This is a genomic window from Caulobacter sp. GW821-FHT10A10, from assembly GCF_059415745.1.
In genome coordinates this window covers 96381-149871 of the sequence record NZ_JBWKNV010000001.1, presented here as the reverse complement: position 1 = coordinate 149871, position 53491 = coordinate 96381, and the positions used below count along the sequence as shown (strand labels likewise).

Annotated in this window: 60 protein-coding genes and 1 tRNA gene (1 of these 61 running past the window's edge); 22 read left to right on the top strand and 39 right to left on the bottom strand. The window is 68.9% G+C overall.

The annotated features are described in order from the left end of the window. From AC07NS_RS00795 to AC07NS_RS00760, 8 genes are all read right to left on the bottom strand, one after another. On the bottom strand, positions 1-77 hold the beginning of the coding sequence (locus AC07NS_RS00795) for a TIGR00645 family protein (RefSeq protein WP_494600721.1). 451 nt of this gene lie to the left of the window's left edge; 77 of the gene's 528 nt are visible here — the first part of the coding sequence; the start codon lies at positions 75-77; its stop codon lies off the left edge, out of view. Between the two features lie 116 nt (positions 78-193). Next, the gene (locus AC07NS_RS00790; RefSeq protein WP_494600719.1) at positions 194-1210 is read right to left on the bottom strand and encodes a hypothetical protein; all 1017 of its coding nucleotides are present in this window, start codon (positions 1208-1210) and stop codon (positions 194-196) included. A gap of 269 nt (positions 1211-1479) precedes the next feature. Continuing rightward, entirely contained in the window at positions 1480-3054 is a 1575-nt protein-coding gene (locus AC07NS_RS00785; protein WP_494600717.1) for a DUF4139 domain-containing protein, read from the bottom strand. A 161-nt stretch (positions 3055-3215) separates the two neighbouring features. Continuing rightward, complete coding sequence (locus tag AC07NS_RS00780; RefSeq protein WP_494600716.1) at positions 3216-4613, bottom strand: DUF4139 domain-containing protein; 1398 nt, start codon at positions 4611-4613, stop codon at positions 3216-3218. A gap of 256 nt (positions 4614-4869) precedes the next feature. Next, a complete protein-coding gene (gene msrA / locus AC07NS_RS00775; protein ID WP_494601834.1) occupies positions 4870-5448 on the bottom strand; it encodes a peptide-methionine (S)-S-oxide reductase MsrA in 579 nt (192 codons plus the stop codon). Positions 5449-5515: 67 nt separating this feature from the next. After that, a complete protein-coding gene (locus tag AC07NS_RS00770; protein ID WP_494600715.1) occupies positions 5516-5788 on the bottom strand; it encodes a hypothetical protein in 273 nt (90 codons plus the stop codon). Further along, complete coding sequence (locus AC07NS_RS00765; protein WP_110117883.1) at positions 5773-6069, bottom strand: hypothetical protein; 297 nt, start codon at positions 6067-6069, stop codon at positions 5773-5775. Before AC07NS_RS00765 ends, AC07NS_RS00770 begins: the two co-directional genes overlap by 16 nt. A gap of 377 nt (positions 6070-6446) precedes the next feature. Then, positions 6447-7637: an acetyl-CoA C-acyltransferase gene (locus AC07NS_RS00760; protein ID WP_494600713.1), complete on the bottom strand. Its 1191-nt coding sequence runs from the start codon at positions 7635-7637 to the stop codon at positions 6447-6449. 244 nt (positions 7638-7881) lie between these two features. On the opposite strand from AC07NS_RS00760, the gene AC07NS_RS00755 reads away from it, so the two are divergent. Further along, a complete protein-coding gene (locus AC07NS_RS00755) occupies positions 7882-8388 on the top strand; it encodes a winged helix-turn-helix transcriptional regulator (protein WP_494600712.1) in 507 nt (168 codons plus the stop codon). 22 nt (positions 8389-8410) lie between these two features. Here AC07NS_RS00755 and AC07NS_RS00750 read toward each other — a convergent pair whose 3' ends face one another. Continuing rightward, complete coding sequence (locus tag AC07NS_RS00750) at positions 8411-8611, bottom strand: MbtH family protein (RefSeq protein ID WP_494600710.1); 201 nt, start codon at positions 8609-8611, stop codon at positions 8411-8413. A 471-nt stretch (positions 8612-9082) separates the two neighbouring features. Beyond that, complete coding sequence (locus tag AC07NS_RS00745; protein ID WP_494600708.1) at positions 9083-9535, bottom strand: DUF3617 domain-containing protein; 453 nt, start codon at positions 9533-9535, stop codon at positions 9083-9085. Positions 9536-9749: 214 nt separating this feature from the next. Between AC07NS_RS00745 and rpmB the strand changes: the two genes are divergently transcribed. Further along, positions 9750-10052, top strand: coding sequence for a 50S ribosomal protein L28 (gene rpmB / locus AC07NS_RS00740; protein WP_109100091.1), 303 nt, complete (start codon positions 9750-9752; stop codon positions 10050-10052). Positions 10053-10171: 119 nt separating this feature from the next. On the opposite strand, the gene AC07NS_RS00735 is transcribed toward rpmB, so the two are convergent. From AC07NS_RS00735 to AC07NS_RS00720, 4 genes are all read right to left on the bottom strand, one after another. Continuing rightward, positions 10172-11056 (bottom strand): AraC family transcriptional regulator, encoded by an 885-nt coding sequence (locus AC07NS_RS00735; protein WP_494600707.1) that lies wholly within the window; start codon positions 11054-11056, stop codon positions 10172-10174. A 99-nt stretch (positions 11057-11155) separates the two neighbouring features. Beyond that, positions 11156-11353: a hypothetical protein gene (locus AC07NS_RS00730; protein ID WP_494600706.1), complete on the bottom strand. Its 198-nt coding sequence runs from the start codon at positions 11351-11353 to the stop codon at positions 11156-11158. A gap of 150 nt (positions 11354-11503) precedes the next feature. Beyond that, positions 11504-11806 carry a hypothetical protein gene (locus AC07NS_RS00725; protein ID WP_110117889.1) on the bottom strand — a complete coding sequence of 101 codons (303 nt, stop codon included), beginning with the start codon at positions 11804-11806 and terminating at the stop codon, positions 11504-11506. A 284-nt stretch (positions 11807-12090) separates the two neighbouring features. Next, positions 12091-12402 (bottom strand): hypothetical protein, encoded by a 312-nt coding sequence (locus AC07NS_RS00720; protein WP_110117890.1) that lies wholly within the window; start codon positions 12400-12402, stop codon positions 12091-12093. Between the two features lie 481 nt (positions 12403-12883). Between AC07NS_RS00720 and AC07NS_RS00715 the strand changes: the two genes are divergently transcribed. After that, on the top strand, positions 12884-15829 hold the full coding sequence (locus tag AC07NS_RS00715; RefSeq protein ID WP_494600704.1) for a TonB-dependent receptor domain-containing protein: 2946 nt from the start codon (positions 12884-12886) through the stop codon (positions 15827-15829). 288 nt (positions 15830-16117) lie between these two features. On the opposite strand, the gene AC07NS_RS00710 is transcribed toward AC07NS_RS00715, so the two are convergent. Both AC07NS_RS00710 and cobT read right to left on the bottom strand, forming a co-directional pair. Beyond that, the gene (locus AC07NS_RS00710; RefSeq protein ID WP_494600703.1) at positions 16118-17188 is read right to left on the bottom strand and encodes an esterase-like activity of phytase family protein; all 1071 of its coding nucleotides are present in this window, start codon (positions 17186-17188) and stop codon (positions 16118-16120) included. Continuing rightward, positions 17185-19113: a cobaltochelatase subunit CobT gene (gene cobT, locus AC07NS_RS00705; RefSeq protein ID WP_494600701.1), complete on the bottom strand. Its 1929-nt coding sequence runs from the start codon at positions 19111-19113 to the stop codon at positions 17185-17187. Before cobT ends, AC07NS_RS00710 begins: the two co-directional genes overlap by 4 nt. 110 nt (positions 19114-19223) lie before the next feature. Between cobT and AC07NS_RS00700 the strand changes: the two genes are divergently transcribed. Further along, on the top strand, positions 19224-19403 hold the full coding sequence (locus tag AC07NS_RS00700) for a DUF1328 family protein (protein ID WP_110121042.1): 180 nt from the start codon (positions 19224-19226) through the stop codon (positions 19401-19403). A gap of 177 nt (positions 19404-19580) precedes the next feature. On the opposite strand, the gene AC07NS_RS00695 is transcribed toward AC07NS_RS00700, so the two are convergent. The 8 genes from AC07NS_RS00695 to AC07NS_RS00660 all read right to left on the bottom strand — a co-directional run bounded on the left by AC07NS_RS00695 (position 19581) and on the right by AC07NS_RS00660 (position 27849). Continuing rightward, the gene (locus AC07NS_RS00695; protein WP_494600700.1) at positions 19581-20720 is read right to left on the bottom strand and encodes a DUF3089 domain-containing protein; all 1140 of its coding nucleotides are present in this window, start codon (positions 20718-20720) and stop codon (positions 19581-19583) included. Positions 20721-20925: 205 nt separating this feature from the next. After that, positions 20926-21867, bottom strand: a complete 942-nt coding sequence (locus tag AC07NS_RS00690) for an intradiol ring-cleavage dioxygenase (protein ID WP_494600698.1) — start codon at positions 21865-21867, stop codon at positions 20926-20928. 250 nt (positions 21868-22117) lie between these two features. After that, on the bottom strand, positions 22118-23023 hold the full coding sequence (locus AC07NS_RS00685) for a flagellin (RefSeq protein WP_494600697.1): 906 nt from the start codon (positions 23021-23023) through the stop codon (positions 22118-22120). A gap of 2 nt (positions 23024-23025) precedes the next feature. Then, positions 23026-24753 (bottom strand): flagellar hook-associated protein FlgK, encoded by a 1728-nt coding sequence (gene flgK, locus AC07NS_RS00680; RefSeq protein ID WP_494600695.1) that lies wholly within the window; start codon positions 24751-24753, stop codon positions 23026-23028. Positions 24754-24757: 4 nt separating this feature from the next. Then, positions 24758-25084, bottom strand: a complete 327-nt coding sequence (locus AC07NS_RS00675; protein WP_494600694.1) for a hypothetical protein — start codon at positions 25082-25084, stop codon at positions 24758-24760. 5 nt (positions 25085-25089) lie between these two features. Further along, a complete protein-coding gene (flgE, locus tag AC07NS_RS00670; protein WP_494600693.1) occupies positions 25090-26367 on the bottom strand; it encodes a flagellar hook protein FlgE in 1278 nt (425 codons plus the stop codon). Positions 26368-26379: 12 nt separating this feature from the next. Further along, a complete protein-coding gene (locus AC07NS_RS00665) occupies positions 26380-26706 on the bottom strand; it encodes a flagellar hook capping FlgD N-terminal domain-containing protein (protein ID WP_494600691.1) in 327 nt (108 codons plus the stop codon). Between the two features lie 129 nt (positions 26707-26835). Next, entirely contained in the window at positions 26836-27849 is a 1014-nt protein-coding gene (locus AC07NS_RS00660; protein ID WP_494600689.1) for a hypothetical protein, read from the bottom strand. Between the two features lie 229 nt (positions 27850-28078). Here AC07NS_RS00660 and AC07NS_RS00655 point away from each other — a divergent pair, with 229 nt between their 5' ends. From AC07NS_RS00655 to fixK, 7 genes are all read left to right on the top strand, one after another. Further along, on the top strand, positions 28079-28906 hold the full coding sequence (locus AC07NS_RS00655) for a flagellin (RefSeq protein ID WP_494600687.1): 828 nt from the start codon (positions 28079-28081) through the stop codon (positions 28904-28906). A 207-nt stretch (positions 28907-29113) separates the two neighbouring features. Next, entirely contained in the window at positions 29114-30802 is a 1689-nt protein-coding gene (fliD, locus tag AC07NS_RS00650) for a flagellar filament capping protein FliD (RefSeq protein ID WP_494600686.1), read from the top strand. Next, positions 30789-31160 carry a flagellar protein FliS gene (locus AC07NS_RS00645; protein ID WP_494600684.1) on the top strand — a complete coding sequence of 124 codons (372 nt, stop codon included), beginning with the start codon at positions 30789-30791 and terminating at the stop codon, positions 31158-31160. The genes fliD and AC07NS_RS00645 overlap by 14 nt, the downstream gene beginning before the upstream one ends. Positions 31161-31225: 65 nt before the next feature. Beyond that, positions 31226-31945, top strand: coding sequence for an RNA polymerase sigma factor (locus tag AC07NS_RS00640; protein ID WP_494600682.1), 720 nt, complete (start codon positions 31226-31228; stop codon positions 31943-31945). Continuing rightward, complete coding sequence (locus AC07NS_RS00635; RefSeq protein ID WP_494600681.1) at positions 31893-32108, top strand: hypothetical protein; 216 nt, start codon at positions 31893-31895, stop codon at positions 32106-32108. Before AC07NS_RS00640 ends, AC07NS_RS00635 begins: the two co-directional genes overlap by 53 nt. Positions 32109-32192: 84 nt before the next feature. Then, positions 32193-32618 (top strand): lysozyme inhibitor LprI family protein, encoded by a 426-nt coding sequence (locus AC07NS_RS00630; RefSeq protein ID WP_494600680.1) that lies wholly within the window; start codon positions 32193-32195, stop codon positions 32616-32618. Between the two features lie 279 nt (positions 32619-32897). Beyond that, entirely contained in the window at positions 32898-33536 is a 639-nt protein-coding gene (gene fixK, locus AC07NS_RS00625; RefSeq protein WP_494600679.1) for a transcriptional regulator FixK, read from the top strand. A gap of 78 nt (positions 33537-33614) precedes the next feature. Here fixK and bfr read toward each other — a convergent pair whose 3' ends face one another. Both bfr and AC07NS_RS00615 read right to left on the bottom strand, forming a co-directional pair. Then, the gene (bfr, locus tag AC07NS_RS00620) at positions 33615-34097 is read right to left on the bottom strand and encodes a bacterioferritin (protein ID WP_058349593.1); all 483 of its coding nucleotides are present in this window, start codon (positions 34095-34097) and stop codon (positions 33615-33617) included. Between the two features lie 152 nt (positions 34098-34249). Beyond that, positions 34250-34435, bottom strand: coding sequence for a (2Fe-2S)-binding protein (locus AC07NS_RS00615; RefSeq protein ID WP_110121027.1), 186 nt, complete (start codon positions 34433-34435; stop codon positions 34250-34252). A gap of 342 nt (positions 34436-34777) precedes the next feature. Here AC07NS_RS00615 and thiE point away from each other — a divergent pair, with 342 nt between their 5' ends. Further along, the gene (gene thiE, locus AC07NS_RS00610; RefSeq protein ID WP_494600678.1) at positions 34778-35425 is read left to right on the top strand and encodes a thiamine phosphate synthase; all 648 of its coding nucleotides are present in this window, start codon (positions 34778-34780) and stop codon (positions 35423-35425) included. A 123-nt stretch (positions 35426-35548) separates the two neighbouring features. Next, positions 35549-35938: a hypothetical protein gene (locus AC07NS_RS00605; RefSeq protein WP_494600676.1), complete on the top strand. Its 390-nt coding sequence runs from the start codon at positions 35549-35551 to the stop codon at positions 35936-35938. A 176-nt stretch (positions 35939-36114) separates the two neighbouring features. On the opposite strand, the gene AC07NS_RS00600 is transcribed toward AC07NS_RS00605, so the two are convergent. Then, the gene (locus tag AC07NS_RS00600; RefSeq protein WP_494600674.1) at positions 36115-36972 is read right to left on the bottom strand and encodes a sigma-70 family RNA polymerase sigma factor; all 858 of its coding nucleotides are present in this window, start codon (positions 36970-36972) and stop codon (positions 36115-36117) included. A gap of 127 nt (positions 36973-37099) precedes the next feature. Then, on the bottom strand, positions 37100-37423 hold the full coding sequence (locus tag AC07NS_RS00595) for a hypothetical protein (protein WP_494600672.1): 324 nt from the start codon (positions 37421-37423) through the stop codon (positions 37100-37102). Positions 37424-37683: 260 nt separating this feature from the next. Here AC07NS_RS00595 and AC07NS_RS00590 point away from each other — a divergent pair, with 260 nt between their 5' ends. From AC07NS_RS00590 to AC07NS_RS00580, 3 genes are all read left to right on the top strand, one after another. Continuing rightward, complete coding sequence (locus tag AC07NS_RS00590) at positions 37684-38481, top strand: inositol monophosphatase family protein (protein ID WP_199228554.1); 798 nt, start codon at positions 37684-37686, stop codon at positions 38479-38481. A gap of 263 nt (positions 38482-38744) precedes the next feature. Beyond that, on the top strand, positions 38745-39827 hold the full coding sequence (locus AC07NS_RS00585) for a glycerophosphodiester phosphodiesterase (protein ID WP_494600671.1): 1083 nt from the start codon (positions 38745-38747) through the stop codon (positions 39825-39827). A gap of 104 nt (positions 39828-39931) precedes the next feature. Then, positions 39932-40258 (top strand): hypothetical protein, encoded by a 327-nt coding sequence (locus tag AC07NS_RS00580; protein WP_494600670.1) that lies wholly within the window; start codon positions 39932-39934, stop codon positions 40256-40258. Here the strand turns inward: AC07NS_RS00580 and AC07NS_RS00575 are convergent. The 3 genes from AC07NS_RS00575 to AC07NS_RS00565 form a co-directional block, all read right to left on the bottom strand. Then, the gene (locus AC07NS_RS00575) at positions 40255-40530 is read right to left on the bottom strand and encodes a type II toxin-antitoxin system RelE/ParE family toxin (RefSeq protein WP_494600669.1); all 276 of its coding nucleotides are present in this window, start codon (positions 40528-40530) and stop codon (positions 40255-40257) included. The two genes, AC07NS_RS00580 and AC07NS_RS00575, sit on opposite strands and share 4 nt — an antisense overlap. Further along, positions 40530-40781, bottom strand: coding sequence for a CopG family ribbon-helix-helix protein (locus tag AC07NS_RS00570; protein WP_494600667.1), 252 nt, complete (start codon positions 40779-40781; stop codon positions 40530-40532). The genes AC07NS_RS00575 and AC07NS_RS00570 overlap by 1 nt, the downstream gene beginning before the upstream one ends. A 68-nt stretch (positions 40782-40849) precedes the next feature. Continuing rightward, positions 40850-42703: an ABC transporter transmembrane domain-containing protein gene (locus AC07NS_RS00565; protein ID WP_494600666.1), complete on the bottom strand. Its 1854-nt coding sequence runs from the start codon at positions 42701-42703 to the stop codon at positions 40850-40852. A 115-nt stretch (positions 42704-42818) separates the two neighbouring features. Here AC07NS_RS00565 and rpmE point away from each other — a divergent pair, with 115 nt between their 5' ends. Beyond that, the gene (rpmE, locus tag AC07NS_RS00560) at positions 42819-43046 is read left to right on the top strand and encodes a 50S ribosomal protein L31 (RefSeq protein ID WP_295109690.1); all 228 of its coding nucleotides are present in this window, start codon (positions 42819-42821) and stop codon (positions 43044-43046) included. A gap of 232 nt (positions 43047-43278) precedes the next feature. Here rpmE and AC07NS_RS00555 read toward each other — a convergent pair whose 3' ends face one another. Both AC07NS_RS00555 and divJ read right to left on the bottom strand, forming a co-directional pair. Then, positions 43279-43857: a rhomboid family intramembrane serine protease gene (locus AC07NS_RS00555; protein ID WP_494600663.1), complete on the bottom strand. Its 579-nt coding sequence runs from the start codon at positions 43855-43857 to the stop codon at positions 43279-43281. Between the two features lie 36 nt (positions 43858-43893). After that, entirely contained in the window at positions 43894-45669 is a 1776-nt protein-coding gene (gene divJ, locus AC07NS_RS00550; protein ID WP_494600661.1) for a cell cycle sensor histidine kinase DivJ, read from the bottom strand. 189 nt (positions 45670-45858) lie between these two features. On the opposite strand from divJ, the gene AC07NS_RS00545 reads away from it, so the two are divergent. Continuing rightward, positions 45859-46707 carry a sensor histidine kinase gene (locus AC07NS_RS00545; RefSeq protein ID WP_494600660.1) on the top strand — a complete coding sequence of 283 codons (849 nt, stop codon included), beginning with the start codon at positions 45859-45861 and terminating at the stop codon, positions 46705-46707. 40 nt (positions 46708-46747) lie between these two features. Continuing rightward, positions 46748-47176 (top strand): SufE family protein, encoded by a 429-nt coding sequence (locus AC07NS_RS00540; protein WP_494600659.1) that lies wholly within the window; start codon positions 46748-46750, stop codon positions 47174-47176. An 85-nt stretch (positions 47177-47261) separates the two neighbouring features. On the opposite strand, the gene AC07NS_RS00535 is transcribed toward AC07NS_RS00540, so the two are convergent. Beyond that, the gene (locus tag AC07NS_RS00535) at positions 47262-47423 is read right to left on the bottom strand and encodes a hypothetical protein (RefSeq protein WP_162839355.1); all 162 of its coding nucleotides are present in this window, start codon (positions 47421-47423) and stop codon (positions 47262-47264) included. Between the two features lie 78 nt (positions 47424-47501). Here AC07NS_RS00535 and trhO point away from each other — a divergent pair, with 78 nt between their 5' ends. The 3 genes from trhO (at position 47502) to AC07NS_RS00520 (ending at position 49407) form a co-directional block, all read left to right on the top strand. Beyond that, a complete protein-coding gene (gene trhO / locus AC07NS_RS00530) occupies positions 47502-48455 on the top strand; it encodes an oxygen-dependent tRNA uridine(34) hydroxylase TrhO (RefSeq protein WP_494600657.1) in 954 nt (317 codons plus the stop codon). Positions 48456-48521: 66 nt separating this feature from the next. Then, positions 48522-48878, top strand: coding sequence for a hypothetical protein (locus AC07NS_RS00525; protein WP_494600656.1), 357 nt, complete (start codon positions 48522-48524; stop codon positions 48876-48878). Between the two features lie 76 nt (positions 48879-48954). Then, entirely contained in the window at positions 48955-49407 is a 453-nt protein-coding gene (locus tag AC07NS_RS00520; protein ID WP_110119553.1) for a PA2169 family four-helix-bundle protein, read from the top strand. A 45-nt stretch (positions 49408-49452) separates the two neighbouring features. Here the strand turns inward: AC07NS_RS00520 and AC07NS_RS00515 are convergent, their stop codons facing one another. The 5 genes from AC07NS_RS00515 to AC07NS_RS00495 all read right to left on the bottom strand — a co-directional run bounded on the left by AC07NS_RS00515 (position 49453) and on the right by AC07NS_RS00495 (position 53490). Further along, entirely contained in the window at positions 49453-50148 is a 696-nt protein-coding gene (locus tag AC07NS_RS00515; RefSeq protein ID WP_494600654.1) for a DUF6456 domain-containing protein, read from the bottom strand. Beyond that, positions 50145-50549, bottom strand: a complete 405-nt coding sequence (gafY, locus tag AC07NS_RS00510) for a gene transfer agent production transcriptional regulator GafY/HdaB (RefSeq protein WP_487288540.1) — start codon at positions 50547-50549, stop codon at positions 50145-50147. Before gafY ends, AC07NS_RS00515 begins: the two co-directional genes overlap by 4 nt. 173 nt (positions 50550-50722) lie before the next feature. Next, the gene (locus AC07NS_RS00505; protein WP_494600653.1) at positions 50723-51460 is read right to left on the bottom strand and encodes a YceI family protein; all 738 of its coding nucleotides are present in this window, start codon (positions 51458-51460) and stop codon (positions 50723-50725) included. Between the two features lie 76 nt (positions 51461-51536). Further along, positions 51537-53300: a DUF885 domain-containing protein gene (locus AC07NS_RS00500; RefSeq protein WP_494600651.1), complete on the bottom strand. Its 1764-nt coding sequence runs from the start codon at positions 53298-53300 to the stop codon at positions 51537-51539. A 115-nt stretch (positions 53301-53415) separates the two neighbouring features. Then, positions 53416-53490: transfer RNA gene (locus AC07NS_RS00495), tRNA-Gly, on the bottom strand. Between the last annotated feature and the right edge of the window lies 1 nt (position 53491).

Sequence of the window (53491 nt, the reverse complement as noted above, 5' to 3'; positions counted from 1 at the left end):
ACATAGAACGGGGCCATCAGCCAGCGCGATGCGAACAGGCCGCGCTCCAGCAGGGTCTCGATCACGGGCTTCTTCATGCGTCTCTCCGCAGTGGTCCCCCGACCAAGCCTAGCTAGGCTTTTTGACGGGCGCGCGTCATCCGGTTTCGACGCCCCCGGGGGCGCGGGGCGGGAGCCGGTCTTCACCGACGACCTCAGTCGTCGGTGAAGTAGTCGGCGACAGCGGCCTCGAGCGTCTCCATCCGGAAGCCCGGCGTGGAGGCCCGGTTCAGCGCCCGACGAATCTGCCACGCCGAGCGCCCCACATGAACGCCCATGCCGCGCAGTTCGGCGACGACCGCGTCGCGGGTCGCTTCGTCGACGGCCTTGTTGTTCTGCAGGCGGGCCTGGTCGAGCCGCCAGCCGAAGAAGGCGTCGGGCGTCAGCTCGATCACCGCGCCCGGGGCGGGCAGCCACTCGTAGATGGCGCTGCGCTCGTCCAGGGCGTCGTCGACATAGCCGGCCAGGCAGTTGCGATAGCGGCGGGCCGCCTCGCGGATGGCCGCGACGGTGGCCAGGGGCTTCAGCCGCTCGGTGCCCGGATGCGGGGGCTTGGGCATCTCCAGCCGGAAGTCGTCGGCCACCAGGGCGAACAGAGCCCGGGCGTTGGCCGCGCGGTTCCAGGCGGCGATCCGCTCGGCCAGCACCGGCGGCGACAGCCGGCGCGACAGCACGGCGTGCGCCTCGGCCAGCAGTTCGGCCTGGGCCGGGCTCATCCGCACCGCGCCGACGCCCTCGGCGCGCACGCTGGCGGGCAGGGCGGCCAGGGCGCGAACTTCGTCCAGGCTGATCGTCCCGGCGTGGCGCAGGCGCTTGGCGGCCGCGGGTTCGGCCAGCAGGGTCAGCAGGACGCGATAGTCGGCGGCCGGCCAGGCGATCTCGCCCAGATGCTCCAGCGCCCGGCGCAGGCCCTCGGGGGCGGGATCGACGACCCGCCGCACGATCTTGCGCAGCGGTTCGTCGAGCAGGCGGGCGACGTCCAGCGGCGCGGCGTCGCGCGGCTCGATCGCCAGCATCAGGCAGACGAGGTGGCGACGCGCGGCGGGCGCGGTCAGGAACGGCGTATGGGGCGCGGGCCACAGGGTGGACAGCGTGTCGGCGTAGTCGGGCGTGATTAGGCGCAGGAGGGGTGAGGCCGTCAGGGACGGGCCGGCCAGAGGCAGGACGGACATCGAAAAGCTCCGGACGCGGCCGGAGCGGCCGCGATCAGCGGTTGGAAATCGTGGGGCGAAGGGCCGGGCGCGCCTTGGTCGACGCGCGCCATTCCGCCGGCATCGGCGGCTTCAGCTGTGCGACGAGGAAGGTCATGCGGCGGTTCGGCTCCGGAGACTGATCGGGAGCGGGCTGATCCCACGAGGCGCGGGTGATGCGCAAGACCGGCGTTCGCCGATTCCGCGCATCGTGTGGTTGCTGTGGCGCTTGGGACACGCCAGGGGCGGCTTTAGCCCGCGTGCCGCACGACGTAGCGGAAGAGACGCGTCTCGCCCGGGGCCAGGGTCACGCGCCAGGCGACCTGGCCCTGGCGGATGTCATGTTTCGCGGGCTCTGACACCACCTTGAAGAACTCGACGTCCGGGTCGTGGCGGATCTCGAAGGTGACCGGGATCGACTTGTCGTTGGCCAGGTCAACCTCGTAGGTGCGGCGGACCATGGTCTTGCCGGCCCGCTTGTCCTCGACGAGGCGCGGGCGGGCGCGGACGTCCATGCCCTCGCCGATGACGAGGTCGGCCGGTTCGCCCACGGCGACGTCGCGCACGGCCTGCTCGCCGGCGAAGGTCGGCAGGCCGCCGACCGTCTCCATCACCGACAGGGCGCCGGAGGGCAGGGGCTTGCCCAGCCCCTCGGCGGCCTTGTTGTCGAGGCGCAGCACGACCTGCGGCGGGTCGGTCTCGTCGCCGTCCGCGTAGTCTTCCCAGGGGCTGACGGGCACGACGTAGAGCCGCTGATAGCGGACGTCCTTCAGGTCGAGGAAGGCCATCTGCTTGGTCTGGCGGGCGGCCACCGTCACCGGCTCGGGCAGGGTGTAGAGCTTGTAGTCGCCGAGATCCGACTGCTCGGCCAGGGCCCGCTTGCGGGCGCCGGTGACCACGACCGACTCCTCGACGGCGCGGTTGGCGGACATCATGACCGGCGCGGCCATAGGCGGGGGAGGCGGCGGCGGTGGAGGGGGCGGGGGCGGCGGCGGCGCGCCATGGGTGGTGGTGTCCATCGGCCAGCAGGCGCGGCTGGCCCGCGCCACGCGCGGCTTGGGCGTATTGACCGGCACGCGCGAGAGTTTGCCGGCCACCAGCTGGGTTGGGGCGTCGGCGAAGGTCGAGCCGGAGCTGTTCATCACGGTCAGCCAGCCCAGCAGGTCCAGGGTCTTGCCGTCGGGATTGAGGGTGGCGACGTAGTCGGCCTGCCAGTTCACGCCAATCGCCAGATAGGTCAGGGTCAGGCGGTAGTCGCCGCCGGTGGGCACGTCGACCAGGGCCGACAGGGTCGGCTTGCTGGAGAGGCCGTCGGGCGCGCGCTCGAACACCAGGCGCTCGGGACCGCCGGAGCAGCCCAGGGCCTCCACCCCGTCACTGGTGCGGACCATCAGGCCGTCCGGGCCCTGGATCAGGGTGGCGTCGACCGTCACCTGGCGGCCGGTCTCGCGGCTGGTGCGCACCACCTTGACCGGCTGGTCCAGCGAGCGCTCGACCAGGGTTCCTGGGCTGAGCAGGGCGTAGTCGTAATTGCGCTCGACCGAGCCCTGCGGCAGGCCCTCGATGGCCGCGCTCTGCGGGATCAGGCCCTCGGCGACGCCGTCGAAGCGCAGCACGTGGCGGCCGGCCGGCAGCGCGACCGTGCGGGTCTCGCTGACCATCACCAGCCCCTGCTCGGCGGCGCGCTGCTTCTCCCAGGGCGACAGCGTCTGCACCGGCCCCTGGCCGTCGCGATAGAGGGTGACGGCTACGGCTTCCGGGGCGGCCGAGGGGATGGTGTCGGCGTGCGCCGCGAGGGGCGTGCAGAGCAGGGCGAGGGCGAGCATCAGACCCTCCCCCCGAAGGGGGAGGTGTCGGCGAAGCCGACGGAGGGGGGAGCGATCGCCGTCTTCAGCGATAGCGCTCACATCCGCAGGGACTTCCCCCTCCGGCCCTCCGGGCCACCTCCCCCTTTGGGGGGAGGGTCTATCCGCGCGGCCCATCAGCCTCACCAGCCGTTGTCCACCGTGAAGGTCAGGACGGTCTCGCCGTTGGCGGGGACGGGCACGCTCCAGCCCAGGGTGCGGGCGTCGATGCGGCGGCTGGGCAGGCTCTCGTCGCTGACCTTGCCGTCGCGCAGCAGGCCGGCCTGGCGCAGTTCGACCGTCACGGCGTCGGGCCGGGCGTTGCGCACCACGTACTTCATGACGTAGCGCGAGCGGGTCTTGGACAGCTTCTCCTGCGAGACCAGGGTGGCCTGGCTGGAGACGTCGAAGGCCTCGCCGGTCTTGATCGACAGCTCCGAGCCCGCCGAGGTGTGGCCGATCTGGTTCTCGCCGATGAACTTCGGGTCGCCCGCCTGGTCGCGCATGTAGACGCGCATGGTCCCGGCCGGCAGCTGGTCGCCCAGGCCCTTGAGCTTGGAATTGCTGAACTGGATGGCGGTGATGGCCTTCTGCGGGTTCTCGTCGCTGGAGAAGCCGTACTCGCGCACCTCGTAGACCTTCTGCGCCGGCACGGCCTGGGCGCTGAGGAAGCCGACCTGCTTGTTCTGGTTGGCGGCGATCGTGGTCCGCTCGGGCAGGGGATAGATGTAGTAGTCGGCGATGCGCTCGCGGCCGCTGCTCTCGGTCCCGGCCGAGACCGAGCCGCGCACGCCGCCGCCGCCGCCGTTGAACTGGTTGACGTTGCCGGCCACCAGCTGGGTCTGGGCGTTGTCGAAGGCGGTGCCGGAATTGTTGCGCAGGGTGATCCAGCCCTGCAGGTCCAGCGCGTTCTTCTTCTCGTCGAACAGGGCGACATAGTCGGCCGCCCACGACAGGCCCGAGGTCAGGTAGCTGAGCGTCACGGGCGTGGGGCCGGCCTTGTCGGCGTTGACCGTCACCGACAGGGTCGGGCGCGCGCGCAGGGTCTCGGGCACCTTGTCGAAGATCACCCGGGTGGGCACGCCGTCGTCGCGCAGCACCTCGATGCGGTCGCCGATCTTCAGCACCACGCCCTCGTTGGCGGCCAGCACCGTGGCGGTCTCGGTGGTCTCCTTGCCGTCGCCGGGATTGGTGCGGACGATCTTGATCTGCCGCCCGACCGCCTTCTCCATCAGCTTGTCGGGGGTCAGCAGGTCGTAGTCGAAGTTCTGCTCGACCACGCCCAGGTTGGGCGACGACAGGCTGACGGTCTCGGGCCGGATGGCGGCCGAGACGTCCTTGAACTCCAGCCGCTGGCGGCCGGCGGCGACGTCGATCGTCCGCTGGTCCTGAACCAGCGCCAGATTGTTGTTGTAGATGGTGACCGAGACCTTCGGCGGCGATGCGGTCTGGACGGGGGCTGTCTGAGCGTGGACCGCGGTAATGGCGGCGGTGGAAGCGGCGGCCACGCAGACGGTGGCGAACAAGGCGGCCCGAAGCATCGGCGCGACGTCTCCCTACTCTCTTTGCGGCCACGGTTTCACGGCTGCGCGGGAAAGTCGAGAGATTATGGGTGTAAATTTATATACCCTTCTCCCCTTGCGGGAGAAGGTGGCGGCCGAAGGCCGACGGATGAGGGGTCTCTCAAACCCGTCGGCTTCGGCGCCCGGTCGATCGGCTGTTGCGGCGGGGAGGTCTGAGAGACCCCTCACCCGACCCGCTTCGCGGGCCACCCTCTCCCGCAAGGGGAGAGGGGCGTCAGCGGCCCCACACCTGCGCCAGTCGCCGGTCCCGCCCGCACCCCGTGCGGTAGAGGTGGTACTCCACCGAATTGTTCCTGGCGTAGTCGCGGTGATAGGCCTCGGCCGGCCAGAAGGTCGCCAGCGGCAGGATCTGGGCCTTCATCGTTCCAGTCTTCAGGCGCTTGGCGGCTTCGGCGCGCGAGCGCTCGGCGGCGGGGCGCTGCTCGGCGTCGACGAAGACGGCGGGGCGATAGGAGGGGCCGCGGTCGCAGAACTGGCCGTCGTCGTCGGTCGGATCGACCAGCTTCCAGTAGCGCTGCAGCAGGAAGGCGTAGGGCAGTTTGGCCGGATCGTAGGTGACGCGGACGGCCTCGTAGTGGCCGCTGCGCTCGCTGGTCACATCGCGATAGGTCGGGTTCTTCACGTGGCCGCCGGTGTAGCCGCTCTCGACCTTCACGACGCCGGGAATGCCCCGCATGTCGTTCTCCATGCACCAGAAGCAGCCGCCGGCGAAGACGGCGGTCCTGGTCGGAGCGGCTAAGGCGATGGCCGGCGCGGCGACCAGCAGGGCCAGGAGGAGGATGAGGCGGCGGATCATGGGGCGGTCCTTTCGAAGGCTCGACATAGATACGGCCAAGCGAGCCGAAAGGTTTAGAACGCGCCTACCGCCAACCGTGACCGACGCCGCGCACCGCCGGGACCGCCGCCAGGCGCGCCGCGAGCGTATGGGCCCGGTCGTCGCCCTGGTCGTCGATCTCCAGGCGAATGGCGATGTCGGCCCCCTCGGGCTGGGCGGTCAGGGCGCGCAGGCGCACCTGCTGCACGCTGGCCACGCCCAGCACCCGCATCAGGGCGTCGGGCGTGTCTTCAGCGGTGACGAGGAAGAGGCGCCGTTTGTCGTCTTCCGGTTTGAGAAGGCTCAAGGCCGCACCCACTGATGTTCCACGCTGGCCGAGTTGACGCCGGGCCAGGCGGCCAGGTCACGGGCGAGGAGGCGGGCTGCCTGGTCGCCCAGGTGGCGCACGCGCAGGGAGGCCTCGACCAGCTGGCCGACGGGCTTCAGGGACAGGTTGCACAGCTCGGCGCCGCTGTCGGCCAGGCTCTGGCGCACGGCGTCCAGCGCGCTGGGGGCGTCCTGGGCGCAGAGGAACAGCTGGTGGACCGTGACGCCGTCATGGTCGCTGTGGAAGGCGGGTGGGGAAGGCAGGTAGCTCATGTTCGAAGATCCTTTGAGTTTTTGAAGGACCGTCGGATCGCGCAACGAAAAAGCCCCGCTCCTTTCGGAGGCGGGGCTTTTTCAGATCTTGCGATCCTTCGGCTTGGTTTCTGGGGAACCCTTGTTCCCTAGTCTGCGCGCCGTCTTTGCCCCGTCCGTACCGGCACGGTTTTAATCTGGGTAATCTTCGACATCATGGCGCACCACATCGCGACGCCGGCGGTGAGGCCAGTCGTAAACAGCGCGATGGTGGTGAGGTTCGACAGCATGAGGTCGGAAGGGTTCCAGTAGGCTTGCACTAAACAGGTAACGCTTGCGGGCCCGCCGCGCAAGGTCTTGCCGCGCGACGGGCCTTAATGCCGCGGATTGGGCAGATTTTAGGCGAGCTCGATGGCCATGGCGGTGGCCTCCCCGCCTCCGATGCAAAGCGAGGCCAAGCCGCGCTTGGCGTTGCGGGCCTGCAGGGCCGAAATCAGGGTGCACAGGATACGGGCGCCCGATGCGCCGATCGGGTGTCCCAGGGCGCAGGCGCCGCCGTTGACGTTCAGCTTGTCGTCCGGGATGCCCAGTTCCTTCTGGGCGATCATGGCGACGACGGCGAAGGCCTCGTTGACCTCGAACAAGTCGACGTCGCCCACGCTCCAGCCAGCGCGGGCCAGGGCCTTGCGCATGGCCGGCACGGGGGCGGTGGTGAAGAGACCGGGCTCATGGGCGTGGGCGGCGTGGCTGACGACCGTGGCGACCACCGTCAGGCCCAGGTCCTCTGCGATGCTTTTCCGGGTCATGACCAGGGCCGCCGCGCCGTCGCTGATCGACGACGAGTTGGCCGCCGTGATCGACCCGTCGCGGGAGAAGGCCGGGCGGAGGGTGGGGATCTTGGCCGGATCGGCCTTCAGCGGCTGCTCGTCCTTGTCGATCGTCTCGACGCCCTTGCGGGTGGTCACCGTCACCGGCGCGATCTCGGCGGCGAAGGCCCCGCCCTCGACGGCGGCCTTGGCCTTGAGCAGGCCGCGCGTGGCGTAGTCGTCCATCGCCTCGCGGGTGAACTGGTAGTCGGCGGCGGTGTCCTCGGCGAAGGCGCCCATCAGCTTGCCGGGGGAATAGGCGTCCTCCAGGCCGTCCAGGTACATGGAGTCCCAGATCTGGTCGTGGCCGATGCGGGCCCCGCCGCGGTGCTTGGCCATCAGGTAGGGCGCGCCCGTCATGCTCTCCATGCCGCCGGCCACGATCACGTCGGCGCTGCCGGCCAGCAGGGCGTCATGGGCCATGATGGCGGCCTGCATGCCGCTGCCGCACATCTTGTTGACCGTCGTGGCCTCGACCGACTTGGGCAGGCCCGCGCCCAGGGCGGCCTGGCGGGCCGGAGCCTGGCCGAGGCCCGCCGGCAGTACGCAGCCCATGATGATCTGGTCGACCTTGTCGCCCGAGAGCCCCGCGCGCTCCAGCGCCGCCTTGACGGCCGTGGCGCCCAGTTCCGTGGCCTTCACCCCGCCCAGCGCGCCCTGAAAGCCGCCCATCGGCGTGCGGGCGAAGCCGGCGATCACCACCCGATCGGCGTGCTTGGACATGGATGAACTCCCAACAGGTTTGTTTTGCGGTGGAATAGGCCCCGGATCGGTCGGCCTGCGCAAGCGGCTTGCTTGGATCTTTCAGAACCAAGAAGCGGCCGGCGGCGGAAGGGCGGCTCCCGTCGTCGGCCGGTCAGTCGAGCAATGAACCGAGAGAGTCAATTGCGATTAGAAACCTACTCTGGTTCGTACTCAAAAGCAACGGCCCTTGCATTCCCTGGCGGAACGCCGCACTTTCTTCCGTATGGGTCGCACCGCCGATTACAGTCACCAACGCTGCGCCATCGCCGCCACCCTCGAGGTCGTCGGCGATCCCTGGACCCTGCTGATCCTGCGCGACGCCTTCCAGGGCGTGCGGCGGTTCGAGCAGTGGCAGGATCGCCTGGGCGTGGCCCGCAACGTGCTGGCCGCCCGGTTGAAAAGCCTGGTCGGTCACGGGGTGATGGAGACCCGCCGCTATTCCGAGCGGCCGCCGCGTCATGAATATGTGCTGACCGCCAAGGGGCGCGACCTGTCGGCCGTGCTGCTGACCATGGCCGAGTGGGGCGATCGCCACGTCTATGGCGTGGGCAATGGCCCGGTGCGCTTCGTGCACAAGGCCTGCGGCTGCGACTTCCATCCCAAGCTGGCCTGCGAGGCCTGCGGCCAGGTGGTCGACAGTCGCGACCTGTCGCGGGTGATCCACGAGGGCCAGTCCCCGACCGTGGGCGAGGCGCTGGACGCGGTCGCGGTGAAGACGGCGGCCGAGTAGGGCGCGGCCGCCTTCGCGATTTTCAGTCCTTGCCCTCCATCGCGCGGCGCAGGCTCGCCGGGCGCATGTCGGTCCACACTTCTTCGATGTAGCGTAGGCAATCGGCCTTGGAGCCGCGGAAGCCCGCATCGCTCCAGCCCAGCGGCAGTTCGCGGCCGACCGGCCAGATCGAATATTGCTCCTCGTGGTTCATGACCACGACGAACTGTTCTTCGCCGCTCATCGTTTCCCCGCCCCTTGATGCATTTGCTGGCTCGAAGGCTCGGTCGGCGGGCGATGGCTGTCAATCGCCATGGGCGAGCCGCGCGGCATCGCGCCTCGTGGTTGCGGCGGCGGCTTTCGGCGCGAGGCTTTGCTGGGGGTAAGTGCGGCGCGTCCACAGCCAAGTTAACGGCAAGGCTTGAAGGGCGGGAACGCGCGCGAAACGAATCAGGACCGAATCGCTGACTCGGTCCGATTCGGGATTTGTTCCCTACAAGCTATTGTAGCTTAACGACGATTAACCACAACGGCGTTCCGTGGAGGGCGCTTTGCTTGCCTGTCCCTAACGTCCGTTGTTCCCCGCGAAGGCGGGGACCCAAGCGGGCTCTCGGGAGGTGGCGCGGTCGTGGGCCATCCACGGACTCGGCTTGGATCCCCGCCTTCGCGGGGATGCTCGGTATAGAGTGTCGTGAATGTCGGTCAGGATCGGGGGCTACTTCGCCTCGGCGGGGCAGGTGGCCGACAGGCGCTTGGCGTTCATGACGCCAGCCAGGGGCAGGCCGTCGACCGTCTTCAGCTTGATGTCGAGCTTGAAGCTCTCGGGGGTGTAGGTCCCCTTGGCGTTGACCGGGGCCGCGCGGCCCTTCTTGTCGGTCCAGGTTCCCTTCAGCGCGATCTTGCCGTCGTCGACCTGGTTGGTCGTGTACTCGCACTTGTAGCGGCGCGTGCAGATGCCCTTGGAGAACTGGGCGGCGTCGGCCTGCTTGATGCACTTGTCCTCGCTGCCGACCGGGATGATGCCGATGCGGTAGCTGTATTCCCAGTGGCCAGGCAGAATCGTCGTCTTCGGCGCGGCGGCGCTCGCCGGGGCGGTCGCGGCGAATCCCACGGCCAGGGCGGCCAGGGACGCGGCGAGAGCGGTGGCGGCGAGGGCGGTCGGACGCATGCTTTGGAACTCCTTCATGGCCGTGCATATAGGAAGTAGCAGATGAACCGCGCTTGAAGGCGGGGTGATGGCGAGGCTCAGGGCTTTGCCGCCTTGACTCCGCAAGGCTCCATCGCCTATATCGCCCCCTCTCGCGCGGCGGACCTCGGTTCGGAAGCGCGCCTGACATTATGTTCGCGGGGCCTTCGGCTTCGCCTAGCCCAAGGTACTCGTCATGTCGCGCCGTTGCGAACTCACGGGCGTCGGTCCGATGATCGGCCACAACGTGAGCCACTCGAACATCAAGACCAAGCGCCGCTTCCTGCCGGCTCTGTCGCCTGCTTCGCTGCAGTCGGACTCGCTGGGTCAGACCTTCAAGCTGCGTATCAGCAACGCCGCCCTGCGCACCCTCGACTTCAAGGGCGGCCTGGACGTGTTCCTGCTGGGCGCCAAGGACGAGCAGCTGTCGCCGCGCGCCCTGAAGATCAAGGCTCAGGTCAAGGCCAAGGCCAAGGCCGCCGCGCAAGCCGCCGCCTAAGTCTTTCGGTCCTCCGGGGCCGATACGAAAAGCCCGCCGAGTTCGCTCGGCGGGCTTTTTCGCGCTTGGGCCGCCTGGTCGGAAACGGCGACCCGGGATGCGGGACGCCGTCCGCAGCGCTATTCCAAGGGCAGGAACAGCTCGACCACCACCTCATGCACCGGCGCGTTCGGCGGGAACGAGAAGTGCCGCTGGCAGTAGATCGGGAAGTCCCGCGCCTCCTCGCCGCTGGCCGGCAGCCATTCGCGATAGAGATAGAGCGCGGCGGGCTCCAGATTGTGGGTGTCGTGCGTGACCCGCAGCACCGCGCAGCGCCCGCCGGGAATCTCGCCGGCCTTCATCACCTCGTCGTCGGGATCGATCGGCCGGTCGGTCCCGATGCACAGGTCCATGCTGTAGTCGGCGGGGTTCTCAGGGATTCGCTCCGACCGGAAGATGTTGAAGGTCGAGTTGGTCTGCGGCGACAGGCCGGCGGCCTTTCGCCAGGCGATGAACCGCTCGATCGAGGCGCTCAGCGTCGCCCGGTCGCCGCGATGCTCAATGATCGCCACCGGGGTGGGCGGCACGTCGCGGATCGTCACGTCATCATAGTCGTAGGTAACCTGCATCAGCTTGCTCCTGGCGTTGTCCATCGGCCCGAAGGCCGCAAGCCACGGCGCCCAGTCGGGCGCCTTGCGGAACGAGGAGGGCGACTGCTTGAACCTGCGCCGAAAGGCGCGGGCGAAGGCGTCCGGCGCGTCATAGCCGGCGTCCAGCGCGATCTGCGTGACGCTCTGGGCGTCCTCGGCGACCAGCTGGCGCGAGGCGCGCTTCAGGCGGGCGAGCTGGACGTAGCTGTGCACGGAGAGCCCGAAGGTCGCCATGAACTGCCGGTGGAAGTGGAACTTGGAGAAGGCCGCCACGCGGCTCACCGTCTCCAGGTCCAGCTCGCCGTCCAGATGCTGGTCGATATGGTCCAGCACCCGCTGCATCCGGGCTGTGTAGTTTTCGAGCGCCGCCTTCATCGTCCCCCGTCTCCGTGGCGCGGCCAGTTAGCCGTCGGCCGCCGGATCGTGCTCGACCGATCTTGCGGTTTGTAGGGCGCGTAGAGGAGGGGGGCGGTCTCAGACCGAGATGTTGACCAGCGTGCCGGCCAGTTCGCCCGTGGCCTGGCCGAGGGCCGCGCCGGCGGCGGCCGTGGCCTTGGCGTTGGTCTGCGCCACGGCCAGCTGGGTCAGGTCGACGATCGGCGGCGAGGCCTCGCCCGAGGCGGCGGAGCGCGGCGGGGTGTAGCGGGCGGTGTTGGCGGTGGAAACCTGCACGGCGACTCCCTTCCAGGCTGCAGCGCAATCTGGTCTCCAAGCCTTAAGCGGGCCTGACCGAGCATGGTTAAGGCGGCCGGCGAGCGTGCAGCAAAAAGCCGCCGTCGCTGGGCGACGGCGGCTTCTGAAGCCTCGGGGAGGCTGGTCGCCTTAGCGGGCGGCCAGTTCCAGGGCCTTGGCCGGGTTGGCGGCGTTGTAGGCGGTCAGCTCGGGGTTGGCGAGCTTGGACACGGCGTCGTTCACCGACGAGCGGACGCAGGCCGGGTACAGGTACATGGCCAGCGACTCGCCGCGGACGTCCTGCCAGCAGACGGTCGAGGCGGCCTTGACGATGTCGGCGCGGACGTCGGCGGCGGCGCGGCCGGCGACCTTGACGCGGACTTCGGCGGCGCCGGCCGGAGCGGCGGCCAGCAGGGCCAGGGCGGAGAGAGCGAGAGCGGCGGAGCGGATCATCGGACGGATTCCAGTCGGGTGCCTGTCACAGGCGGTTGAAGCGATCGCTTCCCGACGCGTTCCTCTGGTGACTGGTCCAGGATCTCGCCCGCTCTGTCACCGGATGAAAGCTGTAGCTCACTGCCGATCAGTTATCAACGATTATATTGTCGCAACCGACAGGCGAAGTGTTTGATTTCACGCGCTTGTTACCGGTGTCAGTGTTCGCTCTGCGGACAAGCAAAAGCCCGCGGAGCGGGGGCTCCGCGGGCTCTGGTCCCGATGGGGCTGAAGCGGTGTTCCGCTTAGCGGGCCGAGGCGGTCTTGATCAGACCGTTCGGGCGCCATTGGGTCTTGTCGTAGGCGGTCAGGGTCGTGCTGCCGACCTTTTCCACGGCGGCGCGGGTCACGTCGCGGATGCAGTAGGGCAGGACGTCGGCGCCGTAGGTGGTCGAGTCCGTGTCTTCCTTGCACACCGAGGTGGCGGCCTTGACGATGTCGGCGTGCACGGCGGCGGTGGTGCGGCCGGCGACCTTCACGGTGACTTCGCCGGCGAAAGCGGCGGGGGCGCTCAGGAGAGCGATGGCCGAAGCGGCCAGAACAAACACACGTTGCATGATCTTGATTCCGGAAAGGGGGTTGGGGTCAACCTCCTCCCGATGCGTTCCTCTGACGGCCGACCGGATCTCGCCAGTTCGTCGCCGTCACGTTCTAAATACAGTGACAACGCTGTCATTCCAAGCGGATTTTTGACTTCCGACGTCAAATTTTTGCGACGCCCGCGAACGCTGCATGCCGGAAAGGCATGATGTACGGCAAATGAGCACCTAAAACTCGTTAGTTTCAGGTGAAATTATCCCTTTATGCTGCGATGCGGTGAGGGTTTGGCCTACCCCGGTGCGATAGCCTGGGGCAGCCGTCCTTTCGACGCCGCGCATCGAGGTCGAAGCCTCCAGGGCGCCTCGATGGGTGTCCGCTTAGCAATGCGAACATTGTAATATTTATATCGTATAAGATATTTGACATAAATCGTAACAATGTGCCTCTCTGCGCCAAGGCGCGACGGACTCAGATCGCGCGCAGCGAGGAGGGACTGCGATGCGGACCAAGAAAGAGCGCCTCAGGGCGTATGGGGGAGCGGCGGCGATCGCCTTGCTCTCCGGGCTGGCGGCGGCTCCGCTCGCCTCGGCCCAGACCACGACACAGACGCCTGCGGGCGCCGAGGAGGCCTCGACGGTCGACGCCGTGGTGGTGACGGGCTCGCGGATCAAGCGGCCCAATCTGGTCTCGGCCAGCCCGATTACCGTGGTCGGCGGCGACGAGGTCAAGCTGCAGGGCGCCACCTCGATCGACAGCGTGCTGAACCGCCTGCCGCAGTTCACCGCCGACTCCAACGAGAACGGCTCCAACGGTTCTGACGGCACGGCGCGGGTGAACCTGCGCAACATGGGCTCCAGCCGTGTGCTGGTGCTGGTCGACGGCCAGCGGATGCTGCCGACCGAGGCCGCGGACGTGAACTTCATCCCCAGCGCCCTGGTCGACCGGGTCGACGTGGTCACCGGCGGCGCCTCGGCGGTCTACGGCTCGGACGCGGTGTCGGGCGTGGTCAACTTCATCCTGCGCAAGAACCTCGACGGCCTGCGCCTGGACGCCCAGTACAGCCTGGCCCAGCACACCAACGACGCCGACTATCCGCGCTCGCTGATCAGCCAGGCCAACTACAAGCTGCCCTCCAAGCACGTCACCGACGGCGAGAAGATCGACGTCAACCTGGCGATCGGCATGAACGCGCCCAGCGGCAAGGGCAACGTCACCTTCTATGTCGGCTATCGCGAGATGAAGCCGGTCACCCAGGACAGCCGCGACTATTCGGCCTGCGGCCTGAACCTGACGGGAACCAACAGCAACGCCCTGGTCTGCGGCGGCTCCAGCAACAACGAGTACGGCCTGTTCACCCTGCTCAGCGGCCCCAACGCCGGCCAGACGCTGAACAACACCAAGGACGGCGCCAAGACCTGGGTCCCGTACGACAGCTCGTTCCTCTACAACTACGCGCCCACCAACTACATCCAGCGCTCGGACTCCCGCTACACGGCGGGCGCGTTCGCTCACTATGAGATCAGCCCGGCGGTCGAGGCCTACGGCAGCCTGATGTTCATGGACGACCACACCTTCTCGCAGGCCGCGCCGTCGGCGCTGTTCCAGGGCACGACGTTCAAGATCAACTGCGACAACCCGCTGATGTCGGCCTCGCAGGCCGCCACCCTGTGCGGCGCGGCCGCCGGGACCAACGTCAGCCAGGACACCTTCATCGGCTATCGCCTGACCGGCCCGGGCAGCTCGCCCCGCCGCGACGACCTGCGCCACACCGACTACCGCATCAACGCCGGGCTGCGCGGCAAGCTGGCCCAGGGCTGGACCTACGACGCCAGCTTCCTGTTCTCGACCGTCATCCTCGACGAGAGCTACAAGAACAACGTCGACAACGCCAAGGCGATGAAGGCCCTGCAGGTGGTCAATGTCGGCGGGACCCCGACCTGCAAGTCGGTGATCGACGGCACCGATCCCAACTGCGTGCCGATCGACGTCTTCAAGTACCAGGGCCTCAGCGCGGCGGCCTACAAGTACCTCTACGCCCCGACCTTCACCCACGGCGTCCAGCGCGAGAAGGTGCTCAGCGCCTCGCTGAACGGCGATCTTGGCCAATACGGCCTGAAGACCCCGTGGGCCGAAGACGGCGCGGCCCTGGCGCTCGGCGTCGAGCATCGCCGCGAGGAACTGAAGTTCGAGGCCGACGCCCTGGCCCAGGCGGCCGGCACCAAGGAAAGCAGCGGCGCCTTCAGCGTCAGCGAGCTCTATGGCGAGGTCGACCTGCCGCTGGTGCAGGACGCGCCGTTCATCAAGGCCCTGTCGCTGAACGCCGGCTACCGCACCTCGAAGTACGACTATCTCGACGACCGGGTCTCGACCTACAAGGTCGAGCTGCAATACGCCCCGACCTCCGACGTGCGATTCCGCGCCAGCTACAACCGCGCCGTCCGGGCGGCCAACATCAGCGAGCTCTACGCGCCGCAGGGCCTGGGCAATGTCGCGGCGGTGGATCCGTGTTCGGGTCCGACGCCCAAGGCCAGCGCCGCGGCCTGCGCCCTGACCGGCGTCACCGCCGCCCAGTACGGCAAGATCCCCGACTGCCCGGCCGAGACCTGCGTCACCCAGGGCGGCGGCAACCCGAACCTGAAGCCGGAAGTGGCCGACACCCGCACCGCCGGCGTTGTGCTGACCCCCAGCTTCCTGCCGGGCTTCTCGATGTCGCTCGACTACTTCGACATCTATGTCGACCAGTACATCGGCGCGGTCGACGCCCCGACGGTCATCAACCAGTGCGTCCAGACCAGCAATCCGTACTTCTGCAGCCTGTTCCACCGCGACCCGACCTCGGGCGTGCTGTTCGGCGAGCGCGGCTACATCATCGCCACCAACCAGAACACCGGCTTCCTGCAGACCTCGGGCCTGGACGTGACGGGCGAGTACCGCCTCGACCTGTCGTCGCTGGGCAATTACGGCGACGTCGACTTCAGCTTCGTCGGCACCTACCTCAACAGCCGCAAGATCGAGCAGCTGCCGGGCCTGGGCGCCTATAACTGCAAGGGTCTTTTCGGCCCGACTTGCGGCCAGCCCAACCCGGCCTGGCGCCACCAGATGCGGGCCACCTGGAACCTGCCCTGGATCGCCGCCTCGCTGTCGGCCAACTGGCGCTATTTCGGCTCGGCCGACCTCTCCAGCAACGACAGCAACCCGTTCCTGCAGGGCGACTACGTCGAGATCAACCGCAAGATCAAGGCGTACAACTACCTGGACTTCGCGGCCACCTGGAAGGTCCGCGAGCAGCTGACCCTGCGCGGCGGGATCAACAACGCCTTCGACAAGGATCCGCCGGTGATCGCCGCGGGCCTGCTGTCCTCGTTCGGCAACGGCAACACCTATCCCGGCGTCTACGACCCCATGGGCCGCACGATGTTCGTGGGCTTGACCATGGACTTCTGACGACACCTAGCGGGGGAGGGGGCGCTGGCGCCGTCTCTCCCGAGCTTCTCCCCAACTCAAAAGCCGCCGACGCTCCCAGCGTGGCGGCTTTCTTTTTGGGAGCTAGGGAGGGCTCCGGGCCGAGAAGCCAAAGATGTTTGTCATCCCGGCCGCAGCGAAGCGGAGCGCCGGGACCTCCCACGGTTCCGACACTGCCGACGTGGGAGGTCCCGGCTCTACGGACCGCTGACGCGATCCTTCGGCCGGGATGACAAGCTTGGGGGAGCGCGACCGGGCGCCGTCCCGTTCTCAGCGCCTCTTCTTCCTCGGCGGCGGCGCAGGGGCCGGCGGCGCGGGCGGGGGCGGAGTCCAGTCGAAGGCCAGCAGCAGGGTGCGCTGGTTCATGTCGCCGCCGTTGTCGTCCGACAGCAAATAGACCCGCGTCGCGCCGTTCGGGCCGGCGGCCAGGGCGATGCCTTCGAAGTTGTCGCGGGTCAGGGCGCCTTCCAGGGTCAGGCTGGCCAGCGGGTACTGCTTGTTGGCCGGGGTCATCGGGTCGGCGATGAAGCGCACCTGGGCGCGCCAGCCGCGCACCGGATCATAGGCTCGGTGCAGGGTGGCCAGGGCCTTGCCGCCGAAGGCCGTGAAGCCCGACAGGCCCCAGGTGAAGTCGATCGGCGACTGCGGCGGGATCGGCTGGCAGCTGCTCGACAGCCGGCACAACCACACCTCGCCCTCCTCGCCGCCGACGAGATAGGCGTCGGGGCCGGCGGCCGGATAGGCGGTCAGCGCTTCCATGCCCTCGTTGTCGGGGAAGACGGTGGCGGGCTTGGGGGCGACGGCCGGGCGGCTCCACAGGCCGGTGGGCGAGACGGCGTAGCGCCAGATGCGGTGATCGCGCTCGAAGCTGACCAGGCGCTCGCCATTGGCCAGGCGGGTCAGGCCCTCGGCGTCGCCCTCGGTCTTGCCGCGCAGCCCCTGGCCGTCGACCCCCAGCAGGGGCGAGAGCTTGCCGTCGGTCAGGCCGATCAGCCGGCCTGCATCGTCCAGCTGAAGTCGCGCCGAAAAGCGGTCGCCGTCGTCGCTGACGGCCTCGACGCCGTCTCCGTCGGTCAGGATCAGGTCCGACAGGCCGTGCAGCCGGCTGGTGTCGGCGCTGGTGATGGCGATCCCGCCGGCGTAGACGAAGTTTCCGACGGCCGTCTGGTTCGGGTTCGAGGCGTTCAGTGGCACGGGCGTGACGGTCAGGCCGATCTCGGGGCCGACCTTGACCGGGGCGGCGGGCGTGACGACGGGCGGCGGCGGCGCGGGCTTGGGTCCGCACTGGGCCAGCATGCCGCTGGCCAGGCCCAGGGCGATCAGTCCGCGCAGTCCGATCACGCCGAAACCTTGCGCGCGGCCTTGGGCGCCTGGGGCACGACGGTGGGCGGCGGCGGCAGCAGGCCGCGGGCGCGCACGGCGGCGCGCGGCTCCTCGCCGAACAGGGCGGCCAGTTGCTCGACCAGCACCCCGCCCAGCTGCTCGACATCGACGATGGTGACGGCGCGGCGGTAATAGCGGGTGACATCGTGGCCGATGCCGATGGCGATCAGCTCGACCGGGCTCTTGCCCTCGATCTCGGCGATGACCTGCCGCAAGTGCCGCTCCAGATAGTGGCCCGAATTGACGCTCAGGGTGGAGTCGTCCACCGGCGCGCCATCGGAAATCACCATCAAAATGCGGCGGGCTTCGGGCCGGCCGATGATCCGCTGGTGCGCCCACATCAGGGCCTCGCCGTCGATGTTCTCCTTCAGGAGACCCTCGCGCATCATCAGGCCCAGGTTCTTGCGGGCTCGTCTCCAAGGCGCATCCGCGGCCTTGTAGACGATGTGGCGCAGGTCGTTCAGGCGGCCGGGCGAGGGCGGCTTGCCGGCCTTGATCCACTCGTCGCGGCTGGTCCCGCCCTTCCAGGCGCGGGTGGTGAAGCCCAGCACCTCGGTCTTGACCCCGCAGCGCTCCAGCGTGCGGGCCAGGATGTCGGCGCAGACGGCGGCGACCATGATCGGCCGGCCGCGCATCGAGCCGGAATTGTCGATCAGCAAGGTCACGACCGTGTCGCGGAACTCCTGGTCCTCCTCCTGCTTGAACGACAGGGGCGCGGTGGGGTCGATGATCACCCGCGTCAGGCGGGCGACGTCGAGCATCCCTTCCTCGAGATCGAAGGTCCAGGCGCGGTTCTGCTGGGCCAGCAGGCGGCGCTGCAGCTTGTTGGCCAAGCGCGAGACGACGCTGGAGAGGGCCGAAAGCTGCTGGTCGAGATAGGCCCGCAGGCGGGTCAGCTCGTCCGGATCGCACAGCTCCTCGGCCGAGACCACCTCGTCATAGGCCGTGGTGAACACCTTGTAGGCCGGCTCGCCGCCCTTGTCGGCCGACGGATCGGGACGGGCCGGCTTGGCGCCGTCGCCCATGTCGGGCGCCTCGTCGCTGTCTTCCGGCTCGCCTTCCTGCTCGGACTGGACGATCTCCTCGTCGCCGGCCTGGCTTTCGCGGTCGGAGGCCTCGCTCTCCTGCTGGGAGGAGCCGTCGGGCTGCTCGCCTTCGCCCTCGCCCTGGTCCTCATCGGAATTGTCGGTCGGCTTGTCGTCCTCGCCCTCGTCTTCGTCCGACGCCTCGGTGGCGTCGTTGACGTCGTCCCCTAAGTCGAGGTCGCGCAGGATCTGGCGGGTGACCTTGGCGAAGGCGGCCTGGTCGTCCATGGCCGCGACCAGCCGGTCGAGGTCCTTGCCGGCCTTGGCCTCGATGTCGGCGCGCAGGATGTTGACCAGGGCCTTGGCGCCATCGGGCGGGGCGTCGCCGGTCAGGCGCTCGCGGGCCATCAGGCCCAGGATCTCGGCCATCGGGGCCGACTGCTGGTCGAAGGCGACGGCGCGGGTCAGGCCCTGCTTCTCCAGCCGGGTCTCCAGCACGGTGGCCAGGTTGGCGCGCACCCCGCCCAGTGCATTGGCGCCGATGGCCTCGATGCGGGCCTGCTCCAGCGACTCGTAGATCGCCTGGGCGTCAGGCGCGGCCGGACGCGAGCGGGCGTGGGTCGATGGGTCGTGGTGGGCCAGGCGCAGGGCGATCTGGTCGGCCATGCCGCGCAGGCGGGCGGCCTCCGGGCCCGAGAGATCGCGCGGCGGATGCGGCAGCACCGCCCGGTTGCCGACCAGGCCCGGCGACTCGCCGGAAAACACAATCTCGAGGTCCGGCGTCTCGGCGAGCGAGCGGGCCGCGTGCGCCAGGGCGCGCTTGAAGGGTTCGGTCGGGTTTTCGGGCTTGGAGGCCATGGCTTTGGAGTTAGCGGCGCGGGCCTCCGAAGACAAGGAACGACGCGCGCCAAGGCGACGTTGTTGCGCTGAAGCCTGCGCTGAGCAGGCCAAGTGCAAGGAGCTTTCCCATGCTGAAATGGGCCCTGATCTTCGCCGTGGTCGCCATCATCGCCGGCGCCCTCGGCTTCACCGGCATCGCCGGCGCCGCGGCCGGCGTCGCCAAGATCCTGTTCTTCCTGTTCCTGGTGGTCTTCCTGGTCGTGCTGGTGCTCGGCCTGGGCGTCTTCAAGGGCGTGACGGGGAAATGATCCTTATCCTTCTCCCCTTGCGGGAGAAGGTGTCGGCGAAGCCGACGGATGAGGGGTCTCTCAGACACAAAACGCCGCGACAGCCGATCAGCCGTCGCGGCGTTTCCGTTCGTGCGACCCCTCACCCGACCCGCTTCGCGGGCCACCCTCTCCCGCAAGGGGAGAGGGGAGGCGTTTTTACCTCCAGCCCTTCCCCTGCGCCTCGACCAGCGCCACCAAGTCGCCCATCGTCAGGTTCACGTCGGCTAGGTGCAGGCCCCAGGCATTCAGCGGCATGCCCATGACCAGCAGGTCGCCGGGGATGTCGTCGACGCGCGGGTCGGCCGGGTCGCCGTGGACCTTGATCGCCAGGTAGTCGTAGGGGCCGCTGGTCTTGCACTCGGCCGTGACCAGGCCGGGGACGCTGACGAAGGTCGTGGTCAGGTCCTTGCCCTTCACCCACGGCGTCTTGCGCGGCGCGCCGGCGATCGTCTTGTCGCTGAAGTAGCTGTGCAGCGGCGCCTCGCCGCCGGCCAGGGCGGCGGGGTTCACGCAGGCGGCGCGCTTGTCGCCCTCGGCCTTGCCGAAGAAGGCCGGCGCTTCCGGCGGGCTGGAGGCGCGGAACGACACGTAGGTGACGATGCAGCCGGTCTGGCCGGGCTTGCGGCACATCTTGATTGAGCCGTAGGCGTCGGTCGCCGGTTCGACCATCGTGTTCATGCCGATGATCAGGGCCGAGACCAGCTGCTTCTGCACCGGCTTGCCGTCGATCTCTTCGGCCAGCAGCCGCAGCAGCACGCGCGAGCCCTGCGAGTGGCCGATCAGCACGACGCCGCGACCCTTGTTGTCGCGGGCCAGGTAGTCCTTCCAGGCGTCGAGCACGTCGCCATAGGCGAGGTTCTCGTCCCCCGGCGAAGGCTGGCCGCGCATCACCTGGCGCAGCGCCGCCAGGGTCACCTGCCGATACATCGGCGCGAACACCCGGCAGGCCTGGCCAAAGCGCGCGGCCTGCTGCTCGGCGACCGTGGTCTCGGCCGGGTCGATGCTCATGTCGCTGTTGCCGCCGGGATCGGTCGACACGGTCGGATAGACGTAGAAGCAGTCGATCTGGGCCTTCGGATCGGCCTTGAACGGCTCGACCCTGGTGGACCCGTCGGCCGAGACGACGGTGGCCGTCTGGTCCTGGGCGCAGGCGTCGGCGCGACCGGGCCGGCACAGCCAGGCGGCGTCCTGCGTGTAGTCGTTCTTCGGCTGCGGACCGGCGGGCGCCGGCTGGGCGCAGGCCGCGCCCGCCAGGCTCATGGACACCGCCAGCGCGGCCCAGATCGTCTTGCTCATTTCCACCCCGTTCCATCCCCTTGGGCCGCGAACGGCCGTTTGAGGCGGAGGATGGCGTGTGGCGGCGGAGGAGGGAAGGGCAGAAAGATGCTCCCCCTGAAGGGGGAGCTGTCGCGGAGCGACTGAGGGGGAAGTGATCACGGCGGCTCAGCAGCCGCTTCCCCCTCCGGCCCTTCGGGCCACCTCCCCCTTCAGGGGGAGGGTCTTAGAGACCCGGCACGATCGCCTTGAGCCGCGCTTCGCCGGTCAGCGCTTCATGGTGTGGCGGACCCATGCCGTCGGGCGGCGAACCGCCTTGCGGGCCATTGGGGAAGCCGCCAGGGGGCGGGCCAGGCGGGCGGCCGTTCGCGCCGCCAGGGGGCGGGCCCATTCCACCAGGAGGCGGACCCATGCCGCTGGGGGGCGGACCACCGGGACCGCCGGGGCCGCTGCCAGGACCGCCCATGCCCGCGTCGTCCTTCCAGTCGGCGGCTGGATCGACGCCCAGGACGAGAGCCAGGACGTAGCCGTCCTTGCCTTCCTTGACGCTGGCGACCATGGCCTCGCCGCCTTGCAGGGCGATGCCGTCGTGGCGGTTGAAGGTGTCGCGCTGGCGCGGGCGCTTATAGGCCGGGACGTTCTCGTAGAGATATTCCGACAGGGCGTCGGGCACGAACAGCTGGGCGGTGAGGGCGGTGCGGGCGTCCAGGTGCACCTTGATGTGGATGTGCGGGGTGCGGCCCTCGTACCAGCCGGGCCAGATGGTCTTGAAGGCCACCTTGCCGGCGCTGTCGCTGATCTGCGCCCCGCGCAGGAAGGTCGCGCCCTTGGCGGCGGTCTTGTGGTCGTCGCCCTGGCCCTCGTAGCCGGAATAGATGCCCTGGGCGTCGCAGTGCCAGATATCCACCCGCGCGCCCTTCAGCGGCCGGCAGGCGCCGTCGACGACGGTCAGGGTCACGGTCACCGGCGCGCCCTTCTTGCCCTCGGTGATGTCGGCGCGGTCGAGCTTCGGGTCGAACCAGTAGGGGCCCTGGGTGACCTGCGGAGTGATGGCGCAGACGCCGTCCGCAGCCACCGCCGGGCGCGAGCCCACGGCGACGGCGGCGAAGGGAACGGCCCCGGCGAGAGCCAGCAGGCCGCGACGGCTGGGAGAAACGGTGGTGGGCATCGGCGCTCCGAAACGAGAGGCCGCTCTTCTGACCGGACGATTGTGCCGGCGTATGTCCGGTTCTTGCGGGATTGCAAACCTGGCGGCCGCAAGTGGGGCGGCAGGCGCGAGGAACCTCCCCCCGTGGGGGAGGCGGCCGAAGGCCGGCGGGGGGACGTTTTCAGCTTTTGAGGTGTCGGCCGATGTCCCGCAAACTCCCCCCACCGATCGCTGCGCGATCGCCTCCCCCAGAGGGGGGAGGTTCCCAAGATTACAGATACTTGCTCAGGCTCAGCGACGAGAGCGTGCTGATCATCGAGTACATGGCCTCCAGCTGGGTCTCGTACTGGGTGGCCAGGACGGCGGTTTCGGCCAGGTCGGCGTCCTTGAGGTTGGACGACAGGGTGTCGATGCTGTCGATCTTGGCCTCGTTGCGCGAGGTCAGGTCCGACAGGGTCGAGGCCTGCAACGAGACCTGCTCCTGCAGCGAGCCGACGCCGGTCACCGCCTCGCTGACCATGTCGTAGGCGCTGGAGATCACCGTGGTGTCGCTGGGCGAGGCGATGACCATCTTCAGGGCGCGGGCCAGCTCCTCGAAGGCCGAGGAGTCGGCGGTGACCGACAGGTTGATGGTCTGGCCGTCGGTGGTGGTGAAGGTGCGGCCGGCGCTGGAGCCCTGGTAGTAGTTGGTGTCGGCGACGCTGGTGTCGGCCGTCGGGTCGTAGTCGGTGTCGCTGTAGTCCACGGCGGCGGCGTCGCCGGCCGTGCCCGAGAACAGGTAGACCCCGGCCGAGTTGCTGTTGAGCAGGGCCTGCAGGTCGTTCAGCCAGCTGGTGGCGTACTGCGTCATGGTGTCGGCGTCGGTGGTCGTGCTCGACAGCATCGAGGCCAGCTGGCTCTTGATGGTGGTGGCCAGGTCGGCGATGTCGCCCAGGGCCGAGTAGGCGGCGTTGACATAGGCCGTCGCGGTGCTGGCCGCGCTGTTCTCGGCCGTCAGGGCCGCGCTCTGGCTGGACAGGCGCAGCAGGCTGCCGGTGTCCTTGCCCAGGCCCCCATAGGTGGTCGACTTCAGGCCCGAGGCGGTCTGGGCCTGCTGGTCGGCCAGCTTGGCCTGAACCTTCAGGCTGGCCGTCAGCATGGTGTTGGAGTGGTTGAAGGTGGCGATGCGGCTGATCATGGTCAGCTCACCATGCTGATCAGGGCTTCGAACAGTTCCTTGGCCATCGAGACGAGCTGGGCGGTGGCCTCGTACTGCGACTGGTAGGTCGTCAGCAGGGCCAGCTCCTCGTCGACATTGACGGCGGTGGTGTTCTGCAGCCGGCTGGTGGCCGCCTCGTAGGTGGCCTGGGCGGTCTCGGAGCTGGTGGAGGCGTCGGAGACCAGGGTCGCCGCGCCGGCGACGAAGCTGGCGGTGTAGGACGACAGGGTGACGGTCTTGGCCGGCTGGTCGCCGGCCGCCGCGAAGGTCAGGGTCCCCGACAGCATCGAGCTCAGGGCGTCGACGGTGGTGCTGTCGGAGGTCGAAAGGGCGCGGTCGCCGGCCGACAGCGTGGTCGAGGTGTCGAGCGCGCCGGTGGCCAGCAGGCTGTAGTCGTTCGCCAGCTTCGACGAGATCGAGATGTCGGCGGCGGTCGAGCCCGAGAACAGGTCGTTGAAGCCGAAATAGTCGGAGACGCCCTGGGCGTCGTCGCCGACCGAGGCGCCGATGTCGCCCAGGACCACGCCGTTGGCGCTGTCGTCGGCGGTGATCGTCAGCTTGCCGTCCGTGCCGATGCTGGCCGACAGGCCGTCGATGGCGTCGAGGGCGTTCACCAGGTCGTCGACGCTGGAGTAGGACGACAGGTCCAGGTCCTCGGTCGAGATCGTGGTCCCGCTGGAATTCACCACGGCCACCCGCAGCGTGCCGCTGGCCGAGAAGCCGTCGCTGCCCGACACCGCGCCGGCGCTGGTCAGGGTGGTCGGCGCGGGCGTGGCCGAGCCGGCGTTGGTGATGGCGTTGACTTGCGAGATCAGGGTCGAGGCCATGGCGTCCAGTTCGGACTGCTCGTTCACGAGCGTCTCGTCGCGCAGGGTGATCAGCGCGCCCAATTGGCCGGAATCGACGCTCTCGGTGATGTCCTTGCCGTTGAGCATGACGCCCGAGATGGTGTCGGGATAGACGCTGGTCGCGCCGAGCGCGCTGGAGGCGGTGTAGCTGAGCTTGGCCGCGGTGGTGCCCAGCAGCTGGTCGCCGCCGGTGGTGTAGACCACCAGCTTGTTGTCCGACGTCGTGTAGCTGCTGATGCCGATCAGGCCCGACAGGGTGGTCAGGGCCGAGTCGCGCTGGTCCTGCAGGCTGGTGACGTCGCCGCCCTGGGCGGTGACCGTCGAGATCTGGTCGTTCAGCGAGGCCAGGGTCGACAGGGTCGAGTTGATGGTGTCGACCGTCGTGGAGATGTCGGTGTTGGCCTGGGTGCGCAGGTCCTGGATCGAGGCCGACAGGCCGCCGATGCTGGCCGCCAGCGACGAGGCGGCCGAGACCACCGAGGCCTTGGCCGTGTCGCTGTCGGCGCTGGCCGAGAGCGAGGTCAGGGCGCTGGTGAAGGTGTCGAGCAGGCTGGAGAGGTCGCTGCCGGCGTCCACCGAGCCGAGGGCGGCGTCGTAGGACTGCATGTAGCTGTCGATCGTCGAGGCGTAGCCCGCGCCGGCCGCCGTCTTGACCACGGTCTTGGCCAGATAGGTGTCGGCGGCCCGCTGGATCGTGGTCGTCGAGGCCGAGTTCAGCGCCGTCGTCGCGGTCGAGCTGACGCTCTTGCGCGTGTAGGTCAGGTCGTCCGCGTTGGCCACGTTGGCGTTGGCCACCGCGATCTGCATCTGCGTGTTGGACAGCGCGGACGAGGCGGAGCTGATGATCGACGACAGCGACATGGCGCTAGTCCTTGCGGCGGCGGTGGTCGCGCAGGGCCCGGACGCTGCCGCGATAGCCGGCGGTGGCGCTCAGGCCGCGCGTGACGGCCTGGATGCGCTCGCGGCTCTCGGCCATGTCGGTCTCGATCGCGGCGACGCGGGTTTCCAGCACGGTCTGCACGTCGTGCAGGTTCGACAGCATCAGCAGGCGCTGGTCGTCCGACAGGGCCGACAGGCCCTCGGCGATGCTGCGCGCCAGGGCCCGGGCCTCCTCGACCGACGAGACCACCGGCGTGTCGCGGTCCCGGCGCGCCTTCTGGGCGCGGGTATGCAGGCGTTCGATGGTGCCCATGGCGCTCACCGCACCGCCTGGATCAGGGTGTCGAACATGTCGCTGGTGGCGCTGACGACCTGCGAAGCGGCCGAATAGGCCTGCTGGGCGATGATCATCTTGTTGAACTCGGTGGCGGTGTCGGTGGTCGAGCCTTCGAGGGCGCTGGCCACCAGGCTGCCGGAGCTGCCTTCGCCCGGCAGGTTCAGGTGCACCTGGCCGGCGGCCGAGTTCTCGTCATAGACCGTGCCCGAAACGTGGGTCAGGCCGTTGGGGTTGCTGAAGGTGGCGACCGGGATCTGGTAGATCGCCAGGCTGACCCCGTTGTCGAAATTGGCCGTGACCAGGCCGCTTTCGTCGATGGTGATGCCCGACAGCTCGCCGTAGTTGGCGCCGTCCTGCTCGAAGGTCGGGCTCAGCGACAGGGTCGAGGAGGTCGAGGCGAACTGGGTCAGGCCGTCGGTGCCGCCGGCCTCGCCGAGATCCAGGGTGATGGCGCTGTCGGCGGCGCCGGTGGAAAAGCCGCTGATCGACAGGTCGACGGGCGAGGGGTCGGTCGTGGCCAGGCTGCCGTCGGAATTGAAGGTGACGGTCACCGTGCTGGGGCTGATCGTGCCCGAGGTGGTCGAGCTGTCCGACGTCAGGGTCGGATCCGACAGCTCCAGCGTCCAGGTGTTGTCGCCGGTCTTGGTCCAGGTCTGGCCGACGGTATGGCTGACGCCCAGGGAGTCGATGATCTCCATGCTGGTGTCGTAGCTGTCGCCGGTGACCGTATCGGCCGGCAGGTTGGCGGCCATGGTCACCGTCGAGGTGGCCTTGGCCGTGCCGCTGATCGAGTCGAGGTTGATCGCCGACAGGCTGGTCAGGTCGCTGGTGTTGGACGTCAGGATGTTGCCGTCCGAGTCCGTCGCGTAGCCCATCAGGTAATAGCCTTCGCTATTGACCAGATAGCCGTCGGAATCCGTCGAGAAGCTGCCGTTGCGGCTGTAGACGAGCGCGCTGCCGGTGTCGCCCGGATCGGCCGCGACCACGAAATAGCCCGAGCCGTCGATGGCGACGTTGGTCGAGACGCTGGTCGACGAGATCGTGCCGGTGACGCTCAGCGCCTGGCTGGTCTTGGCCACCACCGAGCTGGTCGAGGTGTTGGAGTTCATCGCGCCGCTGACCAGCGACTGGAACGAGACCTCCGAGGTCTTGTAGGCCGTGGTCGAGGCGTTGGCGATGTTCTCGGAGATCGCCGACAGAGCCACGCTCTGGGCGGTCAGGCCGGAGACGGCCGTGGAGAGGGCGGAGGAAAGGCTCATCTCGGCTCGCCCTTATTCGCTTTGCGAGGCCAGCAGCTGAACCTGGGTCAGCAGCGACGAGAGGTTGTCCGACATGCTGGTGGTCGTGTCGGACAGGGTCGACATGGTGTCCGCCAGCGAGGTCAGGGTGTCGTTGGTGCTGATCTGCTGCTCCAGCGAGGCGTAGCTCGCCAGCTGGCTGGTGAACTCGGTCGGATCGGTCGGATCCAGCGGGTTCTGGTTGGTCAGCTGGGTCATCAGCAGCGACAGGAAGTCGGTCGTGCCGAGCTGCAGCGTGCTCGACGAGCTGGAGGTGCTCGTGGTGCTGGCGGTGCTCGTCGTCGAAGAGACGGTGGTCATGGAGAGATCTCCGGTGAAATCGGTCCGACGCCCTGGGCGCCGATCGATGGGTTCAACGGAGGCTCCGCCGCGGATGGGGCGGTTTATTTTTGGAGGGGTGGGGAAGGGCGTGTTTGTCGCAGGCTCGGCCTAGGCCGCGGGGCATCCCCGGGCCGCCATCCGCGCGGCGAGCAGTTCGACCGCCTCGCGGAAGTCGGGCGACGGCGGGGCCGTGAAACCCAGCGGCGGCTTAAGGTATCGGCAGCGCTCGGCCAGTTCGTCCGCGCTGACGCCGCCGCGCGCCAGGGCGGCGGCCATGAAGATCTCCTGCGCGCCGCCGTTCAGGTCGGGCCACAGCTGCCCGGACGGGGCGTCGTAGATCGCGGGGGAGGCGGCCGGCGGCGGCGAAAGGCGCTGCGGCGTCTCGCCGGCGGCTTCGGCCAGCAGGGCGTCGCTCGCCGTCCGCAGGGCCGCGACGGCGGCGTCGTGGGTCAGCAGCTCGCAGGCCGCCTTGGCGGGTTGCGACGACCAGGCGCCGCAGGTCGGGTCGAAGCTCGCGCCCGCGCGCGCGTACGTCTTCATGCGGGCGATCGAGGCCGCGGCGGCCGCGCGCTCGCCGGCCGGGGCCGTCGCCGCGTAGAGGCTGGCGAAATAGAGGTAGCGATAAAAGCCCAGCGCCCGCCAGCCACAGGCCGAGCGTGGGACGATGTAGATTTCCCTGATTTCGTCCGGCGTATCCGGCCGCGCATCGACCCACTGCGGGCCCACGCGGTCGCCCACCGTCTGGGGCGGGCAGGGCGCGGCGGGGGCGAGGCGGGCGACGGCGCGTTCGACCTCCTTCAGGCTGGGGGCGCCCGCCAGGTCCTGGCCCCGCAGCCGCCGCTCGGCCCACAGGGCGATGTCCGGCACGCGTGCGCGGCAGGCGCTGTCTTGTATGTCCGGCTCGCAGCGCAGGATGTCCGCTCCCTTCAGCGGCGCGATCTTGCCCGACTGGACGTTGCGCCCGGCCGGAAGCCGGTTGGCGGCGTAGATCAAGCGGCTTTGCCGATACTCCACGTCGAGATCGGCGGTCGCCGCCCGGGCGAGGGCCGGCGCCGCCGCGAGCAGCAGAAGGGCCAGCCGGCCGGCCGCCCATAACGCGCGTCTCGATGAAGCCTGGCCCATGCCGCCCCCGTCGTCTGGCGCAGGGTGACGCGATCGGCGGATGAAAATCAACTCCAGGCGGTGCACGGCCGCCTTTCCGGCGCCTGCGCGCGGAGGGCGAAAAGAAAAACCGCCCCATCGTCGGGGGACGTCCCGTTCAACCCGTCGAAGCCAGGCCGTCAGAACGGCGGACAGCTTCCCGGCCGGACTCTCCCCCGGACGGACTCCAGACAGAGAACCGGACTAGAACATGCCAGTTATCTCCACCAACACGGCCGCCAACACCGCCCTGCGCTACCTGAACAACAACTCGGCTGCGCAGAGCGAGTCCCTGGCGAAGCTGTCGAGCGGCTCGCGGATCGTCAGCGCGAAGGACGACGCCTCCGGCCTCGCCATCGCGACGTCCATGAACGCCGACGTGACCGTGCTGAACCAAGCCGCCACCAACGTGACCAGCGGCACCTCGGTGCTGAACACGGCGGACGGCGCGCTGTCGAACATCGCCGACATCCTGCAGCGTATGAAGTCCCTGACGGCCCAGGCCCAGTCGGGGAGCTCGAGCTCTGACGACATCAGCTACATCGACGCTGAATATCAGCAGCTGCTCGAGGAAGTGGACGACATCACGACGTCGACCACCTTCAACGGCATCACGCTTCTGGATGGCACGAGCGACTACGGCTCCACGGGCGGCGTCGACTTCATGGTCGGCACCTCGTCGAGCGACGTGATCTCGGTGAAGCTGGGCGACGCGGACACCGCCGCGCTGCTGATCAGCGGCACCTCGATCACCTCGACCTCGGCGTCGGGCCTGATGGACAAGATCGACGACGCGATCACCGACGTCTCGAAAATGCGAGCCGACGTGGGCGCCACCCTGTCGCGTTTCGAATTCCGGGGCGACGTGATCTCGACCTCGCTCGAAAACCTGGAGTCGGCCGCGTCGGCCATCACCGACGTGGACATCGCCAGCGAGCAGACCAACTTCACCAACGCTCAGACCCTGACCAGCGCAGCGATTTCGGCCCTCAGCCAGGCCAACTCGATGAGCCAGTCGCTTCTGAAGTTGCTGCAGTAGTCGGCTCAACCTGGAGCGTGACAGCCGAAAGTGTGTGCGGTTTCGGCGCCCGTCACGCTCCAAGTGCTTGGTTGAGAGCCTGCTTGTCCGTTTCGGATGTCTCATCCGAAACGGGCAGGCTCTCGACGGCGCGGGCCCGCTCGCGTCGTCCTGCAGACTGGGCGGGAGGATTCTCTGGATCCTCCCGCCGACTTTCCGGACATCGCCATGACGACGACCAGCACCGTCTCGACCTCGGGGTCGACGACCTACCTGACCGGCACGATCTCGGGGCTCGACACCGACTCGCTGATCGAGGCCGCCGTCGCGCAGAAGACCGCGCGCGCCGACACCATCGACGCCAAGGTCACGACCAACGAGACCAAGATCGCCTCCTACCAGGAGCTGCAGACGCTGCTGCAGGCGGTCTCGGACTCCATGGAGTCGCTGGCCTCGACGACCTACAGCTCGGTCTCGACCACCACCAACGCCTTCGACGAGAAGAGCGCTTATCTCACCGCCTCGGACGGCACCGACGCCACCGACGTGCTCGCGGTCAGCGCCGACGCCGACGCGGTAGCGGCCTCCTACTCGATCACCGTCACCCAGCTGGCAAAGGCGATGAAGGTGGCCTCGACCGCCCAGACCGCCGACACGGCCCTGGGCAAGGACGGCGTGTTCTCGCTGAACACCACCGACGGCACGGCCGCCCAGATCACCGTCACCTCGGACATGACGATCGAGGACCTGGCCGACGCCATCAACAACGTCAGCAGCGACACCGGCGTGGTCGCCACCCTGATCGCCAGCTCGACCGGCACGCGCCTGGTGATGTCGACCAGCGACACCAACCAGGAGATCACCCTCTCCACGGTCTCGGGCGACGACATCGGCCAGAGCATCGGCCTGACCGACAGCGCCGGCGACTTCTCCAACGTGCTGCAGGAAGCCCAGCCGGCCATCGTCACCATCGACGGCGTCGAGATCGAGAGCGACAGCAACGAGCTGACCGACACCATTCCGGGCCTGTCGATCTCGCTGCTGCAGGCCACCTCGGGCCAGACCATCACCCTCGACATCGAGGCCAACTACGACGACATCAAGACGGCGATCACCGACTTCATCACCGCTTACAATTCGCTGCGGTCGTTCGTCGTCACCAACCAGACGGTCGGCTCGGACGGCACGGTGTCGGACGACGCGGTGCTGTTCGCCGACAGCATCCTGCGCGACGTCAACCGCCGGCTCAGCGACATGCTGGGCGGGACCGCCGGTTCGGACGACGAGCTGACCGACCTGTCGGCCCTGGGCGTCACCATCAACGCCGACAACCAGCTGGAGCTGACCGACGAGACGACGCTCGACAACCTGCTGCTGACCGACCTGTCGAGCGTGGCCAAGTTCTTCGAGACCGGCTTCACCAGCAGCAACAGCAATCTCAAGCTGCTGAAGAACGACACCACCGTCTCGTTCGACTTCGACATGCAGGTCAACGTCACCGACGGCGCGATCTCCAGCGTGTCGGTGAACGGCGACTCCAGCCTGTTCACGATCTCCGGCAACCGGATCATCGGCGCGACCGGCTCGATCTACGAAGGCCTGTCCTTCGCCCTGGCCTCGCCGACCACCGGCACGATCTCGGTCGAGATCAACCAAGGCTTCGCGAACATGATCACGAGCCTGATCGACGACTACGCCAACACCTCCAACGGCGTGATCCAGCAGCGGATCGAAAGCCTGGAGACGGTCAACGAAGACCTCACCGACCAGTCCGACCAGATCCGCGACGACGCGGAGACGTACCGGACCAAGCTGATCTCGAAATACTCGGCGATGGAGACCGAACTCTACGCCGCCCAGATCCTCCAGCAGCAGATCGCAGCCATCTTGGGAGCCGACAGCAGTGACGACGACTAACCAGGCGCTCAGCGCCTACGCGGCCTCCAGCCGCCTTACCGCCAACCCGCGCGACGTGCTGGCTTCCGTGCACGAGGAGCTCTACCGCGCGATCGCCTCGGCAAAATTCGCCCATGAGCAGGGCAAGCTGGATCAAATGTGCCGACACGCCATGCGGGCCACCCAGATCCTGACCGCTCTGTCGACGACGCTGGATTTTTCGGCGGCCGGCAAGGACGGCGTAACGTTGCGGAAATTCTACCAATACGTGCTCGACGGCCTGCTTCGCGCCAGTCGCAGCAAAGATGTGTCCAATGTGTATCAAATCGTACTGGACTTGTTGCGCCCGTTTTGCAAAGAACTGCGTTCTGAAAAATAGCAAAGTACCGATAGTATCGGAAATGTATCGATCAAATACAGTAATGTAGTTATTCGATATATGGCATGCTGTTTGCCTGTTTCATTGCGATACAGCGATGGAGGCGAGTAATCGCCATGGCGAATTCAGCGACGATTGCGACGACGGGCGAGTTTGGTCTGTCTGACGTGCGCTCTGACGAGGAGCTGTTCCTGGCCTGCCGCGACGGCGACCAGACGGCTTTTCGGGTTCTGGTCGATCGGCACCTGCGCATGGTGCGGCGACTGGCGCTCAACGTCCTGGGCGACGTTCAGGAGGCCGAGGACGCGGCCCAGGAGGCATTTATTGCCGCCTGGCGCGCCCGCGAGCGCTGGACGCCGGAAGCCCGGTTCTCGACCTGGCTGCACCGCATCGCCGTCAACAAGGCCATCGATCGTCGCCGGGTCCGCAAGGCGACGCCGGAATCCCAGGAGGTCATCACCCGCCTGGCCGACGCTGAAATCCAGGCGCCGGCCCAGGCCGACGCCCTCGCCAATCTCGAACGCACGGAGACCGCCAAGACGCTTCAGAAAGCCCTCGACAAGCTTCCCGACACCCAGCGCCAGGCGCTGACCATGTTCTATTTCGAAGAGCTCGACGTCGGTAGAATCGCCGACGCCATGGACTGTTCGGAACAGGCGGTGCGCTCGCTCCTGAAACGGGGCCGGCAAACCCTCAAGACTCGACTCCAGAAACAGAAGAAGATCTGTGGCTATGGACCTGAAACTATTCGAAGCCCGGCTGAAGGCGCTGGGACCCGCGCTTGACCGCTGGCCGCCCGACGAGGCGGAGGCGGCGATCGCGCTGATGTCGACCTCGGAAGAGGCCCAGGACCTGTTCGCGACCCTGACCGCCGAGGATCTCGGCGTGTTCGACGACCCCGGCGGCGACCTGTCGGCCCTGGCCGACCGCATCGGCAAGGCGCTGTAGGGGAGGGCGGCCGCGTCCGCGCGCCTTGAAGCCGTCGTCATCGGCGGCGCATGCTGGGCGTCCTGCAACGCAAGGACGCGCCACATGCTCTTTCGACGCTCGATCCCCGCCGTGCTGCTGCTGACCCTGGCGGTCGCGACGCCGGCCCTGGCCCAGCCGTCACGGATCGACCCCGAGAAGGAATACTCCCCGGCCTACGACCGCTGCCTGAACAGCGGCGACGCCCTGAAGGGCGTGACCGTGGCCATGGCCGGCTGCACCAACGCCGAACTCCAGAAGCAGGACGCCCGCCTCAACCGCGCCTACAAGGCGGCCATGGCCAAGCGCTCCAAACCCCGGCAGGCCGGCCTGCGCAACGCCCAGCGCGCCTGGATCAAGCGTCGCGACGCCGAGTGCCAGCAAGACCTGACCGGCGGCACGATCGACATGCTGAACATCGGCGGCTGCCACCTGAGCATGACCACCGTGCGCGCCGTGGAGCTGGAGCGGATGGTCAAGGCGCGGCGGTAGGAACCTCCCCCTCTGGGGGAGGCGGCCGAAGGCCGGTGGGGGGAAGTTTTCAGCTTCCGAGGCGGCGGGTGATTTCGCAATCACACCCCCCAACCGATCGCTACGCGATCGCCTCCCCCACAGGGGGAGGTTCCCGCCGCGCGCACCCCCTCCCGAATTTGCGCCTACGCAAAAACCCTTATGCGCGGCCCCCGAATTTACCCCTACGCGGAGAAGGGGGAATGTGCCGGCGTCACGGGGCGGTCTCCCCACCGCCTCCTTCCTCCCCGGGAGCCTCCGATGCTGTCGCCCCTCCGTTTCGAGCCCGCCTCCGCCCAACCGGCCCTGCCGGGCGTCTCCGCCGGCGTCATCCGCTACGCGGCCGGCGAGGAGATCTTCGCCGAGGGCGACGCGGCCGATCAGGTCTATGAGCTGGTCGAGGGCACGGTGCGCACGGGCCGGCTGCTGCGCGACGGCCGCCGCCAGATCGACGCCTTCCACTTCGCCGGCGAGGCCTTCGGCTTCGAGGCCGGCGACATCCATCGCACCACGGCCGAGGCCGTCGGCGACGTCACCGTCCGCATCGTCCGCCGCCGGGCGCTCAGCGACCTGGCCGCCCGCGACGGCGACGTGGCCCGCAAGCTCTACCAGGTCACGATCGCCGGCCTGCAGCGCAGCCAGGACCACGTGCTGATGCTGGGCCGCCGCAGCGCCTGCGAGCGGGTGGCGGGCCTCTTGCTGCTGCTGGCCGACCGCAAGGGCGAGGCCGCCTTCGATCTGCCGATGAGCCGCCAGGACATGGCCGACTATCTGGGCCTGACCATCGAGACGGTGTCGCGCACCCTGACGGCCTTCCTGCAGGAAGGCCTGATCGCCCTGCCCACCGTGCGCCACGTCGAGCTGCTCGACCGCGACGCCCTGGAAGCGCTTTGCGAATAGGCTTGGGCGAATAGCAGAACGGCCTCCCCGCGGATGCTGGGAGGCCGTTCGACAATCTTCGAAGTCTCGTGAGGCGGATCAGGCCGCCGGCAGTTCGCCCATGGCGCTCTGCAGGTAGTTCTGCTCGCCCAGCGACTTGATCAGCGACAGCTGGGTTTCGAGGTAGTCGATGTGCTCCTCGGTGTCGTTGAGGATCTCGCGCAGCAGTTCGCGGCTGATGTAGTCGCGGGCCTGCTCGCACTGCACGATGCCAGGGACCAGCAGTTCGCGGTTGAACAGCTCGATCGACAGGTCGGCGGCCAGGCACTCGGGCACGGTCTCGCCGATCTTCAGCTTGTGCAGGTCCTGCAGGTTGGGCAGGCCCTCGAGGAAGAGGATGCGGTTGATCAGCTTGTCGGCGTGCTTCATCTCGCCGATCGACTCTTGATAGACGATTTGGCCGAGGCGCTTGAAGCCCCAGTTGTCGTGCATGCGGGCATGCAGGAAGTACTGGTTGACGGCCGTCAGCTCGTTGGTGAGCACAGCGTTGAGGACGCGGATAACGCCGGGATCGCCTTGCATGGCGGCCTCCTAAGGTTCGAGTTCGCCCGCACCCTTAAGCTGCTTTTCAAGCGCTTCAACAGTAATGTCTGCAAGTGTTTCGCAGCCTCACAGAAAAGCGTGAGAGTGCTTCGCGGTTACTGGAAATCGGCGACTTTGCGTCGCAAGACGCCTTATTCGGCGGCGAAAGCCAGAGCTTCACGGGATTCCTGAATCATCTGGCGCATCTCGCACACGCACTTGGCGCATTGGGCCTGGCAGCCCTTGTGGCGGAAGATGTCGGCCGGACGAGTCGCGCCCGCGTCGATCGCGGCGCGGACTTCACGCTGGCGGATGCCGTTACAATTGCAGACGTACAAGGAAAGAACGCCCTACCGAATGATTGTCATTCTCATCTAACAGTTTTCCACCGGTTTGCAACTGACTCTCAGTCGAGTTCGCAGCGGCGCGTCGTCACAGTAGAGGGGGCGCGCGGAGTAACGGCTGAGGGCTTGGCTCCCCTTTTCCCGAGCTTCCCCGCGAAGGCGGGGATCCAAGCTGAGCCGGCGGATCTGTCGCGGCGCAGCCTCATCCTGAAAGTCGGCTTGGGTCCCCGCCTTCGCGGGGATTTGACGGTGTATATGGGGCCTATCGGAGAGGGCCTTCCGGGCAAAGGCTCCCCCAAAGTCGCGCTCGGCCCCAAATCGGCGTAAAGGCGGCGCATGACGCTCGACTGCCGCCTCTATCTCATCACCCCGCCGTCCTTGCCGGACTTGGCCGACTTCGGCCGCCAGCTGGCCCGCGCCCTGGAGGGCGGCGACGTGGCGGCCCTGCAGATCCGCCTCAAGGACGTGTCCGACGACGTCGTGGCCGCCGCCGTCGCGGCCCTGGCGCCGATCGCCCGCGCCCGCGACGTGGCGGTGATCCTCAACGACCGTCCGGATCTGGCCGCCCGCCTCGACTGCGACGGCGTGCACGTGGGGCAGGGCGATACGCCCTATGCGAGCGCCCGCAAGCTGATGGGCAAGGACCGCATGGTCGGCGTCACCTGCCACGACAGCCGGCACCTGGCCATGGAGGCCGCCGAGGCCGGGGCCGACTACGTGGCCTTCGGGGCCTTCTTCCCGACCACCACCAAGGACGCCCCGATCGTCGCCGAGCCCGACATCCTGTCGATCTGGCAGGAGACGATGGAGGTCCCCTGCGTGGCCATCGGCGGCATCACCGCCGCCAACGCCGCGCCGCTGGCGACCGCCGGCGCCGACTTCCTGGCCGTCTCGGGCGGGGTGTGGGCCCATCCGGAAGGTCCGGACGCGGCCGTGGCGGCGCTCAACGCGGCGATCGCCGAAGGGCTCGCCGCCCGGGTCTAGGTCTGCATAACGGCGTTCTCTTGCCGTGGTTGTGCGACAGGCATAGCCTCCTCCCCAGCGAACGATAAACGGGGAGGGACCGCCATGAAGAAGCGGCTCGTAGCGTGTTTGCTTAGCGTACCCATGCTCGGCGCGAGCATGGTCTTTGGGGCGATGCCGGCCCTGGGAGAGAGCTGGAAGCCGGCCCCGGGCGAGGCCAAGACCTATTACGACGCCGATTTCCTGCGGGTGGACGAAAGCTCCGGCCTCGTCGTGCTGCGCATCGCCGAGGGCAAGGGCGCCGGCGGCCCTTACAAGTCGTGGCCGGCCGGCAAGGGCCCGATCATGATCTTCGCCCTCGACTGCGCCGCCGACAAATGGATGGACCTCGGCATGGACTTCGCCGGCGACAAGGGCCTGCCCAAGAACTGGCGCAAGGAAGCCAAGCTCGACGACATCTCCGGCGCCGCGGGCAAGGCCGGCAAGATGGCCTGCGAGACCAAGGACACCCTGCCCAAGGCGACGCTGCCTTGAAGACCCCCTCTCCCCTTGCGGGAGAGGGTGGCCTCGCGGAGCGAGGTCGGGTGAGGGGTCTCTCAGAACTTCAAAGCTGCATGCGGCTGTGAGGCCGGGGGGAGCGTCTCGATTTTGAGAGACCCCTCATCCGTCATCCTTCGGATGACACCTTCTCCCGCAAGGGGAGAAGGGTTCTACGCCTGCACCCGCGCCAGCTTGTCGGGGTTGCGCATGGTGTAGACGGCGGCGATGCGGCCGTCGACGATGTCCAGGCCCATGGTCTGGAACACCACGCCGTCGTGGGCCATCACCACGCCCGGCTGTCCGTTGATGCGGGCCAGGCGAGCGGTCGTGCCGTCGGGATGGGGCCACTTGCGGGCGATGCCTTCCAGCAGGCGCACGGCATTGTCGAGGCCGAACACCGGGTTCATGGTCGCCGAGACTTTGCCGCCGCCGTCTGCGTGCATGACCACGTCCTTGGCCAGTAGACCGCGCAAGGTGGCCGCGTCGCCGCTGAGGGCGGCCGCGACGAAGGCCTCGGTCAGGCGGCGCTCCTCGTCGGCGCTGGGCTTGTAGCGCGGCTTGCCGGCCTTGACGTGCTCGCGGGCCCGGGCGGCCAGCTGGCGCACGGCGGCCTCGGAGCGGTCCAGGGTGGCGGCGATCTCGGAAAAGGGCGTGTCGAACACGTCGTGCAGCAGGAAGGCCGCCCGCTCCAGCGGGGTCAGGCGCTCCAGCGCCAGCAGGAAGGCGACCGTCAGGTTCTCGCCCAGGCCGAAGGTCTCGTCGGCATCGACCAACGGCTCGGGCAGCCATTCGCCGACATAGAGCTCGCGCCGGGCGCGGGCCGACTTCAGGCGGTCCAGGCACAGGCGCGAGACCACGCGGTTGAGAAAGCCGGCCGGGTTGCCGACCTCGGCCGTCTCGACCTCGCGCCAGCGCAGCCAGGCGTCCTGCACGACATCCTCGGCCTCGGCGCGCGAGCCCAGCATGCGATAGGCCAGGCCCGTCATGGCGGGGCGGCGGTTTTCGAAGACGGCGTCGGCGGCGGTCATGATCAATCCCTCGGTTGCGCCGACAGGACGAGGCGACTGCGCCAGACGTGACATGGCCGCGAAGTTTTTTCGCGCCAATTCCGCTTACGCCGCCGGGTGGGGATCCCCGGCGGCGTGGCGGGCGGATTTACTCCGCGGCGGTGCTCGCGGCCGAACGCAGGGCGGCGTAGTCGGCGCGGGCCTGGCCGAGGGTCTCGGTCACGCACGAGGCGTAGTTGGGGTGGCGGCTGCTCTTCAGGGCGATCGTGCACACCCGGCGGGCGGCGCGGGTCAGCTCCTCGCTGACGACGGTCGAGGACTTGCCGGTCACCGACACGCGCTGCGAGGCGCCGCCCAGCAGGGTCTCGGCGGCGGCGGGTTGAGCCAGGGCCAGCAGGGCGGCGGCAGCGGCGGCGATCATGGGGAACTTGGTCATGTTGGTCGTGGTGGTCGTGTTGGTCATGTGGGTCATTGGGGGAGGACTCCTTCTATGCGCGTAGTTTGCGCGCGGCCTGACCCCTCGCTTTGCGCTGGATCAATTGCCGCTCTTAAAATTGACCGATCGGTCCCCTTTTTCAAGACACGCAGGGTTGACCGCGACAATTCGCCCCGTCTTGCCTTCGCGCGGCGCCGCGTCTAGGTTCCGCGCCCGCTCTTTCCCACTGTCATCGTCCGTCTCCCGCCGCCGCGCGTCCGCGCGTCGGTACAGGGAATTCCATAGGATATCCGCCCGTGCCCACGCCTTCCGCCCTTCTCAACGTGATGATCGACGCCGCGCGCAAGGCCGCCCGGGGTCTGGCCCGCGACTTCGGCGAAGTCTCCGAGCTGCAGGTCTCCAAGAAGGGCGCGGGCGACTTCGTGACCAACGCCGACCTCAAGGCCGAGCAGACCCTGTTCGAGATCCTCAGCAAGGCGCGTCCGGGCTACAGCTTCCTCGGCGAGGAGCGCGGCCTGATCGAGGGCACCGACAAGACCCACACCTGGATCGTCGACCCGCTGGACGGCACCACCAACTTCCTGCACGCCATCCCGCACTTCGCGGTCAACATCGCCCTGCAGCGCGAGGGCGAGGTCGTCGCCGGCGTCACCTACAACCCTATCACCCATGACCTGTTCTGGGTCGAGAAGGGCAAGGGCGCGTTCCTCGGCGCCGAGAAGCGCCTGCGCGTCGCCGCCCGCAAGCACATGGACGAGGCCGTGCTGGCCACCGGCGTGCCGTTCATCGGCAAGCCCGGCCACGGCCAGTTCCTGAAGGAGCTGCACCAGGTCAGCCAGAAGGTCGCCGGCGTGCGCCGCTTCGGCGCCGCCGCGCTCGACCTGGCCTGGGTGGCCGCCGGCCGCTTCGACGCCTTCTGGGAACGCAACCTGAAGCCCTGGGACGTCGCCGCGGGCGTCCTGATGGTCCAGGAATCGGGCGGCAAGGTCTCCACCATCGAAGAGCACGGCGACCCGGTGGAAGGCTCGTCGATCCTGGCCGCCAACCAGGACCTGCACCCGCTGGTGCTGAAGGCCCTGCACGCGGCGGGCTGAGGCTTCGAGCGTTCGATTGGAAGAGGGCTCCGGGACGAGGTTCCGGAGCCTTTTTCGTATGCGGATCGCTTTCTCTTTCCCCGCCTCCCTCGCCCTTGTGGCGAGGGCCCATGCCGGCGGCTGCTCGGACCTGGGTCGCTCTGCTGGGATCTGAGCAGGATCAGGCATGGATCCTGGGCACGAGGCGCAGGAAGGCGAAGAGGGTGGCCAAAGGGCCGCGACCCCCTCGCCAAACCGTCACATCCGCGCGCTAATCAGCGGCCATGACCCTACTGACCCGCCGCGCCATGACGACCGCCGCCCTCGCCGGCACGATGGGCGCCAGCATGATCCCCGCCATGGTCCGCGCCGGCGTGCGCAAGCCGATCGTCATCGCCCACCGCGGCGCCTCCGGCTATCGGCCCGAGCACACCCTGCTGGCCTATAGCCTGGCCATCGAGCAGGGCTGCGACTTCATCGAGCCCGACCTCGTCGTCACCAAGGACGGCCACCTGGTGGTGCGCCACGAGAACGAGATCGGCGGCACGACCGACGTCGCCAGCCGTCCCGAGTTCGCCGCCCGCAAGGCGACCAAGACCATCGACGGCGAAAGTCTGACCGGCTGGTTCACCGAGGACTTCACCCTGGCCGAGATCAAGACCCTGCGCGCCCGCGAGCGGCTGCCGCAGCTGCGTCCGGCCAGCGCCGCCTATGACGGCCAGGCCCAGGTCCTCACCTTCGACGAGGTGGTCGCCTTCGCCCGCTCGGAGAGCAAGCGCGTCGGCCGCACGATCGGCGTCTATCCGGAGATGAAGCACCCGGCCTATTTCGCCTCGGTCGGCCTGCCGATCGAAGGCCGCATGGTCGAGGCGCTCAAGCGCAACGACCTCAACTCCAAGACCGCCCCGGTGTTCGTGCAGTGCTTCGAGGTCGGGCCGCTGAAGGCCCTGCGCCTGAAGACCGCCGCCCGCCTCGTCCTGCTGGTCGCCGGGCAGGGCGGCCCGGCCGATCTGCCGGCCGTGAAATACGCCGACCTCGTCACGCCCGAGGGGCTGAAGGGCGTGGCGGCCTATGCCGACGGCCTGGGTCCGGAAAAGACCATGGTCGTGCCGCAGGACGCCCAGACGCTCTTGCCGGCCACCTCGCTCGTGAAGGACGCCCACGCCGCCGGCCTGCTGGTGCATCCCTGGACGGTGCGGGCCGAGAACTACTTCCTGCCAGCCAGCTTGCGGAAGGGCGATCCCGCCGCCGCCGACTTCCGGGCCAAGGCCGGCGATGCGAACGCGGTGCTGAAGGCGCTCTACGCCGCCGGCGTCGACGGGGTGTTCAGCGACTTCCCTGACCTGGCTGTCGCCGCCCGCGGCTGACCCGTCGTTAGGCGAGACGGACGTTTCTATCGGCCCGCCGCGTCATTCGTCACACGCGAGCGTTGCAAAGGCGGCATGCTGGCCTTCCAGACCGGGAGGCCTTCATGTCCGAACCGTTCCAGCTTTCCCTCGCCCCACGCCAGCTGACCCAGACCATCAATCCGTGGTCATGGAGCTTCGGCGACTTTTCCCTGTTCACCGTCAATCTCGGCACGTCGGGCAAGCCCGAGGTCGAGGCCCGGGTGCTCGACGAGGTCGGCAGCTACGGCCGCCAGATCGGCCGCATCGGCGAGGCGCTGGAGGTGCTGATCGACTGGGCCGAGAAGCAGGACCCCGCCCTGGTCGGCACCCCCGCCTTCGAGGACCTGCGCAAGCAGCTGCTCCACGTCTCCCTGATCAAGGAGCAGGAGACGGCGAAGGCGGAGAGCTAGCGATCTTCCAGCGTGTGCCAGACGCGCAGGATGAAGACCGCCGCGTCGGTGAGTTCGTAGCGTAGCTCATAGCCGCCGACGATCAGCCGCCGAACCTCGCGCGGTGCGAACTCCGCGAGCCGTTCGCCCAGTCGGGGCGTCGCCAGCAGGCGTTTCGGCGCGGCGACCAGTTCGCGGACGGTGCGGGCGGCCGCGCGCGGATTCACCTCCGCCAGGAAGGCATGGAGCCGTGCGAGGTCGGAGGCTGCCTTGCCCGTCCAGACTAGACGCATCAGCGCGGGTGCGTGTCGGCTTCGAGGCTTTCAGCCCAGGCTTCCATTGCGGCCTGTTCCACCAGGCGCCCGGCGTCGACGTCGGCAAGGCCTTCCAGGGTCATCGCCCGAAAGCGCTCCTCACGATCCGCCCAGGCGGCCAGGGCCTGACCGACCACCCAATCGGGAGACCGGTCCATGCGCACCGCCATCTGGTCGATCTGGTCGGCCAGCGGGGCAGGAACCTCGACAGTCAGGACCTTGGTGTTCACGGACATCTCCGAACCTGGATGGCCAGCATAGCCCATGTGGCCCTGCCTGCGAACAGTCCGTCCGAGCCTTACGCCGCCTCCACCCCGAACTGCAGCCGCGCCAGGCGGGCGTAGAGGCCGCCGCGGGCCACCAGCTCTGCGTGGGCGCCTTCCTCGACCACGCGGCCTTCCTCCATGACCACGATGCGGTCGGCCTGCAGCACGGTGGCCAGGCGGTGGGCGATGACCAGGGTGGTGCGCCCGCTCATGGCCGCGTCCAGGGCCTGCTGCACCAGCCGTTCGTTCTCGGCGTCCAGGGCGCTGGTGGCCTCGTCGAGCAGCAGGATCGGGGCCTGGCGCACCAGGGCGCGGGCGATGGCCAGGCGTTGGCGCTGGCCGCCCGACAGGGTCTTGGCGCGCTCGCCCACCGGCGTGTCGAAGCCCTGGGGCAGGGCGGTGATGAAGCCGGTGGCCTGGGCCGCCTCGGCGGCGGCGCGGGCCTCCTCCTCGGTGGCGTCCTCGCGGCCGAAGCGGATGTTGTCCATGGCCGAGCCCGAGAACAGCGGCGAGTCCTGGGCCACCAGGGCCATGGCCGCGCGCACCTCGGCGGGCTCGGCGTCGCGCAGGTCGACGCCGTCCAGGCGCACCGCGCCGCCCTGAGGGTCGTAGAAGCGCAGCAGGAGGCGCAGGACGGTGCTCTTGCCCGCGCCCGAGGGGCCGACCAGGGCGACGGTCTCGCCGGGCCTCACGGTCAAGCTGAAGCCGTTGAGCGCCGGCAGGTCGGGGCGGCCGGGATAGGCGAAGGCCACGTCCTCGAAGGCGATCTCGCCGCGCACCGGCGACGGCAGGGTCCTGGGCGCTTCCGGCGGGGCGATGCCCGGGCGGGCGTTCAGCAGGTCGGAGATGCGGTCCATGGCCCCGGAGGCCTTCTGCACGTCGCCCCAGACCTCACCCAGGGCGCCGACCGAGCCGGCGGCCATCACCGCCAGCATGGCGAACTGGGCCAGGGTTCCCGGCGTCATCTCGCCCGACAGCACCATGCGCGCGCCGAACCACAGCAAGAGGGTCACGCCGCCGAAGGCCAGGGTCATGACCAGCACCGTCATGCCGGCCCGGGCGCGGATGCGGCGCACCGAGGCGTCGTAGGCGGTCTCGACCGCCGAGCCGAACCGGCGGCCGGCCTCGCGCTCGCGCACGAAGGCCTGGACGGTGTCCAGCGCGTCCAGGCTCTCGCCGGCATAGCCCACGGCGTCGGCGAAGCGGTCCTGGGCGGTGACCGACAGCTTGCGCACCTTGCGGCCGACGAAGAACATCGGGGCTAGCACCACCGGCACCATCAGCACGATGAAGCCCGCCAGCTTGGGGCTGACCACGGTCATGTAGCCCAGGCCCCCGATCAGGCTGAGGGTGTTGCGCAGGGCGATCGAGGCCGAGGCCCCGACTAGCTGGTCGATCAGCGAGACGTCGGCGGTCATCCGCGACAGCACCTCGCCGGTGCGGGTCTTGAGGAAATAGGCCGGGTCCAGGGTCAGGACATGGTCGTAGAGCGTCCGGCGCAGGTCGGCGACGACGCGCTCGCCCAGGCGCGTGACGAAGAAGAAGCGCGAGGCCGTGGCCACGGCCAGCACCAGGGCGACGGCGGCCAGGGTCAGGAAGGTGTGGTTCACCGCCCCTTCGCCGCCCTTGGCGAATCCCTTGTCGATGACGTCCTTGAACGCCCCGGTCAGGCCCAGGGTCGCGCCGGTCGAGAACAGCAGGAAGAAGCCGGCGGCCAGGGCGTCGCCCACGTGGCGGCGCACGAAGGGCAGCAGATGGGCGAGCGGCCGGATGTCCTTGCGGCGCGGGCGGCGGGCGGCCGCCTCCGACAGGCTCTGGGCCAGTTCGGTCCCCGCGCCGGGGCGGCCTTCGACCGAAATCTCGCCGCCGTTAACGTCGCTCATCAACAGGGTCCTTGCCAAAAACGCGCGGGTTCTTTATAGCCGCGCGTCTTCGAGGGCCACCCCGCACGGCGGCGCTCACTCACATTTCACGCCGCCCTCTAGTCGGTTGGACCGCCCGATGAAACAAGACATTCACCCCGACTACCACTTCATCACCGTCACCCTGACCGACGGTTCGAGCTACCAGACCCGCTCGACCTACGGCAAGGAAGGCGCGAACCTGGCGCTCGACATCGATCCGCGCACCCACCCGGCGTGGACCGGCGGCAACGCCCAGCTGATGGACCGCGGCGGCCGCGTCTCGCGCTTCAACGCCAAGTTCGCCGGTTTCACCGCGAAGAAGTAAGACCGCAGGGTCTCGCCGTAAGGGCGACGAAAAGCCGGCTCCGCGTTCGCGGGCCGGCTTTTTCTGTATCTGGGCCCCAGATCCTCCCCCTCTGGGGGAGGTGGCCCGAAGGGCCGGAGGGGGGCGTTTTCAGCTTCCGCAGCGCGGACCGTCCACTCCTCCGTAAAATCCCCGCGAAAGCGGTTTTTCCCATTCCCTCTCCCGCAAGGGGAGAAGGATCATCGCACAAGGTTCAGGAGGAAGGCCCGCCGCCCCTCACCCGCAAGGCCATGCCCGCCGCCACGCCCATCGCCAACCCCGCCAGATGACCCGGCTTCACCGTCCCGTGGCCGCTGACCACGATGTCGAGCAACAGGGCGAGCGCGATCGCCGCCCCGGCCGCGATCCGTCCCCAAAGCGACACGCCGCGCGTGACGACCGCCAGGCCGCAGATCGCCAGATAGGCCTGGGAGGCGCCGGAGATGAAGGCGTCCGGCTGGGTGAAGACGGCGATCCACTGGCCCAGGGTCCCGCCGGCCAGGGCGACCAGGGCGGGCGCGAGCCGGCCGAGGCGCGCCTCGACGGCCAGGCCCACGCCGCCGATCACCAGCACGTTCAGCAGCATGTGCGGCGGCTTGACGTGCAGCCACTGCGAGGCGACCAGCCGCCAGGCTTGGTCCCAGGTGAAGGCCGAGCCCTTGATGGCCCCGAAGGCCACGAGGTCGCGGGAATGCTGCTGCACCCAGACGGGCTGGTGCAGGGCGACGGCGACCAGGATCCACGCCAGCAGCAGGCTGGCGGTCCAGATCAGGCAAGGCGATCGTTTGGCCAAGGCTCCCCCCGAAGCCGCCCCCGGGCGCTTAGAACCTCAGCGCGGCGGAGCGAAGCGGATGACGTTTTCGCCCAGGAAGGGTTCTTCGGCCTGGCCCTCGGAGGGCGGCTCGAACAGGTGCTCCATGGCGTCGGCGGTGGCCGTGGGGCTTTCCGGGACGGGCGGGGCGACCGGGGCGGCCAGCAGGATGGGCATGCGCACCGAGACGCTGGTGCCAGCCCCCAGGCGGCTTTCGACATGCATCTCGCCGCCGTGCAGCTGCGCGAAGGCCCGCACCAGCGACAGGCCAAGGCCGGTGCCCCTGGCGCGCTGGTCGACGCCGCCGGCCTGCTCGTAGGGGCGGCCCAGGCGCTCGAGGTCCTCGGGGCTGATGCCGACGCCGGTGTCGGCGACGACGATCTCCAGCATGCCGTCGTGGCCGTCGGCCGTGACCGTCACCTGGCCGCCGCGCGGGGTGAACTTCAGGGCGTTGGAAACCAGGTTCAGCACGATCTGCTTGAGCGCCCGGCGGTCGGCGTCGACGTCGAGCTCCCCGGGCGGCAGCACGCCGCGCAGCTGCACGCCGACGCTGTCGGCCTGGACGCGCAGCAGGCGCATGGCGGCGTTGACGGCCTCGCGGGCGTCGAACTCGCCGCGCGACAGCTCGAAGCGCTCGGCCTCGATCTTCGACATGTCGAGCACGTCGTTGATCAGGTCCAGCAGGTGGCGGCCGCTCTCGTGGATCAGCTCGGCGTATTCGCCGTAGCGGTCGGTCAGGGGACCGAACATCCGGGCGCGCATGATGTCGGAGAAGCCCATGATGGCGTTCAGCGGCGTGCGCAGCTCGTGGGACATGTTGGCCAGGAAGCGGGCGCGGCCGGCGGCCAGCTGCTCGGCGTCGTTGCGGGCCTGGTCCAGCTGCAGCAGGTGGCGGGTCTCGGCGGTGACGTCGCGCATCACGCCCACCAGCACGCCCGGGCCGACGCGGCGCAGGGTCAGCGACAGGGTCTTTTCCGGGGCCTCGGCGGCCGGGAAGGTCAGGGTCGCCTCACGCTCGCGCAGGGCCTGGCCCAGGGCGAAGTCGACGCGGGCGCGCTCGCCCGGCACGGCGGCCTGCGACAGGCCGTCGATCATGATCCGGTCCAGCGCCGCGCCCTCGGGGGCGACGCCGCGCACCGTGCGCACGCGGCCTTGCAGGGTGACAACGAAGGCCAGGAACGGCAGGCCGTCCAGCAGGGTCGAGAGGGCGGTCAGCTCCGACAGGTTGCGCACGTCGCGCTCGCCGGCCCTGCGGTGGGTCAGCATCAGGCCGGCGGCCAGGCCCAGGCCCGTGGTGGCCACGGCCAGGAAGCCGAGGATGAAGGCGGTCGGACCCGTCGGAGCGGGCGGAGCCAGGCCCGACAGCTGGACCAGGGCCGCCATGGCCCCGCCGATCAGGGCCAGGGCCGCGCCCTCGGCCAGGCGGCGTGGAGCGGCTAGCGTGGAGGCGGCTGCGACGGGGGCCAGGCACCAGGCGCTCATCGCGCCCGAGACGCCGCCGGTCAGGGCCGCGGCCAGGGCGCCGCCGGCGGCCCAGCCGACCAGCAGCAACGACTGGACGCGCTCGTCCTCGCTGTCGCCCAGCAGCAGGGCGGCGATGGCGGGCAGGGCGCCGGCCAGCAGGGCGATCCACACCGGCCAGCCGGTGGAGGCGGGAACGAAGGCCACCGCCCCGCCGGCCAGCAGCGCGGCCGCCAGCCAGCCCAGACGCCAGGCGCGCGCCGTCTCCCGCCCCGAAAGGACGGGGCGGAGGGCGGCTTCATCCTGCCGCGTCTGCACCGGGTCGATGTCCAAGGGGGCGGGTCCGCCTCGAAGTGGTTGTTATTGGTGAATCCTAACCCCGGTTCGGCCCTTCTCCAAAGCACGCACAATTGTGGGGCGACCGGGCGAGTCCAGCTTCTTGTGGACGGAAACGGATTCGTAAGCGGGTTGGTTCAGGGTGGCACAGAATGCCTTTGCGGACAGAAGGTCCGGGAGTTTCACATGTCTCAGACGGCGTCCGCGGACGCTTCGACATCAGCCGAAGACCTCGCCGAAAGCGCGGGCGGTGCTGATTCGCGCCAGGCTCAGCGGCCTTCGGAAGGGCCCACCGCGACGTTTCGCCGCGCGGCGGCCCGCGCCCGTCGCAAGGCCGCCCTCGACGACCAGAAGCGTTCATTCCTGCGCATGGTCAGCCACGAACTGCGCACGCCCCTGAACGCCGTCATCGGCTTTTCCGAGATCCTGGCCAGCGAGCTCTACGGCCCGCTCGGCGCGCCGCAGTACAAGGAATACGCCAAGCTGGTGCACGAGAGCGGCCTGAAGCTGCTCAAGCTGGTCAACCAGATCGTCGAGATCGCGCGCCTGGAAGGCCATGTCACCGATCTCGACGTCGCCGCCGAGCCGCTGGACGAGGCGGTTGAGGATGTGATGGCCCAGCTGCGCGCCGAGTGCGAAGCCCGCGGCGTGGTGATGAGCGCGCCGGACCTGGTGGGCATGCCCGCCGTGCTGGCCGACCGCCGGGGCCTGCGCACCATCCTGTCGAACCTGCTGCAGAACGCCGTCGCCCACTCACCTTCGGGTGGGGTGGTGGCGATCGAGGCCGAACTGGTCGGCGGCGGCATGGTCGAGATCTCGATCCGCGACCAGGGCGAGGGGGTGGAGCAGGGCGACCTGCAACGCCTTCTGAAGCCCTTCGAGCAGGCGGGCACCTCCCTGACTCGCAGCGGCGAGGGCGCGGGCCTGGGCCTGCCGATCGTCGACCTGCTGACGCGAGCCATGAACGGCGCGCTGCGGCTGAAGTCGGCGCCGGGGCAGGGGCTGACGGCGATCGTGACCTTGCCGGGCGCCTGATCGCTTGCATCGGGGCCTCGCCCCGCCTAGATGCCGCGCCATGAGCACCGACCCCAACGCCGCCCTTGATGAACTGGCCGACGAGTTCGAACTGCTCGGCGACTGGGAAGAGCGCTATCGCTACGTGATCGAGCTGGGCAAGGACCTGGCGCCGCTCACGCCCGAGGAACACTCGGAAGACAACAAGGTGCGCGGCTGCGCCAGCCAGGTGTGGCTGGTCACTGAACCGCAGGGCGACGGCACGATCCGTTTCCGCGGCGACAGCGACGCCCACATCGTCAGCGGTCTGATCGCCATCGTGCTGCGGCTCTATTCGGGGGCTGCGGCCGGCGACATCGTCGCCTTCGACGCCTCGGCCGCCATGGCGCGCCTGGGGCTGTCGGAAGCTCTGTCGTCGCAGCGCTCCAACGGCCTCAAGTCGATGGTGGCCCGCATCCAGCGTGACGCGGCGGCGGTGGCGGGCGTCTGATAAGGGGACCTCGCTCTCCCATTTGCCGTCATTCCCGCCACAAGGGCGGGAATGACGGGAGAAAGAGAGAAGTCGTCCCTATTCTCTAGAAGAAGCCCGCCCTGTTTCCGATGAACACGATGGCCACGATGATCAGCAGAAGCTGGATCAGCCAGTTCACGGGCGAGGGGATCGGCGAGCGCTGGACGGCGTAGAGCGCCAGGCCAAGCAGCACGAGGGCGATGATGACGGTGATCAGGATGCTCATGGCGCGGTAAACCCGCGTTCGGCGCGCTTGGTTCCGGCCGTGCTTGAGCCCGGGGCGTCGATCTTCTATGGCCCGCCCATGACCTCGCCCTGGCGCATCGCCGCCCTCTACCGTTTCGCGACCTTCGACGATCCCGACGCCATCCGCGCCGATCTCGCCAAGCTGTGCTGCGGGCTGAAGATCAAGGGCACCCTGCTGCTGGCCCGCGAGGGGATCAACGGCACCATCGCCGGCACGCCCCAGGCCATCGACGCGGCCATCGCCCACATCCGCGCCCTGCCGGGCTGCGAGACGCTGGAGCTGAAGTTCGCCGACGCCGACGCGCCGCCGTTCCACCGCCTGAAGGTCAAGGTGAAGGCCGAGATCGTCACCCTGGGCGAGCCCGACCTCGATCCGGCCCACAATCACGGCGTCCATGTCGCTCCGGCCGACTGGAACGCCCTGATCGCGCAGCCCGACGTGATCGTGATCGACACCCGCAACGGCTACGAGGTCGATTGCGGAACCTTCGAGGGCGCGATCGATCCGGCCACGCCCAGCTTCGCCGATTTCCCCGCCTGGTTCGACGCCTACGGCCAGACCTGGGATCCCGCCAAGCCGGCCCCCAAGGTCGCCATGTTCTGCACCGGCGGCATCCGCTGCGAGAAGTCGACGGCCCTGCTGAAGGCCCGCGGCGTCGACGAGGTCTTCCATCTCAAGGGCGGGATCCTGAATTACCTGGAGACCGTGCCCCAGGACGAGAGCCTGTGGCGCGGCGAATGCTTCGTGTTCGACGAGCGGGTGGCCGTGGGTCATGGCCTGTCGGAAGGCTCGCACGTGCTGTGCCGGGGCTGCCGGATGCCGGTGTCGGAGGCGGGCCGGGCTTCGCCGCTGTACGTCGAGGGCGTTTCCTGCGCGCGCTGCCACGATGCGCGCAGCGACGACCAGAAGGCCCGTTACGCCGAGCGTCAGCGTCAGGCGGCGCGGGCGATCGAACTGGGCATCGACCATGTCGGCGCGGCCTTGCCGGTCAAGCCTTCGCGCGAAACCTGACGGATCGTCGGCGGCCTCACGGCGTTATTCCGACCGAGCCCTCTTTCTCGGACACGGAGATGACCCATGGTCGCCTATGACCCCACCCTGAATCCTGGCCAGACGAACGGCGCCGGCCCGGCCCGCGCTCGCCAGGGCCTGATCGACACCCTGTCGGACAAGGTCTCGACCTTCCTCGACCAGCATTCCAAGTCGCCTGAACCCCAGGCTCCCGTCGCCGACTACGCCGTCGGCGGGCCGGCGAAGAAGCCGCTGACCATCGCCGGCCGCGATATCCAACTGGGCGGCCGCACCATCCCGCTGGCCGTCGCCGTGCTGGGCGGGGCGGTGCTGGCGGGCCTGCTGATCAACAAGCGCACGCGCGGCGCGGCGATCACGGCGGCCGGCACGGCCTGGACCTTCCTGCAGTCGAAGAAACCGTAAGGCGCCGCTTCGAACCTTTCGCGAGGGGGCCGCGTTGCTGCGGTCCCTCCCTTCGAAACGCCACAGGAGTTCACCCATGGCCCATACGAACGAAGACCACATCAAGCTCGTCAACGGCCTGGTCGAGATCACCATCGACAGCGCCGACGGCTATGAGGCCGCCGCCCGCGACGCCGAGAGCCGCAGCTTCAAGTCGCTGTTCGAAGCCCGCGCCCAGGAACGTCGCGGCGTGGTCTCCGACCTGCAGAGCGAAGTGCGCCGCCTGGGCGGCACGCCCGACGACGACGGCAGCATCCTGGCCGCCGCCCACCGCGTGTTCCTGAACGTCCGCGACTCCCTGACCAAGGGCGACGAGTCCGTGGTCAAGACCGTCGAGGACGGCGAGGACCACATCAAGGCCAAGTACGAAAAGGCCCTGGAAGACCTCGACGTGGATCCGCAGACCCGCCGCGCCATCGAGGCCGCCTACGCCAAGGTCAAGGCCGGCCACGACCAGATGCGCGACATCAAGCACGCGCAGAGCCACTGACGACGCTGAGCCAGGGGGCGGTCGAGACCCGACCGCCCCCTGGCCTCACAGCATGCCGTAATGCGCCGCCAGGCGCTGCAGGGCCGCCCTCAGGGCGGCCTTGCCCGTTCTGGGCTTGAGGCCCAGGGCGACCTCCGTGGCCTGGAGCGAGGCGCCGTGCAGGCAGATCGGCGACAGGATCGCCCTCTGCTCGGGCGCCAGCGCCATCATCGCCCGGGCCATCCGGGCCTTGGCCCCGATCGCGCGCTCGGCGGGCTCCAGGCGCGGACCGCTGCCGCGCGGCGTCGGGTCCCAGTTCATGGTCAGTCGGCCCAGCAGGCCCGAAGCGTGGGCGTCGGCCTCCAGGCGCTGGCCCGCCGCGCGCTCGACGGCGCTGAGCAGGCCGCGGCTGAACAGCCAGTCCAGCGGAGCGGCGCCGAAATTGGCCCGATGCGCCGTGGCCTCGCCGTTCTCGACCACCACCTTCTGGCCCTCGACGACGCCGGGACGGCCGGGCGGCGTGGGTTGCGGCGCGCGACCCAGACGCCAGCCGCCCTCGGGGCGAGGGACCAACTGGTGGACCAGCTTTCGGAAGGCGGCCTCGTCGATGGTCAGCATCGGCTTGCGCCCACGGGCGAAGCGCACGGCGTAGGCGAGACCCCGGGCCTCGATCACCGAGCCGGCGCGGGCCAGCAGGCGGGCGGCGCGGTCGGCCAGGTGCTCGGCCTCCAGGTCGCGCTCGACAATGGCGGCGACGCTCATCGGTCGATCCCCGCGGCGTTGGCGAACACCATGCCGGTCAGATCCGGAATGGTCTCCGGCGCCTGGCGCACGCAGGCCTCCAGCGCGCTCATGCGGGCGTCGAACACCCGGTCCTCGCGCATGTCCTCGATACGGTGGCAGGCGTGGGCGCAGGTGGTGCGGTCGCGGCCGAAGGCGAAGGCCACCCGGGCCAGCGGCCAGTGGAAGATCACGTGGGCCAGATAGATGGCGATCTGCCGCGCGCGGGCGGCGGTCTTGGACGCGCGCTTGTCCGAGACGATGTCGGCGGGCGCGACGCCGGTGGCCAGGGCCACGGCGTGGGTGACGAAGGCCGCGGCGAGACGGTCGCGACGCGGATCGGGCGAAATCGCCCAGGCCTCCTCCAGGATTTGAGCGAGCATGGCGGTCCCTCAAGAGCGGCGCCCCCACGGCGCCCATGAGCATCAGCCTAGGCTGATATTCCTCCTGTAGGATAACTTTCCTATTTCGCGCGTCTAGTCGGAATTTAAACCACTGATTGTATTCGCTTGGATGGTCGCCGATCCCCGTCACGCGACGGGGATCGGCGTTCGATTCAAGGATTGGCGGGCGCGGCCGGGGCGGTCGCCGCCGGCGGGTTGGGCTTCAGCAGTTCGGCCTCGATGGCGACCGTGACCTCGTCGCCGACGCCCATGGTCGAGCCGGGCTTGGGCACGCCGTAGCTGACCCCGAAGTCCGAGCGCTTGAAGCTGCCGCTCAGCGAGAAGCCGATGCGGGCGTTGGGGTCCATCGGCGGGAAGCCGCCGTAGCCGCCGTTGAACTTGGCCTTCAGGGTCACCGGCTTGGTCACCCCGTGCAGGGTGAGGTTGCCGGTGACGTCGGCGGTGTCGGGGCCGGTGGTCTCGACCTTGGTCGAGCGGAAGGTGATGGCCGGGTACTTGGCCGCGTCCAGCCATTCGGCGCCGAGCAGTTCGTCGGTGAAGCCGGGCGGCGGGGCGGGAAGGGTCAGGGAGCTGGTCTTGATGCTGGCCTCGACGCTGGCGGCGGCGGGCGCCTTGGGATCGAGGTTCAGCTTGACGTCGAAGTCGGTGAAGCGGGCCGTGTACCAGGAGAAGCCCAGGTGGCTGAGCTTGAACGACAGGTCGGCGTGCGACTTGTCCAGCTTGTACTCGCCGGCCGGCAGGTCGGCGGGCGGCTTGGCCGGGGAGGGCGCGGCGGCGGAGGCTTCACCGGCCGGCGGCGGCGTCTGCGTCTTGGCGACCTTCGGGTCGGAGCAGGCCGCCAGGGCCAGCAGCAGGGCGCCGCCGATCACGAACTTCGAGGCGTAGGACATGAAACCTCCCTTTTCTGTTGGGCGGGGAGGTTCGGCCCGGGGCGACGATGCGGTCAACCCCGGGACGTTGTGACGCTTACGACTTCTTTTTGCGCTCGGCGATCCAGGCGTCGGTGCGGGCGTCCAGCACCGCCAGCGGCGTCGAGCCACCCAGCAGGACGAGGTCGTGGAAGGCCCGCTCGTCGAACTTCGGGCCCAGTTGGTCCTGCGCCCGCTTGCGCAGCTCCAGGATCTTCAGTTCGCCGATCTTGTAGGACAGAGCCTGGCCCGGCCAGGAGACGTAGCGCTTCAGCTCGACCTCGATATTGGTCGGCGACAGGGCGGTGTTGTCGGTGAAGCAGGCGCGGGCCTGGTCCAGGCTCCAGCCCTTGGCGTGGATGCCGGTGTCGGCCACCAGCCGGCAGGCGCGCCACATCTCGTAGGACAGGCGGCCGAACAGCTCGTAGGGGTCGCGATAGATGCCCATCTCCTCGCCCAGCCATTCCGAATAGAGCCCCCAGCCCTCGCCGAAGGCGCTGAAATAGAGGTTCTTGCGGAACTCGGGGCCGGTCTGCTCCTGGGCCAGCGAGGTCTGGACGTGGTGGCCCGGCGCGCCCTCGTGCAGCACCAGTGCCGGCAGTTCGTAGAGCGCCCGCTGGTCGAGCTCGGAGGTGTTGATCATCAGCCCGCCGGCGCGGCCCGCCTTGGGATCGCCGCCGAAATAGCGGCCGGTGGTGTAGCCCTTCTCGATGCTGGCCGGCACGGGGCGCACGCCGTAGGTCAGGCGCGGCAGGGTGCCGAAGTGGGCCGGCAGCTGGTCGTCGGCGCGCTTGGCGATTTCGCTGGCCTTCTCCAGCAGCTGCTGGCGGCTCGTCGCATAGAACTTCGGATCCTTGCGCAGATAGGCCAGGAAGGCCGGCAGGTCGCCGTCGAAGCCGGCCTGCTTCATCACCGTCTCCATCCGCGCGCGGATGCGGCGCACCTCGGCCTGGCCGATCTCGTGCACCTGGTCGGGGGTCATGTCGGTGGTCGTGTAGCGCTTGACCAGGAAGGCGTAGTAGCGCTTGCCGTCCGGCAGGTCGGAGGCCGCCAGGCTCTTGGCGGCGTGCGGCACGTATTCGGTCTGCAGGAAGGTCACGAAGCCGGCGCGGGCAGGGGCCACCTTGTCCTTCAGCACCGCCTCGCCCTCGGCGATCAGGGCGGCCTTGCGATCGGCCGGCACGCTGGCGGGCAGGGCGCGCAGCGGGGCCAGCAGCGGGTCCTCGGCGATGGGCGTGGCGGCGGTGCGCTGGGCGCGGTCCAGCACCGACTCGGCGGTCGAGCGGGCGTGGACGAAGCCGGTGGCGATCCCGCGACGGGCCTCGGCGATGTTGGCGGCGTACCACTCCGGGCTCTGGGCCAGCAGGGCGATCCACTTCTTCGCCTCGGCCTCGTCCTTCAGGCGCATGCCGTTGGCGCGATAGAGCAGGGAGACGTCGAAGCCGCCGTCGCTGCTGAACGGCATGCGGCTTTCGTCGAACGACAGGCCGGTGAGCTTGTCGTCCAGGCTCCAGGCCAGGATCTGGTGGGTCAGCTTCTCGTCTTCGCTCAGGCCGGCGGCGTCGACCGCGCCCAGCAGGGCCTTGGCCTTCTCGTAGCGGGCCTTGCGCTCGGCGTCGGCCTTGGGGCCAACGGGGGGGAACCGCCAGCGCGAGGCGTCGGTGGCGCTCTCGTCGTCGTCCACGGCCGAGACCGACTCATAGGCCTTCACGGCTTCGGTGAGGCGGGCCGAGGCGCTGACCTGGGCCGCCTGAGCCGATCCGGCCAGCAACACGGCCGACAGGGCCGCGCCGGCGGCGAGGCGGAGAAGATGATGGCGCATGAACGCTCCCCGAAGTGGACAGGGGCGAGGTTAGATCATGTCGCCGCGCGCGGCCAAACGGCCAAGCCGAAGCTTTCGGATCATTTCCTGGGATGGAAAAGGAGAGAGAAGAAAATGGAGCGGGCGAAGAGATTCGAACTCTCGACATCCACCTTGGCAAGGTGGCGCTCTACCACTGAGCTACGCCCGCA

Bases quoted from the DNA above. Each gene is read 5' to 3' on its own strand.
- AC07NS_RS00790 (WP_494600719.1), bottom strand. From the start codon at position 1,210: ATGTCCGTCCTGCCTCTGGCCGGCCCGTCCCTGACGGCCTCACCCCTC.
- AC07NS_RS00785 (WP_494600717.1), bottom strand. From the start codon at position 3,054: ATGCTCGCCCTCGCCCTGCTCTGCACGCCCCTCGCGGCGCACGCCGAC.
- AC07NS_RS00780 (WP_494600716.1), bottom strand. From the start codon at position 4,613: ATGCTTCGGGCCGCCTTGTTCGCCACCGTCTGCGTGGCCGCCGCTTCC.
- AC07NS_RS00765 (WP_110117883.1), bottom strand. From the start codon at position 6,069: ATGAGCTACCTGCCTTCCCCACCCGCCTTCCACAGCGACCATGACGGC.
- AC07NS_RS00760 (WP_494600713.1), bottom strand. From the start codon at position 7,637: ATGTCCAAGCACGCCGATCGGGTGGTGATCGCCGGCTTCGCCCGCACG.
- AC07NS_RS00755 (WP_494600712.1), top strand. From the start codon at position 7,882: ATGGGTCGCACCGCCGATTACAGTCACCAACGCTGCGCCATCGCCGCC.
- AC07NS_RS00750 (WP_494600710.1), bottom strand. From the start codon at position 8,611: ATGAGCGGCGAAGAACAGTTCGTCGTGGTCATGAACCACGAGGAGCAA.
- AC07NS_RS00745 (WP_494600708.1), bottom strand. From the start codon at position 9,535: ATGCGTCCGACCGCCCTCGCCGCCACCGCTCTCGCCGCGTCCCTGGCC.
- rpmB (WP_109100091.1), top strand. From the start codon at position 9,750: ATGTCGCGCCGTTGCGAACTCACGGGCGTCGGTCCGATGATCGGCCAC.
- AC07NS_RS00735 (WP_494600707.1), bottom strand. From the start codon at position 11,056: ATGAAGGCGGCGCTCGAAAACTACACAGCCCGGATGCAGCGGGTGCTG.
- AC07NS_RS00725 (WP_110117889.1), bottom strand. From the start codon at position 11,806: ATGATCCGCTCCGCCGCTCTCGCTCTCTCCGCCCTGGCCCTGCTGGCC.
- AC07NS_RS00720 (WP_110117890.1), bottom strand. From the start codon at position 12,402: ATGCAACGTGTGTTTGTTCTGGCCGCTTCGGCCATCGCTCTCCTGAGC.
- AC07NS_RS00715 (WP_494600704.1), top strand. From the start codon at position 12,884: ATGCGGACCAAGAAAGAGCGCCTCAGGGCGTATGGGGGAGCGGCGGCG.
- cobT (WP_494600701.1), bottom strand. From the start codon at position 19,113: ATGGCCTCCAAGCCCGAAAACCCGACCGAACCCTTCAAGCGCGCCCTG.
- AC07NS_RS00700 (WP_110121042.1), top strand. From the start codon at position 19,224: ATGCTGAAATGGGCCCTGATCTTCGCCGTGGTCGCCATCATCGCCGGC.
- AC07NS_RS00695 (WP_494600700.1), bottom strand. From the start codon at position 20,720: ATGAGCAAGACGATCTGGGCCGCGCTGGCGGTGTCCATGAGCCTGGCG.
- AC07NS_RS00690 (WP_494600698.1), bottom strand. From the start codon at position 21,867: ATGCCCACCACCGTTTCTCCCAGCCGTCGCGGCCTGCTGGCTCTCGCC.
- AC07NS_RS00685 (WP_494600697.1), bottom strand. From the start codon at position 23,023: ATGATCAGCCGCATCGCCACCTTCAACCACTCCAACACCATGCTGACG.
- flgK (WP_494600695.1), bottom strand. From the start codon at position 24,753: ATGTCGCTGTCGTCGATCATCAGCTCCGCCTCGTCCGCGCTGTCCAAC.
- AC07NS_RS00675 (WP_494600694.1), bottom strand. From the start codon at position 25,084: ATGGGCACCATCGAACGCCTGCATACCCGCGCCCAGAAGGCGCGCCGG.
- flgE (WP_494600693.1), bottom strand. From the start codon at position 26,367: ATGAGCCTTTCCTCCGCCCTCTCCACGGCCGTCTCCGGCCTGACCGCC.
- AC07NS_RS00665 (WP_494600691.1), bottom strand. From the start codon at position 26,706: ATGACCACCGTCTCTTCGACGACGAGCACCGCCAGCACCACGAGCACC.
- AC07NS_RS00660 (WP_494600689.1), bottom strand. From the start codon at position 27,849: ATGGGCCAGGCTTCATCGAGACGCGCGTTATGGGCGGCCGGCCGGCTG.
- AC07NS_RS00655 (WP_494600687.1), top strand. From the start codon at position 28,079: ATGCCAGTTATCTCCACCAACACGGCCGCCAACACCGCCCTGCGCTAC.
- fliD (WP_494600686.1), top strand. From the start codon at position 29,114: ATGACGACGACCAGCACCGTCTCGACCTCGGGGTCGACGACCTACCTG.
- AC07NS_RS00640 (WP_494600682.1), top strand. From the start codon at position 31,226: ATGCTGTTTGCCTGTTTCATTGCGATACAGCGATGGAGGCGAGTAATC.
- AC07NS_RS00635 (WP_494600681.1), top strand. From the start codon at position 31,893: ATGGACCTGAAACTATTCGAAGCCCGGCTGAAGGCGCTGGGACCCGCG.
- AC07NS_RS00630 (WP_494600680.1), top strand. From the start codon at position 32,193: ATGCTCTTTCGACGCTCGATCCCCGCCGTGCTGCTGCTGACCCTGGCG.
- fixK (WP_494600679.1), top strand. From the start codon at position 32,898: ATGCTGTCGCCCCTCCGTTTCGAGCCCGCCTCCGCCCAACCGGCCCTG.
- bfr (WP_058349593.1), bottom strand. From the start codon at position 34,097: ATGCAAGGCGATCCCGGCGTTATCCGCGTCCTCAACGCTGTGCTCACC.
- thiE (WP_494600678.1), top strand. From the start codon at position 34,778: ATGACGCTCGACTGCCGCCTCTATCTCATCACCCCGCCGTCCTTGCCG.
- AC07NS_RS00605 (WP_494600676.1), top strand. From the start codon at position 35,549: ATGCTCGGCGCGAGCATGGTCTTTGGGGCGATGCCGGCCCTGGGAGAG.
- AC07NS_RS00600 (WP_494600674.1), bottom strand. From the start codon at position 36,972: ATGACCGCCGCCGACGCCGTCTTCGAAAACCGCCGCCCCGCCATGACG.
- AC07NS_RS00595 (WP_494600672.1), bottom strand. From the start codon at position 37,423: ATGACCCACATGACCAACACGACCACCACGACCAACATGACCAAGTTC.
- AC07NS_RS00585 (WP_494600671.1), top strand. From the start codon at position 38,745: ATGACCCTACTGACCCGCCGCGCCATGACGACCGCCGCCCTCGCCGGC.
- AC07NS_RS00580 (WP_494600670.1), top strand. From the start codon at position 39,932: ATGTCCGAACCGTTCCAGCTTTCCCTCGCCCCACGCCAGCTGACCCAG.
- AC07NS_RS00575 (WP_494600669.1), bottom strand. From the start codon at position 40,530: ATGCGTCTAGTCTGGACGGGCAAGGCAGCCTCCGACCTCGCACGGCTC.
- rpmE (WP_295109690.1), top strand. From the start codon at position 42,819: ATGAAACAAGACATTCACCCCGACTACCACTTCATCACCGTCACCCTG.
- AC07NS_RS00545 (WP_494600660.1), top strand. From the start codon at position 45,859: ATGTCTCAGACGGCGTCCGCGGACGCTTCGACATCAGCCGAAGACCTC.
- AC07NS_RS00540 (WP_494600659.1), top strand. From the start codon at position 46,748: ATGAGCACCGACCCCAACGCCGCCCTTGATGAACTGGCCGACGAGTTC.
- AC07NS_RS00535 (WP_162839355.1), bottom strand. From the start codon at position 47,423: ATGAGCATCCTGATCACCGTCATCATCGCCCTCGTGCTGCTTGGCCTG.
- trhO (WP_494600657.1), top strand. From the start codon at position 47,502: ATGACCTCGCCCTGGCGCATCGCCGCCCTCTACCGTTTCGCGACCTTC.
- AC07NS_RS00525 (WP_494600656.1), top strand. From the start codon at position 48,522: ATGGTCGCCTATGACCCCACCCTGAATCCTGGCCAGACGAACGGCGCC.
- AC07NS_RS00520 (WP_110119553.1), top strand. From the start codon at position 48,955: ATGGCCCATACGAACGAAGACCACATCAAGCTCGTCAACGGCCTGGTC.
- AC07NS_RS00515 (WP_494600654.1), bottom strand. From the start codon at position 50,148: ATGAGCGTCGCCGCCATTGTCGAGCGCGACCTGGAGGCCGAGCACCTG.
- gafY (WP_487288540.1), bottom strand. From the start codon at position 50,549: ATGCTCGCTCAAATCCTGGAGGAGGCCTGGGCGATTTCGCCCGATCCG.
- AC07NS_RS00505 (WP_494600653.1), bottom strand. From the start codon at position 51,460: ATGTCCTACGCCTCGAAGTTCGTGATCGGCGGCGCCCTGCTGCTGGCC.
- AC07NS_RS00500 (WP_494600651.1), bottom strand. From the start codon at position 53,300: ATGCGCCATCATCTTCTCCGCCTCGCCGCCGGCGCGGCCCTGTCGGCC.